Below are 57671 nucleotides of genomic sequence, written 5' to 3'. Positions count from 1 at the left end.
GGCGAGCTCGCGGCCCTCGGCGGGCAGCGGCTTGCCGTCGATGACGATCTCGCCGGAGTCGATGGTCTCCAGTCGGTTGATGGCGCGGCAGAGGGTCGACTTCCCGCCGCCGGACGGTCCGATGACCACGACGACCTCGCCACGGCCGACGGTCATGTCGATGGACTGGAGCACGTGAAGAGCACCGAAGTACTTGTCGACGTTCTTCAGTACGACGAGCTCGTCGGGCATGGCAGCCTCCTGGTCCGCCGCCCCCACCCTCCTCACGTTCATGCTCCGCCCTCGGCCGATGTACTGCACGCCGGAGGCCGGGCGAGAGCCATTGATGAAAATGGTTCTCATGAGGCCGAGGCCCGATCACTCCCCCGGCGCGTCCTCCTCCGCGAGGATGCGCTGGGCGACGGCGAAGGCCGCGTTGGCGGCCGGAACACCGCAGTAGACCGCCGTCTGGAGCAGTACGGCCCCGATCTCGTCGGGCCGCAGACCGTTGCGCCGGGCCGCCCGTACATGCATGGCCAGCTCCTCCAGATGGCCGTGGGCGACGAGCGCCGTGAGGGTGACCAGGCTTCGCTCGCGCCGCGACAGGGTGGGGTCGGTCCAGATCTCGCCCCAGGCGTAGCGGGAGATGAAGTCCTGGAACCGGGCCGTGAACTCCGACTGCCGCGCCTGCGCGCGGTCCACGTGCGCGTCTCCCAGCACCTGGCGGCGGACCTCCATGCCCCGCCGTGCGCCGTCGTCCGTGAAGTGGCCGCGTAGCGCGGCGAGGACGGCTCCGGGCTGCTCGGCGGGCGCCAGATGGGAGGCGCCCGCGAGCTCGGTGAGCGCGGCGCCGGGCACCGCGTCGGCGATCTCCCGCAGATGTGCCGGTGGGGTCGCCGGGTCCTCCCGGCCGGCGACGAGGAGCATGGGCGCCGTGATCGACGGCAACCGGTCCCGCAGATCGAAGGCGGCGAGCGCGTCGCAGCAGGCGGCGTACGCGTCCGGGTCGGCGTTGCGGTGGTCGTCGATCAGGGCGGGCACCGTGAAGCCGGGGGTGAACCAACGGGCGTCGGCGGTCTCGGCGAGTGCGGCCAGACCCTCGCGACGGACGGTCGCGGCACGCTCCTCCCACAGCGCGGAGCCGCCGAAGTGGGCGGAGGAGCAGAGCACCGCGAGGCGCTCCACCCGCTCGGGGTGGTGCGCGGCGAGATGGAGGCCGACGGCGCCGCCGAGCGAGACGCCCGCGTACGAGAAGCGCGCGGCGCCGAGCGCGTCGGCAAGGGCGAGGACGAGCCCGGCCAGGTCGGCGACGGTCGATCCGGGGCCGATGAGCGAGGCCGGGGAGCCGCCGTGGCCGGGGAGGTCCCAGCGCACGACCCGGTGGGTCGCCGACAGCTCGGGGGCGACGGCGTCCCACAGGGCGGTGGAGGTGCCCAGCGAGGGGCCGAGGATCAGGACGGGTGCGGTGGACGGCCCCTCGACGCGGTGATGGAGGCCCCCGTGGGGCGGCTGGGGCGTGGCGATGGTCAAGGTCGCTCCAAGGCGCGGTCGGTCAGGGCTCCGGCGGAGCCGGTCGAGCGGGTCGGGTCGGCGAGCCCACCGAGATCGAGATCCTTCAACTCCGGTACTTCGCCGAGGAGTTCGATGACCGAGCGCCCCTCGGCTCGCGTTCTGACCGCGAGTTCGGTGAGGAGCTCCTGCGCCCGGGCCCGGCCGAGGACCGGGGCCAGGGTGAGGGACAGCCGCTCGGAGGCGATCAACCCGCCGGTGAGGCAGAGGTGTTGGCTCATGACGTCCGCGTGGACGCGAAGACCCGCGGCGAGATCCGACATGTCGCGTGCCGCCCCGCCGACGAGGCGGAGCAGGTCGCGCAGCGGCTCCCACTCGGCGTGCCAGGCGCCGGCCGGGCGCTCGTCCTCCGCAGCCATCGAGGCATACAGGGTGGCCGCGAGATGCGGGGCTCGGCGCGCGGCCGAGGCGATGAGCGTGGCCCGTACGGGGTTCGCCTTGTGCGGCATGGCGGAGGAGCCGCCGCCCGCCGCCTCCGTCACCTCCGCGATCTCGGTGCGGGAGAGGGTGAGGACGTCGACGGCGGTCTTGCCGAGCGCCCCCGCGGTGAAGGCGAGGGCTCCCGCGAGGTCGGCGATCGGGGTGCGCAGGGTGTGCCAGGGCAGGACGGGGACGGCGAGTCCGGTCTCGTGGGCGTAGGCCGTGACAAGCCGTTCGGCGTCGCCGTCCGCCCCGTCGGCGTAGGCCGCGAAGGCTGCCAAGGTCCCTGCTGCGCCGCCGAGTTGGGCCGGAAGGGAGTCCCGTACGACGAGGAGGCGGTCCCGGGCGTCGAGGATCAGTGAGCGCCAGCCGGCCGCCTTGAGTCCGAAGGTGGTGGGCACGGCGTGCTGGGTGAGGGTCCGGCCGGGCATCGCCGTGTCCCGGTGGGCGGCGGCCCGGGCGGCCAGCGCCCGTTCCGCGCGGCCGAGGTCGTCGAGAACCATGCCGAGGGTGCGGCGAGCGACCAGCATCGCCGCGGTGTCCATGATGTCCTGGCTGGTCGCGCCCCGGTGGACGTACGCCCGCCACTCCCCCGGCACCGCGGCGGTCAGGTCGGCGACCAGCGGGATGACGGGGTTGCCGCCCGCGCGGGCGCGCAGGGCGAGGTCGCGTACGTCGAGGCGGGAGGCGTCTGCGGCGGCCGTGACCGCGTCGGCGGCCTCGGCAGGCGCCTGCCCGACGGCGGTCTGGGCACGGGTGAGGGCCGCCTCCGCGTCGAGCATCGCGCGCAGGAACGCGGTGTCGCCGGTCGCGGCCTCGGCCGCGGAGCCCGCGCTCCCCGGGGCGAGCAGGCCGGCATCGAGGAGATCGGCGCCGAAGCCTCGTACGTCGTGGGGATCGGGTGTCACGTGAACTCCAGGAAGACCGTCTCGCCCTCGCCCTGAAGGCGGATGTCGAAGCGGTACGAGCGGGGCGCGCCGTTCTCGTCGGGCCGGGCCACCAGCGTCGCCCGGCGCCCGGCCGGCAGCGAGTCGAGCAGCGGGTCGGCGCCGTCCCGCAGATACGCCCGGGTGAAGAGGTGGTGCAGGAGGCCGCGGGCGAAGACGCAGACGCTGATGTACGGCAGCCCCGCGTTGCCGGGCGGCAGGGTGTGGAGGGCGTAGTGGCCGTCGGCGTCCGTGGCGACGCGGCCGAAGCCGGTGAAGTCGGTCCCGTTGCGGCCGAGGTGCCCGCCGGTCACGGGGTCGCGGCGCAGCGAGCCGGGCGCACCGGCCAGCGAACCGTCGGGGGCCGCCTGCCAGAAGTCGAGGAGTGCGTCGGGGACGGGGGCGCCCTCGCCGTCGTGGACGTATCCGTGCAGGACGATCCGGTCCGGATGGCCGTGCGGTGCTATCCGCTCCCCTTCGGGGAACGGCAGGGCGTAGCCGTAGAACGGGCCGACGGTGTGGGACGGGGTGGGGAGCAGCGTCATCTCGGGTCAGCGCCCTTCTTCGATCCAGGTGGCGGAGGGACCGTCGAGGACGATGTCCCAGGCGTAGCCGAGCGAGAACTCGGGCCGCGACAGCGCGTGGTCGTAGGTGGCGACGAGCCGCTCGCGGGCGGCCGCGTCGGTGACCGAGCGCAGGATCGGGTCGTAGGAGAAGAGCGGGTCGCCGGGGAAGTACATCTGCGTCACGAGGCGCTGGGTGAACGCCGTGCCGAACACGGAGAAGTGGATGTGGGCGGGGCGCCATGCGTTGGTGTGGTTGCGCCAGGGGTACGCGCCCGGCTTGACGGTCGTGAAGGTATAGCGACCCTCGTCGTCGGTGAGGGTGCGGCCGGCGCCGGTGAAGTTCGGGTCGAGCGGGGCCGGGTGCTGGTCGCGCAGATGGGCGTAGCGGCCGGAGGCGTTGGCCTGCCACAGCTCGATGAGCTGACCGCGTACGGGGCGGCCGGCCCGGTCGAGGAGGCGTCCGGACACGGTGATGCGTTCGCCGAGGGGCTCGCCCGCGTGCTGCCGGGTGAGGTCGTTGTCAATCTCGGTGATGTCGGTCGGGCCGAAGACGGGGCCGGAGAGCTCCACCGTCTCGGGGTCGCCTCCGTCGACGGCCACGAGCGGCTGGTGGGGGTGGCGGAGGAGGGAGCTGCGGTACGGGGCGTAGTCGCGGGCCGGGTGGCTGCGGGGCGCGGCGCCGGCGGCCACCTCCTTGTCGTACGCGCTCTGGAACTCGTCGATCTCGGTGTCGATGTCCGACTGGGTGAGGGCCATGGGGATTCCCGGGGTCAGTGTCGGCGGGCGGGGGTGTCGACGCGGTGGACCTTGGCGGCCGTCCTGGCGATGACGTCGGCGGGGTCGACGCCGGGTGCGGTCTCGACGAGGACCAGGCCGTCGTCGGTGACGTCGAGGACGCCGAGGTCGGTGACGATCCGGTCGACGCAGCCCCGGCCGGTCAGCGGGAGGGTGCACTCATCGACGATCTTCGGGGCGCCGTCCTTGGCGGTGTGGGTCATCACGACGATGACCGTCCGGGCGCCGTGCACGAGGTCCATCGCCCCGCCGATTCCGGTGATGAGCTTGCCCGGCACGGCCCAATTGGCGAGGTCGCCACGCGCCGAGACCTGCATGGCGCCGAGGACGGCGACGTCGATGTGGCCGCCCCGGATCATCCCGAAGGAGAGCGCGGAGTCGAAGTAGGAGGCCCCGGGCAGGACGGTGACGGTCTCCTTGCCCGCGTTGATGAGATCGGGGTCGACCTCGTCCTCGGCCGGGAAGGGCCCGGTGCCGAGGATGCCGTTCTCCGACTCGAGGACCACTTCCACGCCTTCGGGGAGGTGGTTGGGGATCAGGGTCGGCAGGCCGATGCCCAGGTTGACGTACTGACCGTCCTTCAGCTCGCGGGCGGCGCGGGCGGCCATCTGCTCGCGGGTCCAGCTCATCGCGTGGTCCTCTTCTCTATGCCCTTCTCCCGGGCCTGTTCGGGGGTCAGGGCCACCACGCGCTGGACGAAGACGCCGGGCAGATGAACCTCGTCGGGATCGATCCCGCCCGGTTCGACCAGCTCCTCGACCTCGGCGATCGTCACCTTCCCGGCCATCGCTGCAAGGGGGTTGAAGTTCCGGGCCGACTTGTTGAAGACCAGGTTCCCGTGGCGGTCGCCGCGGGCCGCGCGGACGAGGGCGAAGTCCGTGCGGATGCCGTGCTCCAGCACGTACTCGACCCCGTCGAACGCGCGTACCTCCTTGGGCGGCGAGGCCAGCGCGATCCCTCCGGAGCCGTCGTAGCGCCAGGGCAGACCACCCTCCGCGACCTGGGTGCCGACGCCGGCGGGGGTGTAGAAGGCGGGGATGCCGCAGCCTCCGGCCCGCAACCGCTCCGCGAGCGTGCCCTGCGGGATCAGTTCGACCTCCAGCTCGCCGGCGAGGTACTGCCGCGCGAACTCCTTGTTCGACCCGATGTACGAGCCCGTCACCCGGGCGATCCGTCCCGCGGAGAGCAGCACGGCGAGACCGGAGTCCATCGCCCCGCAGTTGTTCGACACGACACGCAGGTCGCCGACACCGGCCCCGTACACCGCGCCGATCAGCACGTTCGGCACCCCGCTGAGACCGAAGCCGCCCACGGCGAGCGACGCTCCGTCCCCGACGTCGGCCACCGCCTCGGCGGCGGTGGACACCACCTTGTCCATCCGAGAAGCCTCCGAACTCCATCAGTATTTAGTCAGTGCACTGAGCATTCGTTTCAATGCCGCCATGCTGGCATCGGGCCCGACAACCGTCAATAGGGGCCCGGAACGGCACAAGGAAGGCGCGTATTGTTCAGTACACCGACGAAATCAACCGGAGGCAGACGATGGCCGCGGTGGATCTGACCACCCATCCCGGGCACCTGGCCCGGCGGCTCCAGCAGGCGCACCACCTGCTCTGGACCACGATGGTCTCCGAGGAGATCACCTCCCCGCAGTTCGGTGTCCTGAACGCCCTGACGGCCGAACCCGGCCTCGATCAGCGGACGGTGGGCGAGCGCGTGGGCCTCGACCGCTCCACCATCGCCGAAGTCGTCAGCCGCCTCACCCGCCGCGGGCTGCTCGACAAGGTGCGGGACCCGGAGGACGGGCGCCGCTTCCTGCTGCGGCCGACCGAGGACGGGGAGCGGACGCACCGCAGGCTGACGGTCCGCACGGCGCGGATGAACCAGGTGTTCCTCGCCCCGCTCTCCGCCGAGGAACAGGCTCAGTTCATGAGCCTGCTGCTGCGCGTGTCGGACGCGGCGGAGCGTCTGCGCGACCCGGCGGAGCCGGTCGCGTCCTGAGCGGGGCGGCCCTCCTGCCTCCGGGTCGATCCCGATGCCGCCGGGCGCCCGTACGCCGGCCGATCGCGGGGTGGCCCCCACGCCGGTCGGGGGCAGGGCTCTGCGAGACTTCCGGCATGCCACACGATGACGCGACAGCGGTGACGATGGCCTCTCTCTTCGACCCGGAGCCGGAGAGGTGGGGCCTGCGTGGCGACCCATACGTCTGGTGGGCCCTTCGCGACCAGCTGTCCGGTACGGCCGTACCGGCGACGCTCGGCGAAGCGGTCGAACTCCTGCGGGTGACGTTCAGCGAGCTCGTGGGCGTCGACCTCGTCGGCGACCCGGCGTCGTCCGTGTACCGGGAGTCGTTCGCCCACGGCGGCATGTCCAGCGGCATGGTCTCGCTCGACACATGGCGAGAGAGCTTGATGCCTCTGCTCACGTCGCGTGTGAGGGCGCTGATGCGGGCCTCCTGATCGCAGCCGGTCCTCAGCGGCGCTCAGGCCTCCGACACGCGGGCGAAGCGCCCCGCCGTGCGCAGGTCGTCCTCGATCCGGGCGACCGTGGCGCGCAGCTCTGGCAGGACCTCGCCGACGCACTCGTCGACGGTGCGGCGGCTGCTGTGCATGGCCACGTTGACGGCGGCGACGACCGTGCCGGCACGGTCGCGCACCGGTAGGGCGATCGAGCGAAGGCCCTGTTCCAGCTCCTCGTCGACGAGGGCGTACCGCTGCTCCCGCACCCGCTCCAGGATCGCGGCGAGCTCCGCGCGGGAGGTGACCGTGGACGGGGTGAGGGCCTCCGGCTCGATGGACTCCAGCCACGCGGCGCGCGCCTCCGGCGGCAGGTCGGCGAGCATCACCCGGCCCAGGGAGGTGGCGTGGGCGGGAAAGCGGGTGCCGACGGTGATGTGGACGCTCATGACGCGGCGAGTGGCGACCCGGGCGGTGTAGCGGACGTCGGCGCCGGCGAGCACCGCGAGGGAGGCCGAGTCGTGGACGCGGCCCGACAGTTCGGCCAGATGCGGCGCCGCGATCTGTGGGAGGGGCATGCGCGAGAGGTAGGGGAAGCCGAGCGCGAGGACCCGGGGCGTGAGCCGGAACAGCCGCCCGTCGACGCCGACGTAGCCGAGGTGCTCCAGGGTGATCAGGGCGCGCCGGGCGGTGGCCCTGGCGAGCCCGGTGGCCTCGGCGACGGCGGTGAGGGGCAGCGCCGACCGGTCCTCGCCGAAGGCGGTGAGGACGGTGAGCCCTCGGGCGAGGGACTCGATGAACCCGCGGCCGAGTTCCTGCTTCGAGGCATGGGTCCAGTCGGCGAGACCGACGGACGCGCCGGCTGCGTCGCCGGGCGCATGGGGTGCGCCGGCGCCCTGCGGCGCGGCCTGCGCATACGGCGCCAGGTCGTGTGCCCCGGGCGTGGCGGGCTGAGCGCGCCCGGTCGGGAGCTGTGCGGCGGTCTCGCGCGCGTGCCGCTCCAGCAGCTGCTCCCACTCCGCGATCGCGGTACGCAGGCGCGGCAGCATGGCCTCGCGCAGTGAGTCGGCGGTGTGGCGGCTGGTGTGGCTGACGACGCTCGCCACACATGCGACGGCGCCTTCCGCGTCCCGTACGGGCAGGGCCAGGGCGACCAGGCCGGGTTCGATGAGCTGGTCGTCCATCGACCAGCCGCGCTCCGCCGCCCTCGCCGCCGATGCGGTGAACTCCTTCTCGTCCGGCCCGGTTCCGGGCGGTACGGCGGGGAAGCCGGCGCTCCGCGGGTCGGCGGCCCTGCGGGAGCGCCAGCGCTCCCACTCCGTCCCGGTCCAGTCCGCGGCGAACAGCGCCCCCGGGGCGGTACGTTCGGCGGGCAACAGGTCGCCGATACGGAAGCTGAGGGACATGGCACGCCGACGGGTGGCCTGATGGACGAAGCGGATGCCGTCGCCGTCGGCGACCGCGAGGGAGACCGATTCGTCGAGCTCGTCGGCGAGCGCGTCCGCGTGGCGGCCGAGCAGACCGGGCAGTCCGAGCGCGGCCAGATAGGCGTTGCCGAGCTCCATCAGGCGGGGGGCGAGGAAGACGTCGCGACCGTCGAGGCGTACGTATCCCATGCGCGCGAGCGTGCCGGTCACCCGGTCCACGGTGGAGCGGGCCAGACCGGTGGTGCGCTCCAGCTCGCTGAGGCTGAGCGCCCCGTCGGCGTCGGTGAGCCCGCGCAGTACGGCGAGGCCGCGCATCAGCGGGGCGACGGCTTCCTGCGGCACCTCCGGCTCGTGCGGCGCGTCCGGCGCCGGAGCGGTTTCGGTCGATGGCATGGGCTCTCCCTGACGGATCTCGGGGACACCGTAGTGAATGACGTCGGAGGGGGCCCGGTGTGTCCATGCCGGGCGTTGACAGCCGACCGCGGCGGGCACAGACTCGGCCCACTCTTGAGTGAAGTTTATTTCACTATACGAACACGGAGAGCTCATGCACACCACCGTCGGGATCATCGGCGGCGGCCCCTCCGGGCTGCTGCTCGCCCGTCTGCTGCACAACGCCGGTGTCGACTGCGTGGTCCTGGAATCCCGCGACCGTGCCTATGTCGAGCGGCGCCAACGCGCCGGAATCCTCGAACAGGCCACCGTCGACGCCCTGCGCTCCGCCGGGGCCGGGGCACGGCTCGACGCCGAGGGCCTGGCCCACGAGGGCATCGAGCTGCGCTTCGACGGGCGCGCCCACCGGGTCGACCTCCCGTCGCTCACCGACGGCCGCCGGGTCTGGGTCTATGCGCAGACCGAGGTCGTCAAGGACCTGATCGCCCTTCAGCTCGCCGAGGGCGGGCCGCTGCTGTTCGGCGCCGAGGTGCGGGCGGTGGAGGGCGTCGAGACGGACCGCCCGTCGATCCGCTACACCCACGAGGGCCGCGAGCAGACCCAGACGTGCGACTACGTGGTCGGCTGCGACGGCTTCCACGGGGTCGCGCGCACGGCGCTGCCCGAGTCGGAGCGCACGACGTACGAGCGGACGTATCCGTACTCCTGGCTCGGCATTCTCGCCGAAGCCCCGCCCGTGTACGACGAGTTGATCTACGCCCACTCCGAGCGCGGGTTCGCGCTGGCCAGCATGAGGTCGCCGGCCGTGAGCCGGCTCTACCTCCAGGTGCCGAACGGCACCGATCCCGCCGACTGGTCCGACCAGCGCGTCTGGGACGAGCTGGACGCCCGGTTCGCGCTCGGCGAGGAGCCCGGGTGGCGGCTGGAGCGCGGTCCGGTCATACAGAAGTCGGTGCTGCCGATGCGCAGTTCGGTGACCGAGCCGATGCGGTTCGGGCGGCTGCTGCTCGCCGGGGACGCGGCGCACATCGTTCCGCCGACCGGCGCGAAGGGGCTCAACCTCGCCGCGGCCGACGTGATCGTCCTGGCGCGCGCTCTCGCCGAACGGTACGCCACGGGCTCCGCGGAGCTGCTCGACAGGTACTCCGACACCTGCCTGCGCCGGGTCTGGCGGGCCGAGCACTTCTCGTACTTCATGACGACGACGCTGCACACCGACCCCGGGCAGCTCCCCTTCGACACCAGGCTCCAGCTCTCCCAGCTGGAGCGGATCGCGACCTCGCCGCACGCCGCGGCCGAACTGGCCCAGAACTACGCCGGGTTGCCCCTCTGACCGCACACTCCATGCAAGGGCGGGCCCGCCGGATGTTCCCGGCGGGCCCGCCCTCGCGCCCGAGTGCTGTGGCCGGGCGACCTCTCAGCCCTGGGCGGCCAGGCCACCGGCGGGAGCGGGAGCCTTCGCGCCGCCGCCGCGCGGGGCGGGGAGGAGGTGGAGGTCAATGTGTGTCCCTGAATCGCGAGCGGCTCATTCGCCTGGTGAAGATTGCTTCACTGACAGGTGGCAAGAGTGTCGGGGCGGGACGTACGGGTGTCAATGAGTTCGGGACACAGGTTCGGGCGGCGCCGATTACGGTGGGCGAATGACCGAGTTGTGGAAGCCGACCGACCCCGGGGTGCTGCGCCTGCCGTCCGGACGTCTGGTGCGGGGGCGCGGCCTTCGGCACCCTCTTCCGCCGGGCCCCGCCCCCGAGTTCGCCGTCCATCTGCTCGGCAGGCGCCCGCCGGAGACCGACTGGGAGTCACGGTGGCTGCGCTGGCCGGACTTCCGGCTGCCGGCCGACAGCGCGGAAGCCCGGGACGTCCTCACGGAGGCGTTGTCCCGGGCCGGGCACGAGCGCGTCGAACTCGCCTGCGGGGGCGGCGTGGGGAGGACCGGGACGGCGCTCGCCTGCCTCGCCGTCCTCGACGGCGTCCCGGCCGACCGGGCGGTGGAGTTCGTCCGCGGCGGGTACCACCCCCGTGCGGTCGAGACTCCCTGGCAGAAGCGATACGTACGCCGGTTCTCCGGCCCGAACTGACGCCTACGGAGCCGTGGGCGCCTGGGTGCGCAGGGCCGAGGCGTAGATCTCGTCGGGGTCGAGCCGGCGCAGCTCCTCCGCGATCAGCTCGGCGGTCGTGCGCACCTTCAGGGCGAGGACGCGACTGGGCTGGCCGGGGATCGACAGCATGGCGACGGGGCCCTCCGGGCGGTCGATCACGATCTCCCCGTCGGGGGTGCCGAGGCGTACGGCGGTGACCACCGGACCCTCGCTGACGACCCGTTCGACCGGTACCCGCAGCCGGTCCTCGAACCAGCGGGCCAGCAGTTCGGCGCTCGGGTTGTCGGGTTCGCTCTCCACCGCGGCCGAGACGACGGTCGCCCGCGCCTGGTCCAGTGCGGCGGCCAGCATCGAACGCCAGGGCGTGAGCCGGGTCCAGGCGAGGTCCGTGTCCCCGGGGGCGTAGGAGGCCGCGCGGACCGCGAGTGCGGCGAGAGGGTCCTCGACGGCGTATGCGTCGGTGATCCGGCGCTGGGCGAGCCGGCCGAGCGGGTCGGTGGACGGTACGTCGGGGGCTCGGGCCGGCCACCAGACGACGACGGGCGCGTCCGGGAGCAGCAGGGGCAGGACCACGGAGTCGGCGCGGGCGCCGAGTTCACCGTGGAGGCGCAGCAGCACGGTCTCGCCCGAGCCCGCGTCGCTGCCGACGCGGACCTCCGCGTCCAGGCGCGTCTCGTGACGCCTCCGGGGCGAGCGGGAGTGGCGCTTGATGACGACGAGCGTACGTGCGGGGTGTTCGCGGGAGGCCTCGTTGGCGGCCTTCAGCGCGTCGTAGGCGTTCTCCTCGTCCGTGACGATCACGAGCGTGAGCACCATGCCGACGGCAGGTGTGCCGACGGCCCGGCGGCCCTCCACGATCGCCTTGTTGATCTTGCTGGATGTGGTGTCCGTGAGATCGATCTTCATGCCCGGCGCCCGTTCCTTCTGTCGCGTGCGATCGCTGTAACGGTAAGCGCTGCACGGGCCGGGGATCTTCCCTCGCGCCCGCGCGGGCGGGGTGTCGCTCCCCCGCGCCGCGCGCTCCGTGACGCGGGCACCGTCCGACTCCCGGCCGTCGGCACGTCCCCTACAGGCTCAGGGCGTCCTCCACGTTGTTCACCCAGGCCGTGACGGAGTTCCGGGCGGGCGAGACGTACAGGCCGGGCGTCGATGCCGTCAGGGGTGTCTGGGCCAGGTCGGACTCGGTGTTCATGGTCATCGCGATCGAGTGGACGGTCCTGCCCGTGCCGTCGTTCGCACCGCCCATGAGGCCGGCGTAGGCGGACTGTCCCGGCTCGAGCCTGATCGCGTCCTCGATACCGGGGGCCTCGCCCCGCTCGGTCGCCTGTCCGTCCAGATCACCGAAGGTCACGACCGGATGCCCCAGGACCTTGCACGCCTTGGCGGCCTTGTTGGTGATCTTCAGCAGGTAGCTGCTCGTCGTGGGCTCCGCCAGGTTCGCGGCGAACGTCACGTCGAAGGTGCTGCAGGGAAACACCGCGTGGTCGGGGTCGGATGACGGGCCGCCACTCCCGCCGGAGGGCTTCTTGCCGGGAGAGGTCGGCGGGGTGGTGGGCTTCGTCGGGCTCGCGGTCGGCTTCCCGGCTCCGCCCGCCGCGTCGTCCCCGGTGGGGCCGCAGGCCGTCAGGGCGACGGCGGACACGGTGAAGGCGGCGAGGACGAGGGCGGCTCTGCGTACGGTGCTCATGGTCTGGGTCCCCCGGTGAGTGGTGAGTGCGCTGGACTGAACACCAGAGTCCCGCCGAACCTTCACAGCTTGGTGACGGGGCCTTCCCGGATTCACCACGGCTGTCGGCGTGTCTCGCCGCCGGGGACCGGCTCGTCCGCCGGCCCCGTCGGTGGTCGGGCCTCCGGCGGCGCTTCACGGTCGGCCGGGGGCGGCGGGGCGGGCAGGGCGGGCGGCTCGGGCTCGCGCAGGGTGCGCAGCAGCACCCAGCCGAGAGCCGGCAGGGCGATCAGGGGTGCGAGGGCGGTCTGCAGCGAGGCGGCGTCGGCGACGGCTCCGACGAACGGGGCGGCCAGGCCGCCGATACTGACGGTCAGGCCCAGCGTGACACCCCCGGCTGTGCCCATGCGCCGGGGCAGGTAGTCCTGACCGAGCGTCACATGCAGGGAGAACGGCACGTACAGACCGGCCGAGGTGAGCGCGACGAAGGCGTAGAGGGACGGGCCGGGAACCAGGACGACACCGGCCACGGCGAGGACGGTCAGGGCGTAGGACCACCGCACGACCGTGATGCGCCGGTAGCGGGTGGCCAGCCTGCCTCCGGCGACGGTGCCGACCGCGCCGCCGAGGTAGAGCACGAACAGGGCGGCCGTCCCCGAGACTTCGCCGCCACCGGTGCGCTGGCGTGCGTAGAGCGAGATGAACGTACTCAGACCGACGAAGACGATCGACCGGCACACGACCGCACCGGACAGCCGGGCGAAGGACGCCCAGTCGTCCCTGCCCCCGGCCTCGTTCGCATCGGGGGCCGCGTCGGACACCTTGGGCGCGCCCGGCGCTTCGAGCGCTCGCAGCGCCGCCGCGCACAGGGCCGCGCCCACGAGGGCGGGGACGACCAGCAGCGGGGTGGCGCCCAGCCCGCCCGTGGCGATGACGGCGGCGACCAGCGGCGGGGCGGTGGCGAAGCCGAGGTTGCCGCCGAGCGAGAACGAGCCCATCGCCGTATGACTGCCGCGGCTCGCATGTCGCGCCACGCGGGCTGCCTCGGGGTGGTAGGCGGCGACGCCCATCCCGGACACGGCGACGACCGCCAGGGTGAGGGCGTACGAGCCACTGACGCCGCTCATCGCGACACCGGCGCCGCCGAGCAGCGCGCTCACGGGAAGCAGCCATGGCATGGCCCACCTGTCGGTGAGCGCCCCGAACAGCGGCTGCACCACCGACGACAGCAGCGAGGCCGCCAGTACGAGTCCGGAGGCGGCGGCGTAGGTGTACGCCCGCTCGGAGACGAAGAACGGCACCAGGGCGGCGACCGCTCCCTGGTAGACGTCCACGCAGGCGTGTCCCAGGGACATCAGCGTGAGGGGTCTGTTGCGCGGGGTGGTCCGTTTCGTCGACACCGTTCGATCGTGGCAACGCGGCCGGGTGCGCGCTTTCGATAATCTGCCGCGTTGTGCCGAACATCCGCCAACCGGACTCCGTCCGCCATACGCCGCAGGCGCCGACCCGCGCCCAGATCCTGGCCGCCGGGGACCGGATCGACGCGCACCGCCACGACGACCACCAGATCGTCTACGCGGGCTCGGGCGTGCTGGCCGTCACGACCGACGCCGGCACCTGGTTCGCCCCCGGAACGCGCGCGATCTGGGTCCCGGCCGGAACCGTTCACGCCCACCGCGCTCACGGCCATCTGGATCTGCACCTCATCGGCCTGCCCGCCGACGACAATCCGCCCGGCCTGGACGCCCCCACCGTCCTCGCCGTCGGCCCGCTCCTGCGCGAGCTGATCCTCGCCTATACGCGCGCCCCCGACGACACGGGTCCCGAACGCCGCCGGCTTCTCGCCGTCCTACGGGACCAGCTACGGGCCTCGCCCCAGCAGCCCCTCCGGTTGCCGACCCCGGCCGATCCCCGGCTCGCGGCCGTCTGCGCGATCCTGCGCGACGACCCGGCCGACCCTCGGACCCTGGCCGAGCTCGGCGCCGCGACCGGAGCCGGCGAACGCACGCTCAGCCGGCTGTTCCGTGCCGAACTCGGCATGACCTTCCCTCAGTGGCGCACCCAGGCGCGCCTCTACCACGCCCTGCGCATGCTGGCCGACGACATGCCGGTGACCACCGTCGCGCACCGCTGCGGCTGGTCGTCCCCCAGCGCGTTCATCGAGGTGTTCCGCCGCGCGTTCGGGTACACCCCGGGCGCGCACCGTCAGCGCAGGAAGGCCGCCGCGGTGGCGACGAACCGCTCCGCGTCGTCGACCCACGGGTAGTGGCCGGCACCGGACTGCACGACGAGTGAGGCATCGGGGAACAGTCCCGCGTACTCGGCGGTCGAGGCGGGCGGACTGTTGAGGTCGAACTCCCCCGCGAGCAGCAGGACGGGGCCACGGAGCGCGGCCAGCGCCGCACGGGTGGCCGGCGGGTCGAAGGCGCCTTCGGCGCCGAAGCCGGCGACGGCCTCCGCGTTGTCCGGTCGACTCGCCGCGTGGTGGACCCGCGCCTCGGTGTCCCAACGCCCCCAGAAGAAGGGGGCGATGGCCTCCCAGTCGCTGCCGGTGCCCTCGGTGATCGCCTCCAGCGCTGCGTACGCCGCCGGGAACCACGGCTCGTCGCTGCGCCGTCGGGCTTCCTCGCGCCGCATCTCGCCGGTGATCGCGATACCCACGGCCGCCGTGCCGGGGGTGATCAGGGCGAGCCTGCCGACGCGGTCCGGGTGGCGGGCCGCGTACCGCACCGCGAGGTTCGCGCCACCGGAGTGGCCGAGCAGATCCATCCGTGCCAGGCCGAGGTGCTGGCGCAGGGCCTCGACGTCGTCGACGAGGCGGTCGCAGCGATAGGAGGAGGTGTCCTCGGGGATCGCCGACAGGCCGGTCCCGCGCGGGTCCGGCAGGATCAGGCGGCGATGGGCGGACAGCCCGCCGAGGTCGCCGAGGTAGCGGGAGTCCATGGGGCCTCCGGGGAGGCAGACGAGGGGGTCGCCGGCTCCCTCCGTGCGGTATGCGAGGCGGGTTCCGTCGGGCGCGGTGACTTCGGACGCGGTGAATGAGGGCATGGCGGGATCCTGTCACCCATAACCTGGTTGTACAACCCGGTTATGTTCCGTGGTCACCAGGGTGTATAACCGAGTCATGACAGGCATGACAGGCGCGGACGGCACACTGACCGAGGAACAGGCCGAGCGGATGCTCTCCGCCATGAACGAGGTCATCCGTGCCGGTGAGGAGATGCGGCAGCTGCGCGCCGAGATGATCCTGCTGCTCGCGAGCCTCGGCTGGACGCAGGACCGGATCGCCCGGATCGCCGACATGAGCCAGCCTGCGGTGTCCAAGCAGGTGGCGAAGCACAAGCCCGCCGACCCACCGCCGCCGCCCATGGAGCTCTCCCTCGACCAGTCCGACATCCCGTGGCTCGAAGGACGTCTGTGGGGTCTCGCCGAGGAGATCTCCGAGTTCTGCGACGACACCGCGCGCTGTGCGCGCCACGTCGAGGCGATGGCCCGCGGGAAGAAGCGCTTCACGCCCCAGAACGTCGACGCACTGCGGCGCCTGGTCGAGGAGGACCTGACGCGGCAGCGGGAGCGGCTGCCCGCCGCTTTCCGGGACGCGTACGACGTGATCAGCCGGGGTCTCGACGTGCCCACGAAGGTCACGTCGACCGGGCCGCCCGCCGGGTCCCCTTCGGCACGTCGCACCCTCGCCCACCGCATCCAGCGCGACCGGCTCAGGGACGCCTCCCGGAGCTGAAACGGCGCGTCCCCCCGTCACCCCGCTCCGCGCGGAGCACGCAGCCACACCGTCGTGTCGGACGGCAGGCGGCCCTCCGGGTCGAGCGGGGCGCTGGCGAGGAGCAGGGTCTCGTACGGCGGGAGCGTGACGGGGGTGGCGGAGAGGTTGGTCAGGCAGAGCAGACCGCCCGCCCGAGCGAAGGCGAGCACCCCTTCGTCGGCGGTCAGCCAGGTCAGGGGACCGTCGCCGAAGCCCTCCTCCGACCGGCGCAGAGCCAGGGCCGTCCGGTACAGCGCGAGCATCGACTCCGGGTCGGCGCTCTGCCGGTCGACGGCGTAGCGGGCCCAGTCCTCGGGCTGGGGCAGCCATGGTCCGGCCGGCGCGCCGAAGCCGAAGTGCGGGGCGTCCGCTGCCCAGGGCAACGGGACCCTGCATCCGTCGCGTCCGGGGTCGGTACCTCCGGAGCGGAAGTGCATCGGGTCCTGGATCCTCTCCGGTGGGACGTCGGCCTCGGGCAGCCCCAGTTCCTCGCCCTGGTACACGTACACCGAACCGGGCAGGGCGAGCGTCAGCAGGGCCGCCGCGCGGGCCCGGCACGTGCCGAGAGCGAGGTCGGTGGGGGTGCCGAAGGCCTTCGTCGCGAAGTCGAAGGCGGTGTCCGTACGGCCGTACCGGGTCACCGTCCGAGTGACGTCGTGGTTGCAGAGGACCCAGGTGGCGGGAGCTCCGACGGGGGCGTGCTCGGCGAGGGTGTCGTCGATGGTGCGACGCAGCCGGTCCGGCTCCCAGGGGCAGGCGAGGAAGTTGAAGTTGAAGGCGGTGTGCAGCTCGTCGGGACGCAGATAGCGGGCGAAGCGTTCGGCGTCCGGAAGCCAGACCTCGCCGACGAAGACGGCTCCGTACTCGTCGGCGACCGCCCGCCAGGAACGGTAGATGTCGTGCAGTTCGTCCTGGTCGATGTACGGGTGGGGGTCCACGCCCTCCTCGAAGTCGGCGAGCGCGGGGTCCTTGGCGAGCAGGGCGGCGGAGTCGATGCGTACGCCGGCGACGCCGCGGGAGAACCAGAAGCGGAGCACGTCCTCATGCTCCCGGCGCACCGCCGGGTGGGCCCAGTTGAGGTCGGGCTGCTCGGGGGTGAACAGATGGAGGTACCACTCGCCGTCGGGGACACGGGTCCAGGTGGGGCCGGAGAACTGGGAGGGCCAGTTGTTGGGCGGGAGTTCGCCGTGGGCGCCGCGCCCGGGGCGGAAGTGGAACAGTTCGCGCTCGGCGCTGCCGGGCCCGGCGTCGAGCGCGGCACGGAACCAGGCGTGCCGGTCGGAGACATGGTTGGGGACGATGTCGACGATGACCCGGATGCCGAGCTCGGAGGCCTCCGCGATCAGCTTCTCGGCCTCGGCGAGGGTGCCGAAGGCGGGGTCGACGGTACGGTAGTCGGCGACGTCGTACCCGCCGTCGACCAGGGGTGAGACGTACCAGGGGGTGAACCACACGGCGTCGACGCCGAGTTCGGCGAGATAAGGCAGTCTCGCCCGGACACCCGCGAGGTCACCGGTCCCGTCGCCGTCGCCGTCGGCGAAGCTGCGGGGGTACACCTGGTAGATGACGGCGTCGCGCCACCAGTCGTGAGGGGCTGCCACGTGACGGTCCTTTCGGGCAGGGGGGTTCTGCACCGCCGGGCGGGGTGGGGGCTCGTGGTCAGCCCTTGAGGCCGCCGGCGGTGAGACCGCTCATGATGTTGCGCTGGAAGACCAGGAAGACGATCAGGGTCGGCAGGGAGGCGATCGTGAGCGCGGCGATGAGGACGTTCACCGGGACGCCGTTGGAGAGCGAGTAGATACCGACGTTGAGGGTCTGCTTCGCGGGGTCGGGGAGTGTGAGCATCGGCCAGAGGAAGTCCTTCCAGACGCCCACGACGGCGAAGATCGACACGACGCCCAGGATCGGCCGGGAGATCGGCAGCACGATCGACACGAGGATCCGCGTCGGGGAGGCGCCGTCCATCGACGCGGCGTCGAGCAGCTCCTTCGGGATCGAGTCGAAGAACCGCTTCAGCAGGAAGATGCTGAAGGCGTTGGTGACGGAGGGCAGCCAGATCGCCCAGGGCGTGTTGAGCAGGTTGCGTTCCACGACCGGTACGTCGAGCACCGTCAGGTACTGGGGCACGACGAGGACGGTCGCCGGGATCATCAGCGTCGCGAGCATCATGCCGAGGATCGCCTTGCCGAGCACCGGGCGGAGCTTGGAGAGGGAGTAGGCGGCCGCCACGTCGAGGACGAGCTGGAAGGCGAGGGCGCCGAACGCGTAGTACAGCGTGTTGAACAGCAGCGTGGAGAGGTCCATGACCTCCCAGGCGCGGGAGTAGTTCTCCGGTGCGAAGGACTCGGGCACCAGGGTCGGGGGCGTACGGATGACCTCCTGGGTGTCCTTGAAGCCGCTGGACACCATCCAGTACAGCGGCCCGAGGAACACCAGGGTGAACCCTCCGAGGACCAGGCCGAGGGTCGCCCGGTACAGCGCCTTGCCGCGACGGGTGGCGCGCTGGGCGGGTGAGATGAGCGTACGTGTGGACATGACGGGCCCTCGTCTCCTACTCGTCGTCGGCGCGGCTGAGCTTCACGTACGCCGCCGAGAATCCGGCGAGGAGTACGAGCAGGAGGAGGCCGAGCGCCGCCGCGGCACCGTAGTTGTTGAAGTTGAAGGCGTACTGGTAGATGAGGTGGACGACCGTGGTGGTGGAGCCCTCGGGGCCGGCGCCGCCGGTCAGCAGGAACGGCTCGACGAAGACCTGCATGGTCGCGATGATCTGCATGAGGAGCATCAGCGAGAGGATGAGCCGGGTCTGCGGGATGGTGACATGCCAGATCTTGCGGAACAGGCCGGCGCCGTCGAGTTCGGCCGCCTCGTAGAGCTCGCCGGGGATGCCCTGGAGCGCGGCGAGGTAGATGAGGGCCGCACCGCCCATGTTCATCCAGGTCGAGGCGATGACGACGGCGAGCATCGCGGTGTCGGGGTCCTGGAGCCACTGCTGCTCGGGCAGATGCAGGAAGCGGAACACCTCGTTGAGCAGCCCGTATCCGGGGTCGTACAGATACTTGAAGAGCAGCACGGCGGCGACCGGCGGCAGCATCACGGGCAGGTAGACGAGCAGCCGGAGGTAGCCCTGACCGTGCTGGAACTCGTTGATGACGATCGCGACGGCGAACGGCACCACGAAGCCGAGGAGCAGGGCGAGGGCGGTGAACAGGAGTGTGTTGCGCCACGCCTGCCAGAAGGCGGGGTCGTTGACGACGGTGACGAGATTGTCCAGGCCGACCCAGCTGGTCCGTCCGTCCTCGGTCTTCTGGAAGGCGAGGAGGAACTCCCTGACCATCGGGTACCAGGAGAACACCGCGAAACAGAGGACCGCGCCGATGAGGAAGCCATGGGCGGTGAGATTGCGTCGCAGGCTCTTGGCGAACCGACCGCCGGACGGCACGGGGCGGGCGTGGAGCCCGCCCCTTCCGATCGCGGTCACTGGTTGGCCAGGACCTGGTTGACCTGCGCTTCGGCCGTGGCGAGCAGCTTGTCGATGTCGGCGTCCTTGTTGGTGAGGATGCCGGACATCACGTTGTCCAGGACCTTGTAGATCTCCTGGGCCTTCGGCGGCTCCGCCTTGCCCGGAACGGGGTTGTCCATGAAGGACTTGAAGTTGGCGACCGGCATGGTGGCGTTCTGCACACGGGCGGCATCGTCGGTGGTCTTGGATCCGCCCCGCCAGAAGTTGGGCTGGGGAACGCCGACCGGGAGGTTGTCCGCCTTGGTACGGGGCCAGTTGAACTGGCCCTTGCCGACGGAGAGGTTCTTGAAGTTCAGCCAGGCGACCGCGGCCTTGATCTTGTCGCCGGAGATCCCCTTCTTGATCATGTAGTTGTTGCCGCCGGCGAGGGTGTTCTTCTCGCCGGGGATCGGACCCATGCCGAAGTTCTCGTACTTCGCGCCGAGTTGCTGGACCATGTACGCGATGTCGTCGGGCGCGGCGAGGAACATGCCGAGCTTGTCGGTGGCGATCTGCTTCTGCAGGTCGCCCCACTGGAGGAGCTGGGTCCTGCCCATGCTGTCGTCCTCCCAACGCATGGCGTGGAGGTTCTTCGCGACCTGCTTGCCGAGGTCGTTGTTGAACGCGGCCTTCCTGCCGCTCGCGTCGACGACGTCGCCGCCCAGGCTGTACATCTGCGCCGTGAAGTGCCAGCCACCGGTGTTGCCCGCGCTGTACTCGCCGAAGCCGGAGATGCCGTTGCCGAGCCCGGCGATCTTCTTGGCTGCCGCTCGGACCTCGTCCCACGTGCGGGGCGGGGCGTCGGGGTCGAGGCCTGCCTGCTGGAACAGCTTGCGGTTGACGAGCAGGCCCATCGTGTAGTTGCTGGTGGGCAGGCCGTAGAGCTTGCCCTCGTGCGTGAGGGAGCCGAGGACGTTCGGGTCGATGTCCTTCAGGAGCGGAACGCTCGTGTCGTTCACGTACGCCGTGATGTCCGCCGCGCCGTCGTTGTCGAGCACCTGCGGCAGATCGGTGAAGTAGGTGTAGAAGACGTCCGGTTGGGACTTGGCCTTGAGCATCGCCGTGAAGCGCGGGGGCTCCAGGCACTGGCCGGCGGTGGAGCGGCCCTGGATGGTCACGTTGGGGTACGTCTTGTTGAACTCGGCGACGTCCTCCTTCCATTCCTTGAGTTCGGCCGCCTTCGCCGTCGGGGGCATGCAGTCGATGGTGATCGTCACCTTGGTCTTCGGGTCCAGCGGGGTGGCCGGGTCGGAGGACCCGCCCCCTTCGGATCCACCGCTTCCGTTGTCGCTGCTGCTGCTCGTGCCACAGGCGGCGAGCGCGGTCAGCGTGAGGGTCGAGACGAGGGCGACCGCGCAGGCGCGGCGGGTACGGCGGAACCGAGCACTTCTCATGGGTGGTCCCCTTCGGGCATGAACGTGGAGGTCGCCCCTGCGCCGACGGCTTGCGGGGCGCGGCACACTCAACCACCACCGACAAGTGAACGCAATATCTCGCGCAGATTCTGTAAATCACTGACAGTGGGGCGCAGTTGGGCGGAGATCACGGCGCACGAACGAGGCCGCCGCATCCCGTGCGAACGGGATGCGCCGGCCTCGCTGCTGCCTACCGGTGCTGCGGGACCGTCATCCGGCCGCCCCGTGGACGACGAACGGCGACCCGGGTTCGACCAGGACGTCACCCTCCGCCGATCCGGTGATGGTCACGTTCGTGAGCGTGGCGCTCCCCCGCGCCCCTCCCTGGGCGAGGATTCCGGAGCCGTTGACGGACCCGTCGATACGGACGTCCTTGATCTGGACCCCCGGCAACGCGCCGCCACCGCCCTTGAACTGGATGCCGTCGTACGTCGAGTCGTGGATCTCGGTGTCGCGGATCGTCACGCCCGGGATGTCCTGGGCCGCCGCGAACAGGGTGATGGCTCCGAACTCCTGCGCCTCTCCCCAGAAGGCGCCGCCGGTGCGGTGGAGAGCGTTGTTGGCGATCAGCGTCTGCCCGGAGAAGGGCAGCGGGTCATGGTCGGTCGCCAACATGATCCCCGGGTAGTTCATGGTGTCCGAGATGACGTTGTTCTCGATTGTGTTTCCGTGGCCGCCGTAGACGGCGATGCCGTTGGCCCGCCACGGCAGCTGAATGACGTTGTTGCGGAAGTGGTTGTCGTGGCCGATGTCCACCGACGGGTCCTTGACGTAGCGGCTGGCCCAGACGGCCAGCGCGTCGTCACCGGTGTTGCGGAAGGACGAGTTCGAGACGGTCGAATTACGGGTTCCGTTCGCGAAGTTGATGCCGTCGGCGTAGGTGTTGCGGATGCGCATCCCGGTGAACTCCAGGCCGTCGCCGGGACCCCACAGCTCGGGGATGTTCGAGTAGTCGCGACCGGCCCAGACGCCGACGTTCGCGTGCTCGATCCAGACGTTGCTGATCCGGGTGCCCTGGCCGAACCGCCCGTTGAGCCCCACACCACCCTCGGCGTTCCCGTCCCCGCCCCGGATCGTGCCGGATCCGAAGATCGCAATGTCGGAGATCTGTGTGTTGTGGTCGATGTCGAAGCCGAAGTTGCCCTCGTGCGGATGGTTGATGCCGCCTGCCTGGTGGGGCGGAGTGAGGGTGTACAGCTGCGAGTGCCACATGCCCGCGCCGCGGATGGTGACGTCGCGGATGCCCACCTGATTGAACTCGCCCCGGTTGAGCGGGTCGTCGGTGAGGATCTTCTGCTCCTGTCGCCACTGGCCCGCCGGGATCCAGACGCAGCCGATCTCGCCCTTCTGATCGGCCGTGACGGCGCGCTGGAGGGCGTCCGTGTCGTCGATGCCGTCGTTGGGCACGGCTCCGTAGGCGGTGATCGAGGTGCATCCGGCCGGCTGGGCCGCGGGCGGGGCCACCTGCTCCAGGTCGATCAGGTCGAGGACGTAGAAGGCCGCCGTGTCACCGGCGTCCCGCTGGAGCCGGAAGGTGGTGCCCACCGGGTACGTCCGTGGCAGCAGTGCGTGAGACTCGTCGAACAGGCGGCGGGCGTCGGCCTGGGGGGAGTTGGTCAGCCCTTCGGGGCTGTCGGTGGTGCCGTACAGCCAGCTGTGCTTGGAGGAGAGCGTCAGCTTCCGCTCGAAGGCGCCGTCGACGTAGAGGCTGATGGTGGCCTCCCTGCCGCCTCCACCGGGCGCGTCCGGGATCGAGTTCCGTACGACGAGGGAGTTGGCCGCGTTGGCAGAGGTGAACTCCACGTACTGGCCGGTGGAGTCGAGCCGTACCGACTGCCGTCCTGAGGACTCCGAGGCGAAGTTGGTGTGACCGAAGGTGCGCTTCCGGTCGGCGGTCAGGAGGGTGCCCTGGTATCGGCCGCTCTCCGCCTCGTACTCGGTGTACGGGACGGCGGCGCCGCGCCCGACGACGATCGAGCGCGCGAAGACGTTGTTGTTCTCGTCGGTCTCGGAGACCGTGCCCGTGGCGTCGGCCGTCGCGGTCAGCGTGGCCGCTCCGTTCGCGGCCGTCCACCTGCCCGCGAGGGCGACGGTGGCCGTCTGCCCCGCCGCGATCGCCCCCGTGGCGCCGTCGAGCGTGGCGCCCCCGACGGCCAGGCGTGTCACCGTGCCGGCCGCGACGCCGGTGGTACCTCGGTTCCGCACGGTCACGGTGAAGCCGACGGACGCGCCGGCGGCCGGGGCCGCGGGGTCGGCGGTGATACCCGTGACCAGCAGGTCCGGTCCCGGGCTCTGGCCCACGGCCAGCTTCGTCGACGCGGTCCGGCTGTTGTTGCTGTCGTCCTGCTCGACGACGGCGTCGGTCGGGTCGACGACCGCCGAGACGGTGTACGTGCCCATCGGGCGCTTGCCCACCGCGACCGGGACGGTCGCGGAGGCCCCGGCAGCGAGAGCGGGGGCAGGGGCCGAGCCCGCCACTGTGCCTTCGAGGCTGACGTTCACCGTACTGGCGGGCGAGGACGCGGTCCCGGCGTTGCGTACGGTGGCGTTCACCGTCACCGCGTCCGTCTCGGACGGAGCGGACGGCGCCCAGGTCAGATCGGTGACGGTGAGGTCCGGGTTCGGCGCCGCGGCGCCCACGACCTGGAGTTCGGCGACCTGGCCCCCGGGGGCACCGGTGTTGGAGAAGAAGGTGAGCCGGATGTCCGCGTGGCGGCCGGTCACCGGGATGGTGACGGTGTTCTGCCCGGCCGAGGGAGTGAAGGTGTGGTCGGCGCGCTCCTTGAGCACGGTGAAGCCGGAGGCCGACTGCTCACGCCCGAGCACCTGGAGTGCCTGGGTGCGCGGACCCCACACCTGGGCGGGGTTCAGTTTCACCACGACGGCGGTGACATCGGCGTTGGCGCCGAGCTTCACCGTCAGACTCGACGGGAACCCCGCCGACTCCCAGTAGGTGGCGACGTTGTCGTCGTTGGCGTTGGCCGCGACGTAGTTCTGCGTCGTCGAGGTCGCCTCGATGGGCTTGCCGCGCGCCAGGTTCGTACCGTCGGCAGGCGGATCGACGGGGCCCTGGCCACCTTCTCCGTACACCTCCAGTTCGGACAACTGGGCCGCGTTCCAACGGGAGTTGGTGCTCACCTGGACCCGTACGTAGCGCACCGTCGCGGCGGAGACGTCGATGGTCACCGTGTTCGCCAGGCTCGGGTCGAAAGTCCTTGCGGCCGCACCGGCGAGGGCGCCGAAGGTGCCGCCGTCGTCGCTGCCGAGCACACCGAGGTTCTGGACGCGCCCCTCCCAGGTGGTGGGAAGCTTCAACGTGACCCGGTCGACGCGGGTCGCGCCGCCCAGATCGACCTGGACCCATTGCGGGAACGAGCCCGCGGGGCCTTCCCAGTACGACTGTTGGCTGCCGTCGGTGACGTTGCCGGCCGGGTAGGCGCCGTGGGCGCCACCGGCCGTCGCGGTCCTGCCGAGAGCCAGATTGGGCCCCTCCGCCGCTCGGGCGACGGCGACGGGCAGCAGCCCGACGCACATCAGGCCCGCCATCACCGCGCCGGCGACGAGCCGGCGGACGTGGTGTTTCCCTCTCATGATGGCCTCTTGTTCCGTGATCCGAAGCTCGGACGATGACAAGAACGCTCGCCAGGTACCTGACATGTTTCTGGCGAGAAGGAAGCGCCGCAGACATCAAGCTTTTGAGTAACTCGGTTGATTCTTTGCGGCGCCAAGCCGACAGGTTTCTACCGGGCCATCACTTTGTCAACGGCCACGGCAGCGGGCGGGGTTGTGCGGGCGTCTGCTCGGGCGCAGCGGAACGGCCCGGCTGCCCGCGTGAAGCGGGAGCCGGGCCGGGGTTCTCGGGACGACCGGGATCCGGAGTCGTTACCCGACGGGCGCCTGGGCGGTCGAGCCGCGGACGACCAGCTCGGGCTCGAAGAGGAGCTCGCCCGGGTGGGTGTGGGTGCCCTGGATCTGGGCGCACAGCAGCTCGACCGCGGCCCGCCCCATCGCCTCGATGGGCTGGCGGACGGTCGAGAGGGGAGGCTCGGTGCAGTTCATGAAGGCGGAGTCGTCGAAACCGACGACCGAGACGTCCGTGGGGACCACCAGCCCGCGCCGGCGGGCGGCCCGGATGGCGCCGAGCGCCAGCGGGTCGCTCGCGCACACGATCCCGGTCACCCCGCGCTCCAGGAGGCGCGCGGCGGCCGCCTGTCCGCCCTCGAGGGAGAACATCGTCCGCTCGACGAACCTCTCCGGCAGCTCCCCGCCCGCGGCCTTCGCCGCGAGCCGGGCGGCCTCCAGCTTGCGGCGCGACGGCACATGGTCGCCGGGGCCGAGGACCAGGCCGATCCGCTCGTGCCCGAGCGAGGCGAGATGGCGCCAGGCCTGTTCGACGGCGACGGCGTCGTCACAGGAGACGCAGGGGAAGTCCAGTCCCTCGATCGGGGCGTTGATGAGGACGACCGGCACGTTCCGCTCGGCGAGTTGCCGGTAGTGGTCGTGCGCCGCGTCGGCCTGGGCGAAAAGCCCGCCGGCGAAGACCATCCCGGAGACCTGCTGTTGCAGCAGAAGCTCCACGTAGTCGGCCTCCGAGACACCGCCCTTGGTCTGTGTGCACAGCACCGGCGTCAGCCCCTGCTGCGCCAGCGCTCCGCCGATCGCCTCCGCGAAGGCCGGGAAGATCGGGTTCTGCAGCTCCGGCAGCACCAGACCCACCAGACGCGCCCGCTCACCCCGCAGTTGCGTGGGGCGCTCGTACCCGAGGACGTCCAGAGCCGTCAGGACGGACTGCCGAGTCGCCTCGGAGACACCGGGCTTGCCGTTGAGAACACGGCTGACCGTGGCCTCGCTGACCCCCACCTTCTTGGCCACCTGAGCAAGTCGTCGCGTCATGCGCGCAAGACTAGCGCAAGCACCGCAAGCGAATTGCGTCCTCGTCGCAAGGAGAATTGTCTACGGATGCGATTCCCGCCGATCTTGCACCGCCGCGGCCCGGAGAGACGTAACCTCGCCAGGCGTGTGATCAGCGCGCGCTGCCGTACCCCTCCGGAAAGGCCGTCCCATGCCTGTGATCGCCCTCCTGTCTCCCGAGCCGAGCCCCGGTCGGGCCGCCCTGGAAGGCATCGCCGCCGCGGTCGCCACCGATCTCGGCCTGCCGGACGGCCACTGCCGGGTGACCTGGCAGCAGGTCGGTCCCGATGCCGCCACGGGCCGGCGGCCGGCATGGCAGGGCTGCGCACCGCACTCGCCCGTGGGCTTCGTCAGCTGCGAGGAGTCCTGCACCCCGGACGTCGTCGAGCGGCTGCTGCGGTCGCTGCGCGACGAGTTGAGCCGACTGCTGGGCGTCCCCGGAGACGACGTGCCGCTCTCCGTGCACCGGGCCGATGCGGGCGATGCGCCGGTCGACGGCGCGCTCGGGGCCTCACCTTCCGAGGTCGTCTCCCTGCCGGTGGGGCGGGTCGTCGGCGGCCGTGGCGAGGTGTACGACGACGCCTGGGGCGAGGTGTCCGCCGTCATCCGCCTGGACGGGGACCGGTTCACCCCCGACGCGCTCGCCGGGCTCGACGCCTTCTCGCACATCGAGGTCGTGTACCACTTCGACCGTGTACCGCCCCAGAAGATCGAGACCGGCGCTCGCCACCCGCGGGGCAACACCGACTGGCCGCTGGTCGGCATCTTCGCCCAGCGCGGCAAGAACCGTCCCAACCGGCTCGGCGTCTCACGCTGCCGACTGGTCAGGACCGATGGACTCGACATCCATGTGACGGGCCTCGACGCGGTCGACGGGACGCCCGTCCTCGACATCAAGCCCTACATGGCCGAGTTCGGCCCGATCGGCGATGTGAGCCAGCCTGCGTGGACCACGGAGATCATGCGCCGGTACTACTGAGGGCGGCGGCCCGAGGAGGGGCGGGGGCGCCGCGTAGAGTGGGCGCGGGCGCGGCGTGATCATGAGGAGTACGAGTGACCGCTGTGAGTCTGGAGCACGCCGCCGTCCCCGCCGACACCGGCGAGGTGACGCTGCTGATAGCCCGCCGGGTGGAGCCCGGGTACGAAGCCGCGTTCGAGAAATGGGCGCAGGGCATCCTCGCCAGTGCGGCCACCTTTCCCGGCCATCTCGGCTACGGGCTCTTCCGCTCCTCCGGAGGCGACGCCCCCTGGTTCCTCGTCCATCGCTTCCGTGACGCGGCGGCCTGCCGGGAGTGGCAGGAGTCACCGGAGCGGGCGGCGTGGTTCGCGGACTGCGAGGGGCACCACCACACCGAGATCGCCCGGCGGCGACTGACCGGCATGGAGACGTGGTTCGCCAAGCCGGGCTCGACCAGACCCGCGCCGCCACGATGGAAGATGGCGATCAGCGCGACCCTGGCGATCTACCCGATCTCCGTCCTCGGCGGCTATTTCCTCGTACCCCACCTGACCGCGCTGCCCCTCCTCCTCAGCAGCGCGGTCATGGCGTGCGTGTTCAACGTCCTGATGACGTACGTGGCGATGCCGGCCGTGAGCCGACTCCTGCGCGGCTGGCTCGGGCGGTAGGCCCCGGCTCCCGGCCGTCGGCCGCCACGCCGACTTCGAACCGGACGTCGGAACGGAGGTCGGCCCGTACGTCGGCCCGGCCGTCAGACGCCGACGCTCGGAGCGCCCTCCGGGGCACGCAGCAGGGCTTCCGGCAGATAGCCGGACGTGACACCCAGGTCCCACCCGTGCACCTGAACGGCCAGTGCGGCCAGCGCGATCGCACCGACCGGCAGCAGGCTGCGCGGGGCGGCGTCGGCCTCCACACTCTCGCGGTGCCGGACGAGACGGTCGGCCAGGGCTTCTTCGAAGGCCGGCTGGTCGTCCTCCAGGAGCACACGCAGGAGTTGCTGGTCGGGCGAGAGCACATCGACGGCGTCGAGGCGGCGCACCGCCCCGGCGCGCTCCTCGGCCTCCGGCATGCAGAGCGTCACGGACGGCCAGTCCCGGGGCAGGTGCCCGCGCGACGGGGTCAGGTAGCCGCACAGGGCGTCCATCTCCGCCAGGTCCGCCGGCTCCGATCGCGACTCCAGCCGGGAGTACGGCACGCCGTCACGGATCGCGGGCGCGTAGTCCTCCCGCAGCAGCAGTCCGATCACCCGCTCCCGTTCGCGTACGACACCGCTGACCAGGCAGAGCCCGAACGCGTCCAGCCAGGTCCGCGCGGTGGGCACCTGGTCGACGCCGTGCCCGAAGCTGAACTCGTCGCTGCTCAGCGTCTCGCCCACGAGCGGGAAGGAGATCTCCCAGTCCCCGTCGGGGAAGGCCCCGAGTTCCAGCACCCCGAACGCGCACGCCGCCGAGGTCAGCAAGGCCCTGCGCGAGGGCGCGGAGCCGAGCGCGGGTTCCTCCAGGGTGCGAGCGGCTACGTGGTCGAGCAGCTCGTCGCCCATCTCCCGCAGCGCCTGCAGGGACAGTCTGTTGTAGCGCAGCCCGTGCCAATGCCCGAACGCCCGCCCGCCGATGTCCTCCAGCGCTTGGACGATCCGCTGCTCGTCGACCTCGTGACGTGTCACTTCCCGCACGGCTGTCGCCCTTCCTTGATCCGTTCGACCGGCGAACGGAACGCTATCAAGGGCGCTGTCCGCGCTCGAAGTAGGCGACGAGTTCAGGGTCGAGGGCCGGGACTTCGCGGGGTGTGCCGCCGTCGCGCAGCGACTCGGTGGCACGGACGCCCGCGGCGACGGCCATGCGGGCGGCGACCGGTGAGGTGTCGGTGCGGCCGCCCTCGCGGACGAAGCGCAGGAACTCGTCGATGAGCAGGGGGTCGGCGCCTCCATGTCCGGCGTTGTCCTCGGCGTCCGGCACGGCGTATGCGGCGTCGGCCTCCGGACGGTAGGTCGAGCGGCGGGAGTTCCAGACCTTCACCACTCCCCCGGGTCCGTCGCCGAAGTTCTCCAGACGTCCGGCGTCGCCGATGACGGTGTAGTTGCGCCAGTAGTCGGGGGTGAAGTGGCACTGCTGGTAGGCGGCCAACACCCCGTTGTCGAGGCGCATGTTGACCATCGACACGTCCTCGACGTCGATCACCGGGTTGAGGGCGCGCTGGGTGTGCGGGGGCCAGTGGCCGTCGGCCGTGTACCAGTCGTCCGCCTTGGGCTCGCCCGGCGCGCGGCGGTGCGGGTTGTCGCCGTAGACCATCAGGTCGCCGAGGGCCTGCACCTGGCGCGTCCAGCCGCCGGCGAGCCAGTGCAGGACGTCGATGTCGTGCGCGGCCTTCTGCAGCAACAGCCCGGTGGTGTTGCGTCGTTCGGCGTGCCAGTCCTTGAAGTACCAGTCGCCTCCGTAGCCCACGAAGTGCCGTACCCATACGGTCTTGACCTCGCCGATCTCGCCGCGCGCGATGATGTCGCGCATCAGACGGACGACCGGCATGTGGCGCATGTTGTGGCCGACGTACAGCCGTGTCCCGGTCTCGCGGGCGGTCCGCAGGATCTCGTCGCACCGCTCGATGGCGATGTCGAGGGGCTTCTCGACGAAGACGGGTTTGCCGGCCTTCAGGGCTTCGCAGGTGACGTCGGCGTGGGTGTGGTCGGGGGTGAGGACGAGGACCGCGTCGATGTCGGGGTCGGCGAGCACCTCCCGGTGGTCGTCGGTCACCCGCGCGCCGGGGAAGGCGAGCGCCCCCTCCGTCCGCGCCGTGGCGTCGTGGTCGGCGAGCGCGGTGATTCGGGAGCCCGCGCCCGGCCGGTGGGCGGTGCGGGCGAGGGTGCCGCGCAGTCCGTAGCCGAGGACGCCGAGACGCAGATCGGAGGGGGTGGGCATGGGAGCTGCCTTCCTGTGAAGAGGCCTACGGGTGGATCAGGACATGGGCCAGGGCCACGCGTCCGGTGCCGCTGAGCTTGATCCTCACGTATCGGGCCTCTCTGTCGGTGTCCAGAAGGGTGGGTCGGAGCGCCTTGCCGGTGACGTGGAGCGTCGTGGCGTCGGAGAAGTCCGCCGTGGTGGCCACCTGGACGTCGAAGTCGGCCGTGGTCATCGAGGTGTTGTTCCAGACCTCGATCTGTCCGACGTGACGGGTGTCGCCGAGGTCCACCTGCCACCATGCGCCGGGTTCGGCGAGGGTGCGGGTGTCGGTGGTGGTGTCGCCGTCCGTGGCGTGGTCCGCGGTCGCCGTGCCGTCGGTGGACGACTGGGTGGCCGTGCCCGCCCGGGCCAGGTCGGGGCGGAGCTGTTCGACCGGGCCACGTCCTCCGGCGCCCGCGGTCGCGGCGACGTGCAGCGCCTCTGCGGGCAGTCGGTCGAGCCCGGTGCGGTTGGCGGTCATGGTCGAGCCGGTGCCCGTGAGGGCGGGGGCGGCGGTGTCGGTCCAGTTGCCGGTGGCGTGGTTGTCGATGCCGTAGTCGGCCCAGTTGGAGACCCACTTGTAGCCCACGCGGGTGAGCACGTTGCGGGTGACGGTGATGTGGCTGGACTGTTCGTCGAGGTAGATGCCGTTGCCGTCGCGCTCGGTGTTGCCGTACGCGCTGCGGTTGATGTAGTTGCCGGAGATCACGGTGCCGGGCTGGGCGCCCTGGGTGTAGACGGCGCCGCCGTCGTGCTGGTCGTACGCGACACGCATGACGTTGGTGATCCGGTTGTTCGTGACGCGGTTGTCGCGCAGCACGGAAGTCCGGGCTTCGGGCTGGTTCCAGCCCCAGCCGACGGAGATGCCGGAGTACGGCAGGTCGTCGAGGGTGTTGTGGTCGATGACGGTCTCGGCCTCGTACCCGGCCCAGATGCCGACGGCGTCGGTGTATTCCACTCCCGTGCGTCGGATCGTGTTGTACGACACGGTGTTGCGGGCCCCCGCGAGCTCGGCGGCCGGCATGGGTTCCGTGTCACCGATGTAGACGGCTCCGGAGGAGAGGTCGGTGAACCGGGAGCGGGTGAGGGTGGAGTCCTGGGTGCCCTGCTCGAAGACCACGCCGGCGCCGCCGAGACGGGTGAACGCCACGTGGTCGACGACCACCTGCCGTCCGCCCCGGACGGTGAGCGCGGCGGCGGGCTTGGTGTAGTAGCGACCCGCGTGGTCGGTGGGCCCGGTGGCACCCGTCAGGGTGAGTCCCGCCTGCATCCCCGCGTACCCCTCGTCCGTGGAGGGCTGCAGATAGGCGGCGTACGCGAAGCCGATGCCCGTCACCCGGAGATCGTGCGCGCCGTCGAGGACGAGCAGGTTCTCGGTGACCGGGCTGACGGTCTCGGCGCGGCGCATATTCTCGCCCCGGCGCGGCAGGTAGGTGACGGTGCGCGCGGCCGAGTCCCAGACGAATTCGCCCGGTTGGTCGAGCAGTTCCCGGGCGTTCTCGAAGAAGGAGACCTTCGTGTAGCGGGACGAGTCGACGGTGGTCGTGTCCCAGGCCGGCCCGGTGCGGTCGGTGCCGGAGGCCGAGTTGGTCCAGCAGGGCTGTGCGAACGTCATCACGTCGCCGCTGACGGCAGTGATCCGGCAGTGGTAGTTGCGCCACCGGACCCGGATGACGGCCTCCGCGTCGGTGGGGCGCGCCCAGTCGGCGATGCCGGTGGCCCGCGCGCCGGTCATACCGGCCTTGGTGGCGTCGCACACGGGGGCGGCGCAGGAGTCGCCGCGCGCCCGGACGGCCCGTACGCCGTCGACGAAGAGCTGGCGCGGGGTGACACCGTCGGGGGCCTTGGCGGTCCAGGTGCCGTCCACGTTCTCGGACCAGCCGGTGAGCGCCCGGCCGCCGGAGAGTACGGGGTCGGCCCCGGGGGCGGCCGTCCAGGTGACGGTGTGTCCGCCACGTCCGGAGTCGGCCGCGCCGAGCTCCTGTGGCTTGCTCAACGTGTAGGTGCCGTCGGCCAGTTCGACGCGTACATCGCGTCCGTGGACCGTGCGGGCGGCGTCACGGGCGCCGTCGAGGGAGCAGGGCCGGCCGGGGCTGCAGGTCGAGCCGGAGCCGTCGGGGGCGGCGTGGAGGACGCGGGGTGCCGGCCCGGCCGCGGTGGCCGGGGCGGCCTGCGCGGCCGGGGCGCCGGAGAGAAGGGCGGCCGTCGTGGCGAGTGCCAGGACCAGGCGGGTGCCGTTCATGGTCGGCATCAGCTCCAGTCGGGGTGGCCGGGCATGGCCGGGTTGTCCAGGCCGAACAGCCACTCCTCCAGGAAGGGGCGCAGCGTGGGGTCGTGCGTGACGCGCACCGCGTTGTCGATGAAGTCCTGGGAGTCGGCGTTGCCGTGCCGGTGCTTGATCAGCCAGGACTTCATGATCGCGTCGAATTCCTCCTGGCCGACCCGCTGGTGCAGGGCGTAGAGGACGACGGCGGCACCGTCGTAGATGTTGAATCCGCCGAGCGCGGTGGGCAGCCCGGGCGGACCGTCGCTCTTGCGCACGGCGTCGAGCTTCCCGTACGCCGTGCGCATCTTGGCCTCCATGGAGGCGGTGCCCTGCTGGTCGGCCCAGAGGGCGGCGTAGTAGACGGCCGGCCCCTCGTTCAGCCAGGCGCTCTGCCAGGTGCGGGGCGTGACCGAGTCGCCGAACCACTGGTGGGTCAGCTCGTGGATCATGACGTTCGTGTACGTCGTCGAGGTGCTCGCGTTCTTGAACCAGCCGGGCCCGAAGAGCGAGAGGGTCTGGTTCTCCAGGGCGTCGGAGTACCCGTCGCGGACGATCTGCATCCCGTACGTGTCGAAGGGGTAGCGGACGCCGAGGGTCTGCTCCAGCCAGGCGATCTGGCCGCCGGTCTGCTCGACGATCGGCCGGTAGGTGGCGACCTGGTCGTCGGGGACGTAGTGGCGCAGCCGCACACCGTGCGGTCCGCGCCCGGTCAGCAGGGTCTGCTTCTCCACGGAGATGCCGAGGAGTTCGGAGGCCATGGGGGCGTCGAGGCGGAAGTCGAAGGTGGTCTTCCCGTCGCCGGCCGGACGGATGCCGGTAGCCGTGCCGTTGGCGGCGGGCGTCCATCCGTCGGGCGCGGTGAGGTGGAAGGTCCAGCTCGCCTTGTCCATGGGGGTGTCGTTGACGGGGGCGAAGGTGTCGGCGCGGGACGACTGAGCCGCGGAGGCGAAGCCGCCGTCGCTCATGTAGCGCCAGCCGGGTGCGCCGATCGGCTTGGTCTTCCCGTTGCCGTGGTAGGTCACGGCGACCTCGAAGGGGCGGTGGTCGCGCAGCCCGCCGGCCGGGGTGACGGTGAGTTCCTGGCCGCTCTTGCCGAGCGAGACGGCCCAGGCGGCGTCCTCGCCGTTCACCTTCACCTCGTCGATGGCGAGGGAGTCGACGTCGAGGTTGAAGGAGGAGAGGTCCTGGGTGGCCTTCGCGCGGATCTTCATGGTGCCGGTGAAGTCGTAGGTCACCGGGGTGAAGTCGAACGACAGGTCGTAGTGCTGGACGTCGTAGCCGCCGTTGCCGAGGGTCGGGAAGAGCGGGTCGCCGACGCCGTCGGAGCCGGGCTTCGGGTCGAAGCCGTGGGCGCGGGCGGGGGTGCCGAGCAGCGGCAGGGCGATCACCGCGGCGACGGCGGCGATGCCCGCCTTCGTGAGGAGCGTACGTCTCATGGTGGTCACTTCTTCCCCTTCTGCGAAGCCTGCTCGAATTCGGCGCGGCATGTGTCGCCGCCCGCGTCGCGCCACTTGCGCACCACGGCGTCGTACGAGGAGATCGGCTTTCGGCCCGCGACGATGTCCTTGACGCCGTCCTGGTGGATGGTGAGGAGGCTGCCGTTGCCCTTGGAGTCCCAGGTCGGCGAGGCGTACTCCTGCGTCGGGTCGTGCTGCATCATCGGGATCAACCGGGTGTACGCGTCGTGGACGTGCCGGACGGCGTCCGCGGACGCCGCGTTGAACAGCGGCGGTACCGGCGAGGAGAGCTTGTTCCACGGCACGGCGATGTCCTGGATGCCCTGCTTGGTGAGCTTCGGGTTGCCCTTGGCGTCGCGCTCGTGGTCGACGCCCTCGACGCCGTAGTGGATGAGGGTGTATTCGACGGAGCCGAACGGCGATGCCGCGAAGTCCGCCAGGGTGAGGATCTCCTTGACCCGCTTGACGTCGGCCTTCCTGATGTGGGTGTTCTGGAGGGCGACGTTGTCCATCCAGGCGACGGCGCTCTTGCCGAAGGGGGTCATCGGCCGCACGTCGAAGGAGGGGTCGACGGCCGCCATCGCGTCGACGTAGCCGGTGCCGGGCTGGAGGAAGGCGGGCATCCCGTCGTAGACGTAGGCGGCCTTGCCGCTCTTGAACAGGTTGGTGTACTCGGCCTTCTGCGCACCGACCATCTGGACCGTGCCCGGGTAGAAGCAGCCCGCCTTGTACAGCTTGGCGGCCGTCTCGACGGCCAGTCGGTACGCGTCGGTCTCCAGCTGGTACGTCCACTTCCCCGAGGCGGGGTCCATGGACCAGAAGTACGGGGCGCCCGCGGACTCGGCGAGCAGGGTCGTGACGCCGGCGGAGAAGGCGTACTGGTTCTCCTTGGGCCGGGTCAGCTCCTTGGCCAGCTCGACGAAGCGGTCCATGTCGGTGATCTGGTCGAGGCTCGTGACACCGGCCCGCGCGAAGAGGTCGTGGCGGTAGAAGCCCGCGCCGGTGGTGCCGTAGCGGGTGATCGGGATGCCGTAGAGCCTGCCGCCGAAGATCGCCTGGCGCCAGGCCTGTTCGGGGATGGCCGCGAGGTTCGGATAGTCCTTGATCGCGTCGCCCGCGAGGTGCGGCGTCAGATCGGCGCACGTGGCGCCGAGGAATCCGGGCAGGTCGTCGACGCCGCCGGTCTCCGGGTACATGAAGATGTCCGGAAGGCTGTCGCTGGCCACCATCGTGGAGAACTTCGCGGGATAGTCGTCGGCGGGCACGGCCGTGAAGTCCACCTCGGTGCCCAGCATCTCCTCGATGGCACGCCAGGCGGCGTTCTTCTCCCGGGCGGGCGGTGGCGTGGTGAAGGTCTCCGTGGTCGCCGTGATCTTCTTCGCCCCCTTGAGCGGGGTGGGCCGGGTGGCGCGCAGCGGCTTGGCCGGGTACGAGAAGTAGCCCTGCGGGACACCGGCGGCCGTACCCGCGAGATCGGGCTTGAGACCGATGTTGCGGACCGTGGTGCGGGGGATCAGCGAGGCGCTCTTCGCCTCCGCCTTCGCCGTGGTGCCGCCGTCGCCGCAGGCGGCGAGCAGCGGGGCCGCGGCCACACCGAGGCCGACGCCCGCACCCCAGCGGAACAGGGTGCGCCGATTGATGAATGTGGAGCCGGACATCTGAGTCTCCTCAGCGAAATGGCGTACGGGACAGGAAGGTTCGAGGGGGGTGGGGAGTCTGCGGGCGACCGGTCAGCCCTTGACCGCGCCGGTGAGGACGCCCTTGGTGAAGAACCGCTGGAGGAAGGGGTAGACGAGCAGGATCGGTACGACCGCGACGACGAGCACCGCCATCTGGACCGCCTGCTGCGGAGACGCGGCCTCTCCCACGGAGCCGTCGGCGAGGCTCTGCCCCTGGAGGACGAAGGTGCGCAGCACCATCGGCAGCGGCCACTTGTCGTTGTCACCGAGATAGAGGAGGGCGTTGAAGTACGCGTTCCAGTAGGCGACCGCGTAGAAGAGACCGACCACGGCGATGACCGCCTTGGACAGCGGCAGCACGATCCGCACGAGGATCCGGAAGTCGCCGGCGCCGTCGACCTTCGCGGCGTCGTACAGCTCCTCGGGCAGGTTCATGAAGAAGGCCCTCATGACGACGAGGTTGAAGGCGCTGACCATGGTCGGAAGGACGAGCGCGGCGAAGGTGTTGTAGAGGCCCAGCTCCTTCACCAGGAGGAAGTTGGGGATGACGCCCGCGTGGAAGAGCATGGTGAACAGGGCGGTCATGAGGACGAAGCGCGAGCCGACCACCTCCCGGCGCGAGAGGCCGTACGCCATGCCGATCGTGCAGAGCAGGCTGGCGAGCGTGCCGACGAGGGTGACGCCCAGGCTGACCAGCAGGGCGCGGGTGACGACGCCACCGGTGAAGACGGTGCGGTAGGCGTCGAGGTTGGGATGGTCGGGCCACAGGACGAGCCCGCTGGACGTGATGATGTCGCTCTGCGAGGCGAAGCTCGTGCCGATCACGCCGAGCAGCGGGTACGCGACGAGCGCCACGACGACGACGATGACGAGGGCCTTGCCGACGAGGCCGAGTTTCGTCGGCTGCTCCATCCACGGCGGCCGGGCACCCGAGGGGCGCAGCTCGCGGGGGTCGGCCGGCTCGCCTGTGGGGACGGGTCGCGGGAGGGCGCCCTTGCGGCGCGATGTCTTCTCAGCGGTCAGCACCGCGGTACACCCCTTCGTGGCCGAGCCGGTGGGCGAACTTGTTGGCACCGACGACGAGGACGGTGCCGATGACGGCCTTGACGAGGCCGACGGCGGCGGCGGTGCCCCACTCGTTGTCCTTGATCCCGTGGAAGTAGACGTAGGTGTCGAGGACTTCACCGGCGTCGGGGCCGACCGCGTCGCGCTGGAGGAGGATCTGCTCGAAGCCGACGGTCAGGATGTTGCCGAGGTTGAGGATCAGCAGCAGGACGACGACCGGGGAGAGACCGGGCAGGGTGACGTGCCAGAAGCGGCGCCAGGGGCCCGCTCCGTCCATCGCGGCCGCCTCGTAGAGGCCGCGGTCGATGGAGAGCAGCGCCGCGAGGATGATGATGGTGCCCCAGCCGGCGTCCTTCCACATGACCTGGAGCGCCAGCAGCCAGGGGAACGCGTCCGGGTCGGTCATCATGTCGTAGCGCGGCAGGCCGATCGCCGCGAGGAGATCGGGCACGACGCCCGCTCCTCCCAGGATCTGCTGGAAGATCGAGACGATGATGACCCAGCCGATGAAGTGCGGCAGGTAGACGACGCTCTGGACGAAGCGGCGCAGTCTGTCGCTGACGATGCTGTTCAGAAGCATGGCCAGCGCGATCGGCACCGGGAAGAACAGGACCAGTTGCACGACGGCGATCGTCAGGGTGTTGCCGGTGGCCGACCAGAAGTCGGGGTCGGTGAAGGCCGAGGTGAAGTTCGTGATGCCGACCCAGACGCTGTGCATGTAGCCCAGGTACGGCTGGTAGTCCTGGAAGGCCACGACATACCCCAGCAGCGGTACGTAGTGGAAGACCACGAAGTACAGGAAGCCGGGCAGGCACAGGAGCAGCATCACTTTGTCGCGCTGGAGCCGCTGCCGTAGCGAGAGTCGGTGAACGGCCCGCGGCGGAGGGGACGTTGTTTCGGCCATGAACAGTCCTGTTCGGCGGGGAGGCGCCCGATCGGGCCAAGCGGGTGTAACGGGTGTCTGCCGCCGGAAGGTAGTAACCGCTTAACCCCCGCGTCAATAGGGTGCGTTGAAAAGAAGCCCTTGACGCTCCAACTCCCGCGTCCCTACGGTTCCCTCATCGCAGTACACGTTTACTATCCCGGAGGCACAGTGGGAGCCCGCACACTCCGACGGCCGCACACCGCACTGGCCATGGATCCCGCTCAACTGGACAGTGTCTTCCCGCCCGATGTGCACGCGCGCCTGCTGTCCACGGCGCGTCTGCTGCGACCGGGCCCGCTGACCGAGTTCTCCTCGCCCGCCGCCCGGTCGCTGCTCGCCGAGACGGAGGTGCTGGTCACGGGCTGGGGATGCCCCGCCGTCGACGCCGACGTACTCGACGCCGCGCCTCGCCTGCGCGCGGTGATCCACGCGGCCGGCACCGTGAAGACCTTCCTCACACCGGAGGTCCATGCCCGCGGCATCCTCGTCTCGACCGCGGCCGCGGCCAACGCCGTACCCGTCGCCGAGTTCGCCTTCGCGGCGATCGTGCTCGGAGCCAAACGCGCCTTCTCCCTGGCCGAGCTGTTCCGCACGCGTCGCACCCATCGCACCCCCGCCGACCTGCGCGGCCGCCCCTGGCTCGGCGCGCACGGCCTGACCGTCGGAGTGATCGGCGCCTCCCACACCGGCCGTCGGCTGCTCGACATGCTGCGGCTGCTCGACGCCACGGTGCGGCTCTACGACCCGTACGTCACTCCCGCCGAGGCCGAGCGCCACGGCTGGACCCTGGTCGACCTCGACACCCTCGTCGCCACCAGCGATGTGGTCACGGTCCACGCGCCCGACACCCCGGACACCCACCACCTTTTGGACCGCCGTCGCCTCGGCCTGATGCGGCCCGGAACGCTCGTGGTCAACACCGCCCGCGGCGCGCTGATCGACACCGAGGCCCTCACCGAACAGCTCGTCGCCGGCCGCCTCGACGCCGTGCTCGACGTCACCTCCCCCGAGCCCCTCCCCGAGGGCCACCCCCTGTGGGATCTGCCGAACGCGTTCCTCACCCCCCACGTCGCCGGCGCCCTGGGCAACGAGGTCGGCCGCCTGGGCGCGCTGGCCGTCGACGAACTCGCGCGTTTCGCCCGGGGCGAGCCGCTGCTGCACCCCGTACGCCACGAGGATCTGGCGCGCCGCGCATGACCACCAGGAAGACGGCCGCCGAGGGGCAGCGCCGCGCCACCGTCGTGGACGTGGCCCGGCACGCCGGTGTCTCGACGGCGACGGTGTCCCGCGTCATGAACCGGAACTACCCCGTCTCGGCCGTCACGCGGGAGCGGGTCGAGGCCGCCGTGCGCGAGCTCGGCTATGTCGTCAACGCCCATGCCCGCGCCCTGGCGGGCACGGACGGCCAGACGGTCGGCATCATCGTCAACGATGTCGTCGACCCCTTCTACGCCTTCATCGCGCGCGGTGTGGAACGCGAGGCCTCGGCCGGCAACCGGCTGTGCCTGGTGTGCACCACCCAGGGCGACCCGAAGCGTGAGCTGGGGGCCATCGAGCTGATGCAGGAGCGCCGGGCCGCGGCGGTGATCCTCGTGGGCGGCAGCACCGACGACCGCTCGTACACGCGTGAACTGGCCCGCAAGGCAAGGGAGCTGGACGACGGGGGCATGAAGCTCGTGCTCTGCGGCCGCCCCTCGATCGGCGACGAGGTGCCCACCTCGTCGGTCGAGTACGACAACGAGGGCGGTGCCTTCGCCATCACCGACCATCTGCTGACCAACGGCCACGAGCGGATCCTGTACCTCGGCGGCCCGCCGGCCCTCTCCACCACCCGCGACCGGCTGGCCGGACATCGCAGGGCGCTCGCGCTGCGCGGCGTCCAGCCCGCTCCCGAGCTCGTCAGGACCGGCGCCTTCAGCCCGGCCTTCGGCTGGCGCGAGCTCTCCCGGATCCTCGCCTCGGGCCTGGAGTTCACGGCCGTCTTCGCCGCCAACGACATGGTGGCCATCGGCGCGCTGCAGGCGCTGGAGGAGGCCGGGAGGCGCGTTCCCGAGGACATCTCCCTCGTCGGGTACGACGACATCCCCGCCGCGTTGACGGTGCGCCCCCGCCTGACGACCGTCCATGTCCCGCTGGAGGAGATGGGTCGTCGGGCCGTCCGCTGCGCGCTCCCTCTCGAGGACGACGACGCCTGGCGCCCACCGACGGGCAGGAGGGTGCGCCTGGGTACCCATGTCGTCGTACGGGACTCGGTGGCCCCCCGCCGCTGAGCCGGGGACCACCGAGTCCACTACCGGGATCAGCAGGCGGGCGGTGTCGTGCCACCCACCGCGACCCGGAGGTTCGCGCCCTGAGCCGTGACGGAGCAGACCGTGACCGCCGCGTCGGCGATCTCGTCCACGAGCGTCCTGCCCGCGGCCAGGGGCGCGTCCGCGGTGGTCGTGGTCGCGGGCGTGGCGTCCACGAGCCTGTTGTGCATCGTCGCCCCGCTGGTGACGATGCGTGCGATCACGCCGTTCACCAGCGGATCGCTGTCGGTGTAGGCGTCGTACGGCGGCGTGGGACGGCGGAACTCCAGTGACAGGTAGGTGCCGTCACCGCGGGCGATGCGGTACTCCTGGGTGCCGCTCTCCCCCAGCACGCCCAGCGAGTAGCTACCGGTCGACCCGATCCCGACCACCTGCGCGTCCGGGATCCAGCCGGCGAACTGGCGGTAGCTGACGGGGTAGAGGTGCATGCCGCCGCCACCCATGGTGTCCGTCGGGTCGTCGCCGCCGGCCTGGGTGCAGCTGCCGTTCACCCGTGTCACCGTGCCCGCCGTCGGACAGTTCTTGAGCGTGGCGGAGTGCTGGAAGCCGAGGTTGTGGCCGAACTCATGGGTCCACATCCACGTCTTGTGGCCGACTCCGTTGGAGATGATCCAGTTGCCGGGCTGGGAGGCCAGCCCCTCGAACGCGCACGCCGAGTGACGGGAGATGTCGACGAGGAGGTAGTCGTACGTGTCGGGGTTCACCCCCCGTGCCAGTGCGGCCGCCCTCGCGGAGCTCCGGATCGCCCCGGAGTCGCAGGCGGCCGGGCGTGCGCCCAGGTCGACGTCCTCCAGCATGTCGCCCGTGAGGTCGAGTGCTCCGCCGGACACCTCCTGGAGGTAGGACCGGAGGGAGGCGTAGCCGTCGCCGAGCGTCGCCTGACGGATCGGGGCGGGGTCGGCCGGGGTGGCGTCGTTCCAGTGTGTGGCGATCACCAGGGCCCGCTTCTGGCCTATGACGGGGCGGGTGGGCCAGCCTTCGGCGGCGAAGGCCGCGGAGTCCCAGAGGCGCATGGAGGTGTAGTCGGTGGCTCCGCCCGTCGCGGCGCAGTCGCCGACCTGCACCGTGTCGTTGCCGCTGAAGGTGCGCAGGCACGTCCCGAGGCCCGCGTCGGCCCGGTACTTGCTCTGGAGCAGGACGTAGCCGTTGCCCTGGTCGACCGTCTTCCAGAGGCGCATGGAGGTGTAGTCGGTGGGGGTGCCCGTCCCGGCGCAGGCACCCGCGCGGACGTCGGCGGAGCCGCTGAAGGTGCGCAGACAGCTGCCGAGGCCGGCGTCCGTCCTGTACTTGTTCTGGAGCAGGACGTAGCCGTTGCCCTGGTCCACCGCCTGCCACTGCCGCATGGAGGTGAAGTCGGTGGGGGTGCCCGTGGCGGCGCAGTCGCCGACCTGCACCGTGTCGTTGCCGCTGAAGGTGCGCAGGCACGTGCCGAGGCCCGCGTCCGCCCGGTACTTGTTCTCCGTCAGGGCGTAGCCCGCCGCCAGGACGGACGTGGAACTCCCACCGTCCCGCTGCTCGGGTGCCGCTGACGCCGGGGCGAACGAGACCATGGAGAGCACGGCCAGCAGAGCGGCCGTCACAGCCGGTGGTCTCGCCGAACGAAGGTGCGCGAGGAAGCGGTTCATCTCTCTCCTCCAAGGGGCTGGGTTGGGGGGAAGGACCGGCCCGACCGCCCTGGTCAGGCGCGGAGTTCGGTGCCGTCGGGGAAGCGGACGGTCACGCCTGACCCGTCGTCGACCGTCACCGAGACGGCCTCGCGGAGCTCCGCCGGATGGACGGCGTCGCCGGAGAGGACGACGAGGGTCACATGGACACTGCGTCCGCCCGGCAGCGCGGCGGACCGGACGTACGGGACGGCCGAGTGCGGGCCGAGGGCGTTCGCCTCGATGTCGCGGGCCACGGCGGCGCTCTCGTGCCAGCCGTACAGTCCGACGACCGCGCTGGTCAGTCCGTCGAGGCGACGGGCCGTGGCCCAGTGCGGTCCGGTGTGTGCGGCCGGCTGCCGCGCGTCGGCGAGCGCGTGTCCGCCTTCGCGGACGGTGACTCCAGGGGGTGCTTCGACGCGGTGCACCCGGATCTCCCACGGTCCGTGCAGCAGCGAGGTGGTCTCGATGCGGTACTCGGTGTCGTCGCCGGGGAGCCGCGCCGCGTACCAGGAGGCGGCCCTGCGGTCCCCGGTGCCGAGCGGATGGATGCGTACGCGTCGACCGGCCCTGCCGTCGGCGTCGACGAGGGCGATGTGGTTGTCGACCGTGCGCTCCCAGGCGTGCGGGGCGCTCTCCGGTGCGGTGTGCGTGGAGTAGGCGAACTTGGCGTAGTGCGGATCGTCGGAGGCCGGCTCGGGCTCGGGCGGGTTGTGGTCGCTGCCGTGGTTGACCAGCCTGACGATGCCGTCGTGCCGGGTGCCGTGCAGCAGCCAGCCCGGTACCGGAAGGGCGGTGTACAGGTCCGCCTCCTCGACGGGCAGCGGCAGCTCGCGTGCTGTCCACACCTCGTGGTCCGGCGGCAGCAGCAGCCCGAGGAAGCCCTTGCTCGCCCAGTAGGGCGAGGCGGGTCCCGAGTAGGGCTGGGTGCTGGGCAGGAAGGTGTCGTACCAGCCGAGCGGGAGCAGCCCGCGTTCGTCGGGGACCCCGCGCTCGGTGAAGTGGCGTACGGCGCCGGACGCGAGACGGCGGGTCAGACCGGGGGCGTACGGTGTGGCACCGCTGAGCGCGCCCATCCAGACCGGGGCGACGGCGGCGTACCGGTAGGCGAGCGAGCGGCCCTGGTGCACGGGCGCGCCGTCGCCGCCGAAGAAGTGCGCGTATCCGTCGAGGAACGCGGTGAGGCGCTCCTTGTGGACCTTGGCCCGGTCGCCGTCCTCCTCGGCGGCGATCCGCGCCCACAGCAGCGGGTACAGATGCAGGGCCCAGCCGTTGTAGTAGTCGAAGTTGCGGCCGTCGCCGTCGGTGTACCAGCCGTCGCCGAGGTACCAGTCGTCGATCCGGTCCAGACCGCCGTCGATGTCGTCCTGGGCGTACGGTGCGCCGACGGAGGCGAGGAACTGCTCGGACACGACCTGGAAGAGCCGCCAGTTGTTGTCCCAGGTGCGGTGACCGACGAAGCCGGAGAGCCAGTCGACGACCCGTTCCTGGACCCGGGTGTCCAGCCGGTCCCAGATCCAGGGGCGGGTCTCGTGCAGACCGATGGCGACGGACGCGGCCTCGACCATCTGCTGCGAGCAGTCCGTCAGCCGGGGCCAGGCCTCGCCGGACGCCGGGTCGGTGCCGGCCGCCAGGCCCGTCGCGTACCGCTCGACGAGCCGTGGGTCCACGTCCCCGCCGGCTCCCGCGATCCGGAAGGCCGCGAGCAGGAAGGTCCGCGCGTACCCCTCGAGGCCGTCGCAGACCACGCCCGACCAGCTGGCCCGGCCAGGCAGCCGGTACTGGGCGAAGCCGGGTGTGGCGTACGGAGCCACTCCCGCGAGCAGGGCGTCCGCCACCGCCTCCCAGTGCGCGCGGGTCCACCCGGTGCGCGGCGAGAGAACGCGGTCGGTCGCCGGGAGCTGCACGTACGGTGCGGGCACGGGGCGCCTCACTTCCTGTGGTTCGGGGTGGCCCGGCTACTCGGCGGCGGCCCAGCGACGGATCGTGGCCTCGGCCGCCGCGCGGTCCTCGGGCGTGAGCTTGGAGACCAGGGCCGAGTGGTTGGTGTTCGGTGCGACATGGAGCTGGGAGTCGTGCTTGCTCGGCGTGAACTTCTCCGCGCTCCACGGATCGTTCTGGCCGTAGACGAACATCATCCGCTCGCCACGGGTGCGGACCCAGTGATCGACGTCCCGCGTGGCGCCGTTGTCGTATCCGCCGCGGAGCTCCGCGGGGAGGAGTGAGTTGGGCTGGTAGAGCTCCGGGTACCGGCGGACGTCGCGCAGGTGCTTGAACCTCAGATCGGCCCAGCCGAGCTGGGTGGCGGCCTGCCGGTAGTACGGGCCGACGCCCGAGGGGGAACCCGATCCGTCGTGGTAGACGCTCAGGCCGTGGCCGAGCGACCAGGTCCACAGCTCCTCGTCGCCGGCGGCCCGCGCGTCCGGCACGGTGGCGCAGTTGTCGGCGGTCCCGCTCTGCCAGAAGTTCCACACCTGGTCCAGGACCGAGAACTCGTAGGCGCGGTCGGCGGAGCCGAGGTGGTGGAACGTGTAGCCCTTCCGGGCCGCGTCGGCCTCGAAGCGGGGCAGCAGGGCGCCGCGGCGCACCAGCATCTCGCGCTGCACGGCGTTCAGGGCGGCCCGGCACTCGGGGGTGCCGACGGAGTCGAAGAACTTCTCGTAGGTCTGGTCGTCCTTGTTGACGGCGTCGTTGGGGGCCACGTACGCGACGACGGCGTCCAGGTCCTGCGGGTAGTGGCGCTCGTGGTAGACCTGCGTCATGCCGCCCTTGCTGGCGCCGGTGCCGATCCACTTGGCGGTGTACAGCGTCTTCAGGGCCTCGACGAGGGCGTGCTCGTCGGTCGCCTCCTGCCAGATGTCGAGGTCGTCCCAGTCGACCTGGTCCGGGCGGGAGGTGCCGAAGAAGCGGTGCTCGACGCTGACCTGGTTGGCGTCCAGCAGGGTGGTGATCTCACGGGTGGAGGTGGCGAGGGTGTAGCCGCCGGTGTAGAGGACCATCGGGGCCGCGGTCGACTTGTGCCAGAGCGTCAGCCGCTGCTCGAAGGTCCCCTTCGCGGGGTTCCGGTGGTCGACGGGCTGGGTGAAGGTCAGGGTGTAGTAGGGGTAGCCGCTCTTCTCTCCCACGGAGACCACCGTGAGTCCGGGTATTCCGTCGAGCTGCTGCCGGATGTCGGTGACGGTGTACCCACCGGGCTCCGCGGCGGCGGCCGGGCCGGCCCCGGCCAGTACGGCGGAGCAGCAGACCAGGGCGGCGGAGATCAGGGCGGCGGTGCGCTTCGCACGCAAGGGAATGTCCTCTCGACGGGTCAGTGGAGCTCGGCGGCGTGGGTGTGGCCCCTGGAGCCGCCGACCTGGACGGTCAGAACGGGCCGACGGCCCGTGGTGACGGTGACCGTGCCGTCGGCGCTCGTGACGCCCTTGACTTCCCAGGGCAGTTCGAAGGTGAGGGTGGTCCCGGTGCGTCCCGGGTCGGCCACGGCCACCGAGACGCCCCCGCCCCGCCGTTGGATGAGGATCGTGCCGGGCCCGCTCGCGGTGATACCGGCGGCAGCGGACGCGGTCCAGAAGTGGGCGGCGATCAGCCCGAGCCGTGGGACGCGCACCGCCTGCACCTCGGGGGTGTTGGCGACGATGTCGACGGGGCGGGAGGCCGCCCAGGCGGCCGTGCGCACCACTCCGTGGCCCGGCAGCAGCACATAGGCGTAGCCGGTGTCGGTCGGCGAGACGCCGTGGTCGAGCCAGAGCGTCGCGTAGCGCCGGGTCAGCACGTCGGCCGAACCCCCCGTGTCCGCACCGTTGTTGATGTCACGCCAGGCTCCGGTGCGCTCCTCGCGCAGGATGCTCACATCGGCACCGCCGGGGAAGACATAGCCGCCGACGCCTTCCAGATGTGCCCAGCGGGCTCCCGGGACCAGCGCGGAGCGGCCGAGGGCATCGGACCGCGCCCGTCCGTCGACGACGAGCCTGTTGGTCCCGTCGGCGTGCAGGTTGCGGTTCTCCACGATCGTCTCGACGGTGCGTCCGTCGGAGGCCGTGATCCCGGTGCCGAGGGCGACCACCGCGTCGTCGAGGCAGAACCACGCCTTGCGGGCCCGCAGGGTGCTCCCGGCCGCGATCAGCTCCATCGCGGCGGCTCCGTGGCGCCCGCGCAGCACGGCTCCGCCCGCGACGGCGTTCGTGGGCTTGTAGGTGCTGGTGCCGGGTGCGCTGCCCGCGTCGGCGCGGGGCCGGGTGTCCACGGTGGTTCCCGGGAGCCGGTACGGGTTCACGGTGGGCCAGAAGCCGTCCGAGAACTGGGCGCGGTCGTCGCCGTAGAGGTACGTCATTCCGTCGCCGGTGTACCAGCCGTGCAGGTTCTCGCCGTTGCCCGCCTCGTAGGCGGCGATCCGCTTGGACGACAGGCTCAGGGCCAGCGTCCAGTCGTCGCGGCGGTGCACGATCCGGTCCATGTCGGCGAAGACGGTGTGGCCGACGGCGGGTGGGGCCGTGGGAACCGCGGGATCGGCGAGGACGGCCGCGGCCCGCCGGAGCGCGGGGACGGTGGCGAGCGGCAGGTAGGGCGTGTCGGTGTTGCGCCGGATCCAGCCCTTGGCGATCGCATGCCACCTGGCCGCGTACTCCGGGGGTGCGCCCGTCGCCAGGAGCAGCATGTTGGTGGTCGTTCCGGCGCCGGTGTGGAAGTCCCGTTCCCGGTCGCGGGAGATCGCCCGGCCGCGTACGGCGTCCATCATCAGCCCGTCGAAGGTGACGGCGGCGAAGCTCCGCTCGACGGCTTCGTGGATCACCGCGATGCCGCTGTCGGTGATCCTCCACTCCGAGCCGGCGAGCAGGGCGACGAGGTAGGCGACCCGGCTGAGCAGGACATTGCCGTACGTGCCGGTGTAGGCGACGTCGGAGTGCTGGACGAACGACCCGTCGGGGTAGAAGCCGTCGCCGGAGGTGACGTACCTGAACAGGCTGTTCCGGCCCGCGTCGCGCACGTCGGACAGTCCGTCGCGGGCCAGCGCGAGCTTGTCGGCGCTGTGGCCGACGATGCCGCGCAGGGCGACGATCGCCGCCTTGTCGGCCCGGTTGGCCCCGGTCTCGGCGAGGGACGGGCTGTTGGTGCGGCGGTCGGGGTTGGCGCAGAACCGATCCACGACGGCGCAGTAGGCGGCGATCCGGTCGGCGGGGATGCGGTCGCCGAGCAGGACGCAGACGTCCATGAGGTTGCGGGGCGCGCCGATCTCCCAGAACCACCAGTTGCCGGACTCGGGCTTGGCGGGGTGGTAGGCCGTGTCGTTCAGGAAGGCCAGTGCCTCGACGACCGCGGCGGCGACCTGCTCGTCACCGTGCAGGGTGGCACCGGGAGTCGCCCAGGCGGTCGCCAGGGTGAGCAGTCGCCCGTACGAGAGGCTGAAGTTGGCGGGTGCGGTGACGGGGGCCAGGTCGGTCCACAGGGCGGCACGGGCGGCGGTGCGGTCCAGGGTGGTCCATGCTGCCGCCGCCGCGGTGTTCAGGGTGGCCAGGGCGGTGGCGTAGACCGGGTCGGCGGGGTCGATGGCGCCGCCGGTGGCCAGCTCGGCGGCGCGGGCTCGGAGGGTGTCGAAGGGGTCGGTCGTCGCACCGATGGTCTCGGCGTGCGCCTCTCCCGCGCCCGGGGCGAGCGGCAGGAGGAGGGCGCCGATGCCGGCGGCGAGCAGGGTGCGTCTGCGGGGAGTGAAGTCGTGCATGGCGGTTCCTCCCGGACGGGGCGTCAGTCGGTCAGCGTGCTGGGGTCGACGGGGGGCGTGGGCAGGTTCAGCGCGGCGAGTTCGGCCCGGCCCGTGGCGTCGATGGGGAAGGCCCAGCGGTCGAGGAAGAAGGCGGTGAGGTCGTGGCCGGCGACGCGGCTGGAGTACGTGGCGAGCGCGCGGTAGCGCTTGGCGGTCTCGGTCCAGTCGGACTGCGGGTTCTCCTCGCGGACCAGCCTGTGCAGCCGGGGCCAGAAGTCCTCGCCGAAGGCGAGCTCCAGCTGACGCAGCGGGACGAGCTTCTCGTACGCGCCGAAGGACCTCTCGTACGCGAGACCCGCCGTGCCGAACTTCGCCTGGGCCGAGCGGAAGTGGTTCAGGCCCGTGGCGGGGTCGACGGTGAGCAGGTTCGACGGTCGGCCCAGGCTGCGCTGCGCCGCCAGGGAGTAGATGTTCACGGTCACCTCGGTGAGACCCGAGGGCTTGTACGCCATCTGCTGATGCAGGTGCCCGAGCTCGTGGTACAGCCCCCAGCCCCGGGTGCGCAGGCCCTCGACGGTGGTCAGCCGGTCGAGATAGGCGCGCGGGAAGCCGTTGTAGCCGTGGGTGGCGTAGGCGCCGACGCCGGTGGGGACCTTGGAGACCTCGGTGAAGTGGTACGGGCCGGCCTTGCGACGGTGTGTCGGGGAGCTCCCGTCGAGACCGCTGATGGCGGCGTGCGAGGCGATGACGGTCTCCAGGAGCCGCAGGAGGGCGTCGTGGTCCTCGTTCCGGTGGAGGAGGGCGCCCTCCCGTGTGAGGGTGAGGATCGTGTGCGGCGCCGTCAGCTCCACGTAGGGGACGTCGGTGAGCGTGTCCAACCGGGCCTGGTAGTCGGCCTCGGTGGTGCGGCCCAGTGCGTACGTGGGCATGGGCACGGCCCCGGAGCGGAACCTGACCCCCGCCCGCTCGCCGTCACCGGCCAGCGTCAGGTAGACGGGACCGCCGTGGGGATCGACGACGGTGTTGGCGCCGGGTTCGAGCGCGTGGGCTCGCGGCTCGGTGAGCGTGCCGTAGTAGTCCCACAGGCCGATCCACAGGGTCGGCACGAGACCGTCGTACGGCAGGACGTTGAGCGTGACCTCGGCACCGGGCGGCGCGTACAGGCCGGTCGCGTGGAGCTCGCTGCCGCGCAGCGCCTGGGCGAGCCGGAGCCGCTCGCTCTCGGCGGCGGGGCGTGCGGTCACCGTGATCGTGCACGTATGGCCGGTGGCGGTGGCGGCCGCGGTGGCCGCGTGCGCCGGGGCGGCGCCCAGCAGGCCGGCGGTGCCGGCACCGGCCAGACCCGCGAGGACGGAACGACGGTTGAGCGCAGGGAGGTGGGGCATCCGGTCTCCTCGGAGAGGGCAAGGGCCTGGCCTCTGACTGCCCGACAGGATGTAAGCGGTTGCTATGCCGAGGCAAGAGAAGACGCAATGTTTCTACGGGTTTCTATGAACCCGAAGGGAACCAGCGGAGACAAGCGACGGTAAACGTTCTCTCCCACACCTCTGCCCTGGGTTGTCCCCCGCGCTCATCCCTGCTTCACACGGTGCGGGCCCGCCGGGTGCGTGTCGCCTTCGGCGGGGCCACCGAGTCGCGCACCACGATGTGCGTGCCCAGCCGGTGCACGCCCGTCGTGGGTGCCCGCCAGGCGTCGTCACCGTCGTCGCCGTCGTCCCCGGGGGTCGCGAGCCGCACGGCCTGCCGGCCCATCTCCTCCAGCGGGATGTGCACGGTGGTCAGCCGCGGACGCATCTCTTGCGCCACGGGCACATCGTCGTAGCCGACGAGGGAGACGTCCTCCGGGATCCGGGCGCCCGCCTCCTCCAGGGCCTGCGCCGCACCGGCCGCCACGATGTCGTTGGCGGCGAAGATCGCGGTGAAGTCGAGCCCCTCGGCGAGGAGTTCGGTCGTCCGGCGATAGCCGAAGCCTCTGCTGAACGCACCGGTGTGCACCAGACCGTCATCGGGCGTGACGCCGCGCAGTTCGAGGGCTCGGCGGTATCCGGCGAGGCGGTCCAGCGTGGTCGAGACGGCGGGCGGGCCGCCCAGGTAGAGGATCCGCCGATGCCCTTGCGTCAGCAGATGGTCGGTGATGGCGAACGCACCGCCCTCGTTGTCGTACTCCACCGCCGCCGCGGGGACCCGTCCCCCCAGCGAGGGCCGGCCGCAGAGCACCAGGGAGGAGCCCCCGGCGTGGAGTTCCTCGGCGCGGCGGGTGAGTTCCGCGGTGTAGGCGCGGTCCACGACACTCCCTCCGACCAGCACGACCACGTCGGCACGCTGCTCGTGCAGGAGGTCGACGAAGGCCAGTTCGCGCTTCGCGTCGCCCTGCGTGCAGCAGACCAGGCAGAGCCGGCCCGTGCGCGCCGCCTCGCGCTCCACGCCGCGCGCGATGTACGCGAAGAAGGGGTCGACGATCTCGCTGACGATGATCCCCACGGTGCGGTTCGAGGTGCCGGCCAGGGCGCGGGCGTGCGCGTTCACCACATAGCCGAGCTCCCGCATCGCGCCCTCGACCCGGTCGCGGGTCGCCTGTGCCACCGGATAGTTGCGGTTCAGCACCCGTGAGACGGTCGCCGTCGACACTCCGGCGAGCGCGGCCACCTCCCGGATGGTCGCGCGCCGCGAATCCCCCGCCGCCACCTGCCGAGCACTCCCGTTCATCGGTGCCGCCTCCTCACGTGCGGCTGGAGCCTATACGAACTCCGTCGCCGCTGTTCACGGCACGCGGACGCGCCAGGAGCCCACCGGTCACGAACAACGGTGCGCGGCCCGGGACTTCGGTGGTCCCGCCGTCTCCGGCACAGGCGGGGAGCCGTCGCGGGGGCGGCACCGGAGACTCCGTTCCCCAGGGGTGGCGGCGCGCCGCCACGCAGCCCTCACAGCGGGTGTGTCTCATTTCACCGTCCGGAACATGAGTCACTCGCACCCTTCCACGCCCACGGGGCTACGCTGCCCGTGCAGCTGGTTCGCCCCGTCAGCCAGGCGGGACGCGTCGTAAGAGGGAACCCGGTGGGAATCCGGGACTGCCCCGCAGCGGTGAGCGAGAACGACCGCCGTCATACGCACTGGGCCCGCGAGGGTCTGGGAAGCGACGGTTAGTAGGTGTCTCGTACGACTTCCGTACGACGAGACGTGCTCGCGAGTCCGAAGACCTGCCCGTTGCCCGTACGCGACCGTTCGCGTGCGGTGATCCCGGTGACCTCGTGGGCGGGTCGGCGTGCACAGCAGGACGGATCGGCCGCGCGTACCTCGATGTACGCCCCTGCGGTGGTCCTTCCGGTTCGTCACCCTTCGCTCGCGACTCCTCGGGTCTGTCTCATGACACGCAAGCTCGCGAAGGAGAGTTACGTGACAACCGAGTCCGCGGCCGCGGCAGCACGGGCCACCGTGTACGGATACCCCCGCCAGGGTCGGAACCGGGAGCTGAAGAAGGCCGTCGAGGGGTACTGGAAGGGCCGGGTCGGCGCCGAAGCCCTCCGGGAGACCGCCCGGGAGCTGCGCGAGACCAACTGGCGGCAGCTCGCCGACTCCGGCATCCACGAGGTGCCGACCGGCGACTTCTCCCTCTACGACCATGTGCTCGACACCAGTGTCATGGTCGGCGCCGTCCCCGCCCGCCACCGCGCCGCCGTCGAGTCCGACCCGCTCGACGGGTACTTCGCGATGGCCCGCGGCACCGAGGACGTGGCGCCGCTGGAGATGACCAAGTGGTTCGACACCAACTACCACTACCTTGTCCCCGAGCTGGGTCCCGACAGTGCCTTCGGCGCCGACAGCACCAAGCAGGTCGCCGAGCTGAAGGAGGCCCTCGCGCTCGGCCACTCGGCCCGTCCCGTCCTGGTGGGGCCGGTCACGTACCTCCTGCTGGCCAAGCCGGCGCCGGGTGTCGCGGAGGACTTCGAGCCGCTCACCCTGCTCGACCGGTTGCTGCCGGTGTACGCCGAGGTGCTCGCCGACCTGCTCGCGGCGGGCGCCGAGTGGGTGCAGCTCGACGAGCCCGCCCTCGTCCAGGACCGCACTCCCGCCGAGCTGAACGCCGCCGCCCGCGCCTACCGTGAACTCGGCGGCCCTGCCGACCGGCCGAAGCTGCTGATCGCCTCCTACTTCGACCGGCTGGGCGAGGCACTTCCCGTGCTGGCGAAGGCCCCCGTGGAGGGACTCGCGCTCGACTTCACCGATGCCGCCGCCGGCAATCTGGCGGATCTCGCGGCGGTGGGCGGCCTGCCGGGCAAGCGGCTGGTCGCCGGTGTCGTCAACGGCCGCAACATCTGGATCAACGACCACCAGAAGTCCCTGACCGCCCTCGGCACCCTGCTCGGCCTCGCCGATCAGGTCGACGTCGCGGCGTCCTGCTCGCTGCTGCACGTCCCGCTGGACGCCGCGGTGGAGCGGGACATCGACCCGCAGATCCGCCGCTGGCTCGCCTTCGCGCGCCAGAAGACCGCGGAGATCGCCACGCTCGCGCGCGGCCTGTCCCAGGGCACCGGTGCGATCGCCGCCGAACTCGCCGCCAACCGTGCCGATCTGGCCTCGCGGGCGAGCTCGGCGATCACCAACGACCCCGCCGTACGGACCCGCACGGCCGCCGTCACCGAAAGCGACACCCGCCGTGCCCAGCCCTACACCGAGCGCGCGGCCGCCCAGCGGGCCCACCTGAACCTGCCGTTGCTGCCCACGACGACCATCGGCTCCTTCCCGCAGACCGCCGAGCTGCGCAGCGCCCGCGCCGATCTGCGCGCCGGATGGCTCGACACGACGGCATACGAGGAGCGGATCAAGGCCGAGATCCGCGAGGTGATCGCCTTCCAGGAGAAGACCGGCCTCGACGTCCTCGTGCACGGCGAGCCCGAACGCAACGACATGGTCCAGTACTTCGCCGAGCGGCTGACCGGCTACCTCGCCACCCAGCACGGCTGGGTCCAGTCGTACGGCACCCGGTACGTCCGGCCGCCGGTCCTGGCCGGCGACATCTCCCGCCCCGCGCCGATGACGGTGCGCTGGACGACGTACGCACAGCGGCAGACGTCCCGCCCCGTCAAGGGAATGCTGACCGGCCCGGTCACGATGCTGGCCTGGTCCTTCGTCCGTGACGACCAGCCGCTCGGCGACACCGCCCGCCAGGTCGCGCTCGCCCTGCGCGACGAGGTCGCCGATCTGGAGGCGGCGGGCACGTCGGTGATCCAGGTCGACGAGCCGGCCCTGCGCGAGACACTGCCGCTGCGCGCCGACGCCCACGCCCCGTACCTCGCCTGGGCCACCGAGGCCTTCCGCCTCACCACGGCCGGCGTCCGTCCGGACACCCAGATCCACACCCACATGTGCTACGCCGAGTTCGGCGACATCCTCCGGGCCATCGACGACCTCGACGCGGACGTCATCAGCCTGGAGGCCGCCCGTTCCCACATGCAGGTCGCGGACGAGCTCGCGGGGGCCGGATACCCCCGGGAGGTCGGCCCCGGCGTGTACGACATCCACTCACCGCGCGTCCCGGAGGAGGCGGAGGCCGTCTCGCTCATCGAGCGCGCCCTGCTCTCCGTCCCCGCCGACCGGCTCTGGATCAATCCCGACTGCGGCCTGAAGACGCGCGGCTGGCGAGAGGTCCGGCCCGCACTGGAACACATGGCCGCGGCGGCCCGCCAGGTCCGTGGTCGTCTGCCCCGCACCGAGGGCTGAGCACATGAACACCTGTACCACCGTCGGCGATCGGGCCCACAAAGCACCGGCCGACTCCCAGGTGACCCTCGCCCACATCATGAGCGAGCACGAGACCAACCTGTACGGGACCATCCACGGCGGCGTCGTCATGAAACTCATCGACGACGCAGCCGCGGCGGCGGCGGGCCGCCACGCGGACGGCCCCGCCGTGACGGTCTCCGTCGACCGGATGACGTTCCTCTCCCCCGCTCGCGCCGGTGACCTGCTCACCGTCCACGCCGAGCTGTGCCACGCGGGCCGGACCTCGATGGCCGTCGCCGTCGGCGTCACCGCGGAACGCTGGAACGCGACCTCCGGTCCCACGACCGAAGTGGCCACCGCCCGGCTGACCTTCGTCGCGATCGATGCCGAAGGCCGTCCGCGCCCGGTCCCCGGGCTGAAGGAGGAGTAGCGGCAGACGGGGCGCAGCGGCCTGCGCCCCGGACGGGCGGCCCCGGCGGGGGTGGCGGTGGAACGAACCACCGGCCTCTCGTCGCCGGGGCCCGCGCCCTCCAGGTCCCGAGCCTGGCGCTCTGCTGCTGAGCTACATGTCGATGACCGGACCCTACGGCCACCGTGGTCGCTCACTCAATCGGAATTCGCACCAGGTCAGGCGCCCTTGCGTTCCTCCCGCCGCCGGACCAGTTCCTCGACTGCGCTGGGGAGGGTCGTCTCGAAGTCGATCAGCTTCGCCCAGGTCGGGGTCACGACGATCCGGACCATGCCGTCGTAGAGGGAACGGACCTCGGCCTCCCACTCGATCCGCTGCTCCGGCGTCATCGTGTAGATGCCGTTGGACCGGAAGAACTCGTCCGGGATGCCTTCGACCACGTCCAGCTCGGCCCGACCGCGGATCAGCAGGATCTTCGGCGGGTGCACTTCGGTGTCGATCGTCAGCGCGACCGCCGGATTGTCGCGGAGGGCCGAGAGCTTCGGGGCGTTCGTCGCAGTGCACATGACGATCTCGGAGCCGTTCCAGGTGAAGCCGATCGGGACGACCCGTGGCGTGCCGTCCTTGGCGACGTATGCGAGGCGAACCAGATCACGGGCCAGGAGCTCCTGGCTCATCGGACGGTTCAGGACCTCGGTGATCTCGCTCTGCTGCACGGTCGGACCCACCTGCTCGTCGTCGTGACTCCCACGGAAAGGTGTCTGCCCGGTCGACGTGCGAAGGCTCCCGGGCAGACACCATGGTCCCAAGCTGCCCTGCCGACGGCCAGTACACCGCGAGCGTGGCCGCGGCCTGGGCCGAACGGGCCCACACCCGGCGTCGTCCCGCTCGAGGTGGGGTCGAGTCTGACCGGTTCTCGTCCTGCGTCGAAGCCGGCGCCGGGGGTCGGGCAGAGCTCGGTGTGTCGTCCGCTCGCCGCCCTTGCACCCATACGCGCGAGCCCTGGTGTGATCCGGCCACGCCCCGGTGCGCCGAGTCACCGTTCATCGGTGGGCTCCGCCACCATGGCCCACGCCGGAGGCCGTGCTCGCCACGAGAGCCGCTGCCTCGGGCCCACGACCCTGCCCTGCCGAAGGTCGCGGGGGCTACCGAGGAGAGGAAGCGCCGTGAGCGTCAGCCGTCGGACCGTACTGCGAAGGGGAGCCCGGGCGACAGCGATCGGCCTGACCACGGCGTGGGCGGGAGGGCATGCCGTCGCCGCGGCCGAAGGGATCGGACCGCCGGTCGGCGACGCTCCCGATGCCGCGGCCTGGCGCGCCCTCGCCCGCGGCCTGAGCCCGGGCGCGACGCTGTACCGCCCGACGAGCGAGGACTACCGTCGGCAGGCTCTGCCGGACAATCTCCGGTACGCGGGCGTGCTGCCCGCCGGCATCGTCGCCTGTGCGACGGAGAGCGATGCGCGGGCCTCCGTACGCTGGTCGGCGGCGCACGGCCTGCCCTTCGCCGCGCGCTCCGGCGGTCACAACTACGCCGGCTACTCCACCACCCGCGGGCTGCTCATCAGCCTGCGCCGGATGAACGGCGTGGCGGTCGACGGCACCCGGCTCCGGCTCGGCGGCGGAGCCACCAACTCGGATGTGTACGCCGCCAGGGCCGCGAACCTCTACTTCCCCGGCGGACGCTGCCCCGGAGTGGGGGTCGCCGGGCTCACCCTCGGCGGCGGTCTGGGCTTCAACGACCGTAAGTGGGGCCTGACGTGCGACCGGCTCGCCGAGACACGTGTGGTCCTCGCGGACGGCTCACTCGTCCGGGCGTCGGAGACGGAGAACCGTGATCTGTTCTGGGCATGCCGGGGCGGCGCGGGTGGCAACTTCGGCATCAACACCGGCTTCGTCTTCGATGCCACGTCCGTCGCCGACCAGGTGGCCACGGTCTTCGAGCTGTCCTTCGACCCGCGAACCGCGGTCCGGCTGATGGAGCTGCTCCAGGAGATTCTGCGTGCCGACCGCGGCAACGACTTCGACATCCGGATCGGGTTCAGGAACGCCGGCGACGGAACGCCCGCCACCGTCGGCCTGCTGGGCCAGCGGCTGGGTCCGGAGGACGAGCTGCGGCGGCTGCTGGCCCCGGTGCTCGAACTCGGACCGACGAGGCGGTTCATCGAGCAGCGCCACTTCTGGGCAGCCCAGGACCATCTTCTGGAACAGCCCGGGCCGGGAAGCGCCACCGCCTCCAAGTCCCTGGTGCCGAACCGGTGGCTGGACCCGGGAACCGTCGAGTCCGTCGTCGAATGGGTCCGTGCCTGGCGCCCCGGCGTGCCCGGGAACGCCGGCTACGTCACGCTCTTCGCGATGGGCGGCAGCAGCGGCGAGCCGGCCGTCACGGACACGGCCTACCCGCACCGCGATGCCACGTTCGTCATCGACATCGGAACCCACTGGGCCCCCACCACGCCGCCCGGGATCGTCCAGGACCTGCTGGCCCAGACCCGCGCGATGCACCGTGTCCTGCGCCGCGACCTGAGGACCTCGGCGGCGTACGTCAACTTCCCGGACCCCGACCTGCGCCAGTGGCAGACCGCGTACTACGGCCCCAACTACGCCCGCCTGCTGGAGGTCAAGCGCCGGTACGACCCCACCGGCCTGTTCCGCTACGACCAGGCGATCGGTGTCGGGCGCTCCTGACCCCATGACCTGTTGAGTACGTGCACTCATGTGCGGCGGGACGCTTGATCGCAAGCTGTGCGCATGAGATCAACTCCCGCCATCGCCGACATGGTTGTCCGCTCCACGCGTCGCCCGGGGATCGCCCTCGCGGTAACAGCCGTCACGGTTCTGACACTTGCGTCCTGCGGCACCCAGAAGTCGGGTGCCGCGGGTTCGCCGAGCGGGCCCGCCGACGCCGTCGGCGCCCAGCACACCGAGGCGGCCGCCGGATCCCGGCAACAGACCGCCTTCGCCGCGATGTTGGACGAGATGGCGGAGTCGTGCCCCACGGGAGCCCGGCCGGGACCGCCGGTGCCCTCGGAGGGCCCGGGGGGCGAGCCGCTGCCTTCCGACGATCCCGCCACCGACGTTCTGGAGGGACCCATCGCCCCCACGGCGGGCCCGGAGGTGGAGTTGAACGCACGTGACTGGTGCGCGAGCAACCGCCATGAAGAGCGCATCGCCCAGGGGCTGTGGAAGCTGAAGGACCCCTCGCCCGTCAAGGTCAGGAAGATCCTGAACGACCTCGGCTACCTCGACGAGCGCATCCACGACCTCAAGCAGTCCGGTGCGACCACCCGGTTCTTCATCGATCTGCGCGCCGACGGCGGCCGGCTCTGCGTGGAGGGCTCAGCGGCCGGCGAGGAGACCGTCGTCGACAAGTGCGTGGCCCCCGAGACCGGACCGTTCACTCCGCCCGAGCGGAAGCACTGACGACCCGGCGCCGATCTGCCACGCGATCCCGGCGCCGGTCAACCGCGCAGGGCGACGTGGAAGGACGAGGCCCACAGCACGATCGCCGCACCCAGGCCCACCACGGTACGAATGGTCTCCGCCGAGGTGCCGGCCGCCAGGACGGCGAGCCCCACCAGCGACACCGCCGTCAGAAGGATCGCGGTCCACTTGTACTGCCCCTGGTCGAAGAGGCGGGCCAGCGGGAAGAAGTGCAGTCCTACGACGAGGCAGATCCCGACCGGGATGAACTCCGGGTGGCCCGACGCGTTCGACGCGGCGATCACGACGGAGATCGCCACCAACTCGGCGACGTTGACCAGGCCGACCCCGCGGTTCCACTTCTCCGGCAGCCTCACCGTACGAGTCACGGGCCCCGCGGTGCCGCGGAAGGCGAGCACCACCGCGCCGACCGTCACGGCGGCCGCTACGACGCCGATCGCGACCGACACCGGCACCGCCGCTATCCCGGAGCCGCCGGCGAAGGCCCAGACGAGAGCGAATACGGCGAGGACGATCGCGCCTCGTCGGCGCAGATTACGCGTGAGGGAGAGGCACTCCGCGTCGGCGGTTTCCGTAGTCATGGCGCGGACACTACAACGATGATCCAACCGGGCGGGCCACTTTGATGTCACGAAGTCGCGTACCACGAGAGCGATATGAGTATGTGTCGGGTACGTTCGGAGCATGATCTACCTGATCGGTGGGCCTCCGAGGGCGGGCAAGAGCACCCTCGCTCACATGCTCCTCGAGCGCGCCGGTATCCCTGGCTGTCCCACCGACACGCTGGTGTCGATGCTGCAGAACGCGGCGCCGCAGCATGGAGTGCGGCACGGTACGCATCCGGACAAGGCCGCGCCGGCACAGCCGTTCCTCGTCGAGTTCCTCCGCGCCGTGGCGGACGGCCTCGACCCGTCCGACCCGCTGGACGGCTATGTCGTCGAGGGCGACATCGTCACACCGGCCGCGGCCACGGCCGCCGCCGCTCACGGGTTGCCGCTGGCCACGGTCTTCCTCGGGAACACCGCGCTCACCGCGGACGACCTGCGGATCGCACCGGACTGGCTCGGCGGTGCCGATGAGGCCGCCTACGAGCAGGTCGCGGCGTGGGTCACGGAGCAGAGTCGCACCCTGCGGAACGCGTGCGCAGCCGGAGGCCACGTCTACATCGAGCTGGGTGCGGGCTACGAGCAAGGCCTTGAGCGGGCCTACTCGGTGCTCATGGAGCACGCCTGATCGTGGGCCGGCACGGGCACGGTGTCGTCGGGCCCGGCGCGGGCCGGGGCCGTACGC

48 protein-coding genes and 1 riboswitch (1 of these 49 running past the window's edge) are annotated in these 57671 nt (G+C 71.4%); of the genes, 15 read left to right on the top strand and 33 right to left on the bottom strand.

Annotated features, from left to right (window positions below):
* The 7 genes from ACFC0D_RS21900 to ACFC0D_RS21870 form a co-directional block, all read right to left on the bottom strand.
* Positions 1-273, bottom strand: partial view of an amino acid ABC transporter ATP-binding protein gene (locus tag ACFC0D_RS21900; RefSeq protein WP_376438346.1) — the 5' end (the start) only. 510 nt of this gene lie to the left of the window's left edge; 273 of the gene's 783 nt are visible here — the first part of the coding sequence; it begins with the start codon at positions 271-273; its stop codon lies beyond the left edge, outside the window.
* Between the two features lie 84 nt (positions 274-357).
* Entirely contained in the window at positions 358-1509 is a 1152-nt protein-coding gene (gene pcaD, locus ACFC0D_RS21895; RefSeq protein ID WP_376438343.1) for a 3-oxoadipate enol-lactonase, read from the bottom strand.
* Positions 1506-2876 (bottom strand): 3-carboxy-cis,cis-muconate cycloisomerase, encoded by a 1371-nt coding sequence (gene pcaB / locus ACFC0D_RS21890; protein ID WP_376438340.1) that lies wholly within the window; start codon positions 2874-2876, stop codon positions 1506-1508. Before pcaB ends, pcaD begins: the two co-directional genes overlap by 4 nt.
* A complete protein-coding gene (gene pcaG, locus ACFC0D_RS21885) occupies positions 2873-3439 on the bottom strand; it encodes a protocatechuate 3,4-dioxygenase subunit alpha (protein ID WP_376438337.1) in 567 nt (188 codons plus the stop codon). Before pcaG ends, pcaB begins: the two co-directional genes overlap by 4 nt.
* Positions 3440-3445: 6 nt before the next feature.
* Positions 3446-4216: a protocatechuate 3,4-dioxygenase subunit beta gene (gene pcaH, locus ACFC0D_RS21880; RefSeq protein ID WP_376438334.1), complete on the bottom strand. Its 771-nt coding sequence runs from the start codon at positions 4214-4216 to the stop codon at positions 3446-3448.
* Between the two features lie 14 nt (positions 4217-4230).
* Positions 4231-4884, bottom strand: a complete 654-nt coding sequence (locus tag ACFC0D_RS21875; protein ID WP_376438331.1) for a CoA transferase subunit B — start codon at positions 4882-4884, stop codon at positions 4231-4233.
* The gene (locus ACFC0D_RS21870; protein ID WP_376438328.1) at positions 4881-5633 is read right to left on the bottom strand and encodes a CoA transferase subunit A; all 753 of its coding nucleotides are present in this window, start codon (positions 5631-5633) and stop codon (positions 4881-4883) included. The genes ACFC0D_RS21875 and ACFC0D_RS21870 overlap by 4 nt, the downstream gene beginning before the upstream one ends.
* A gap of 164 nt (positions 5634-5797) precedes the next feature.
* Here ACFC0D_RS21870 and ACFC0D_RS21865 point away from each other — a divergent pair, with 164 nt between their 5' ends.
* Entirely contained in the window at positions 5798-6256 is a 459-nt protein-coding gene (locus tag ACFC0D_RS21865) for a MarR family winged helix-turn-helix transcriptional regulator (RefSeq protein ID WP_376438325.1), read from the top strand.
* 116 nt (positions 6257-6372) lie between these two features.
* Positions 6373-6714, top strand: coding sequence for a hypothetical protein (locus ACFC0D_RS21860; RefSeq protein ID WP_376438322.1), 342 nt, complete (start codon positions 6373-6375; stop codon positions 6712-6714).
* Between the two features lie 23 nt (positions 6715-6737).
* On the opposite strand, the gene ACFC0D_RS21855 is transcribed toward ACFC0D_RS21860, so the two are convergent.
* The gene (locus ACFC0D_RS21855; RefSeq protein ID WP_376438319.1) at positions 6738-8531 is read right to left on the bottom strand and encodes an IclR family transcriptional regulator C-terminal domain-containing protein; all 1794 of its coding nucleotides are present in this window, start codon (positions 8529-8531) and stop codon (positions 6738-6740) included.
* 154 nt (positions 8532-8685) lie between these two features.
* Between ACFC0D_RS21855 and ACFC0D_RS21850 the strand changes: the two genes are divergently transcribed.
* Together ACFC0D_RS21850 and ACFC0D_RS21845 are read left to right on the top strand one after the other, a co-directional pair.
* Positions 8686-9864 (top strand): 4-hydroxybenzoate 3-monooxygenase, encoded by a 1179-nt coding sequence (locus tag ACFC0D_RS21850; RefSeq protein ID WP_376438317.1) that lies wholly within the window; start codon positions 8686-8688, stop codon positions 9862-9864.
* 307 nt (positions 9865-10171) lie between these two features.
* On the top strand, positions 10172-10609 hold the full coding sequence (locus ACFC0D_RS21845; protein WP_376438314.1) for a protein-tyrosine phosphatase family protein: 438 nt from the start codon (positions 10172-10174) through the stop codon (positions 10607-10609).
* Between the two features lie 3 nt (positions 10610-10612).
* On the opposite strand, the gene opcA is transcribed toward ACFC0D_RS21845, so the two are convergent.
* The 3 genes from opcA to ACFC0D_RS21830 form a co-directional block, all read right to left on the bottom strand.
* Positions 10613-11536, bottom strand: coding sequence for a glucose-6-phosphate dehydrogenase assembly protein OpcA (opcA, locus tag ACFC0D_RS21840; RefSeq protein WP_376438311.1), 924 nt, complete (start codon positions 11534-11536; stop codon positions 10613-10615).
* Between the two features lie 160 nt (positions 11537-11696).
* Entirely contained in the window at positions 11697-12317 is a 621-nt protein-coding gene (locus tag ACFC0D_RS21835; RefSeq protein ID WP_376438308.1) for a DUF4232 domain-containing protein, read from the bottom strand.
* A 92-nt stretch (positions 12318-12409) separates the two neighbouring features.
* On the bottom strand, positions 12410-13651 hold the full coding sequence (locus ACFC0D_RS21830; protein WP_376438380.1) for an MFS transporter: 1242 nt from the start codon (positions 13649-13651) through the stop codon (positions 12410-12412).
* 98 nt (positions 13652-13749) lie between these two features.
* On the opposite strand from ACFC0D_RS21830, the gene ACFC0D_RS21825 reads away from it, so the two are divergent.
* Complete coding sequence (locus ACFC0D_RS21825; RefSeq protein WP_376438306.1) at positions 13750-14562, top strand: helix-turn-helix transcriptional regulator; 813 nt, start codon at positions 13750-13752, stop codon at positions 14560-14562.
* On the opposite strand, the gene ACFC0D_RS21820 is transcribed toward ACFC0D_RS21825, so the two are convergent.
* On the bottom strand, positions 14502-15344 hold the full coding sequence (locus tag ACFC0D_RS21820; protein WP_376438303.1) for an alpha/beta fold hydrolase: 843 nt from the start codon (positions 15342-15344) through the stop codon (positions 14502-14504). The genes ACFC0D_RS21825 and ACFC0D_RS21820 overlap by 61 nt on opposite strands.
* Before the next feature lie 76 nt (positions 15345-15420).
* On the opposite strand from ACFC0D_RS21820, the gene ACFC0D_RS21815 reads away from it, so the two are divergent.
* Positions 15421-16035, top strand: a complete 615-nt coding sequence (locus ACFC0D_RS21815) for a sigma-70 family RNA polymerase sigma factor (protein ID WP_376438300.1) — start codon at positions 15421-15423, stop codon at positions 16033-16035.
* Between the two features lie 17 nt (positions 16036-16052).
* On the opposite strand, the gene ACFC0D_RS21810 is transcribed toward ACFC0D_RS21815, so the two are convergent.
* The 6 genes from ACFC0D_RS21810 to ACFC0D_RS21785 form a co-directional block, all read right to left on the bottom strand.
* A complete protein-coding gene (locus tag ACFC0D_RS21810; RefSeq protein ID WP_376438297.1) occupies positions 16053-17657 on the bottom strand; it encodes a glycoside hydrolase family 13 protein in 1605 nt (534 codons plus the stop codon).
* Between the two features lie 58 nt (positions 17658-17715).
* Entirely contained in the window at positions 17716-18591 is an 876-nt protein-coding gene (locus ACFC0D_RS21805) for a carbohydrate ABC transporter permease (protein WP_376438294.1), read from the bottom strand.
* Positions 18592-18607: 16 nt separating this feature from the next.
* Positions 18608-19525 carry a carbohydrate ABC transporter permease gene (locus tag ACFC0D_RS21800; RefSeq protein WP_376438377.1) on the bottom strand — a complete coding sequence of 306 codons (918 nt, stop codon included), beginning with the start codon at positions 19523-19525 and terminating at the stop codon, positions 18608-18610.
* A 5-nt stretch (positions 19526-19530) separates the two neighbouring features.
* Positions 19531-20949: an extracellular solute-binding protein gene (locus ACFC0D_RS21795; protein WP_376438291.1), complete on the bottom strand. Its 1419-nt coding sequence runs from the start codon at positions 20947-20949 to the stop codon at positions 19531-19533.
* Positions 20950-21180: 231 nt separating this feature from the next.
* On the bottom strand, positions 21181-24561 hold the full coding sequence (locus tag ACFC0D_RS21790) for a CARDB domain-containing protein (RefSeq protein WP_376438287.1): 3381 nt from the start codon (positions 24559-24561) through the stop codon (positions 21181-21183).
* 291 nt (positions 24562-24852) lie between these two features.
* A complete protein-coding gene (locus ACFC0D_RS21785) occupies positions 24853-25863 on the bottom strand; it encodes a LacI family DNA-binding transcriptional regulator (protein WP_376438284.1) in 1011 nt (336 codons plus the stop codon).
* 550 nt (positions 25864-26413) lie between these two features.
* On the opposite strand from ACFC0D_RS21785, the gene ACFC0D_RS21780 reads away from it, so the two are divergent.
* Both ACFC0D_RS21780 and ACFC0D_RS21775 read left to right on the top strand, forming a co-directional pair.
* Positions 26414-26860 carry an SAM-dependent methyltransferase gene (locus ACFC0D_RS21780; protein ID WP_376438374.1) on the top strand — a complete coding sequence of 149 codons (447 nt, stop codon included), beginning with the start codon at positions 26414-26416 and terminating at the stop codon, positions 26858-26860.
* A gap of 74 nt (positions 26861-26934) precedes the next feature.
* Complete coding sequence (locus tag ACFC0D_RS21775) at positions 26935-27507, top strand: antibiotic biosynthesis monooxygenase (protein ID WP_376438281.1); 573 nt, start codon at positions 26935-26937, stop codon at positions 27505-27507.
* An 83-nt stretch (positions 27508-27590) separates the two neighbouring features.
* On the opposite strand, the gene ACFC0D_RS21770 is transcribed toward ACFC0D_RS21775, so the two are convergent.
* From ACFC0D_RS21770 to ACFC0D_RS21740, 7 genes are all read right to left on the bottom strand, one after another.
* Positions 27591-28511 (bottom strand): immunity 49 family protein, encoded by a 921-nt coding sequence (locus ACFC0D_RS21770; protein WP_376438278.1) that lies wholly within the window; start codon positions 28509-28511, stop codon positions 27591-27593.
* Between the two features lie 46 nt (positions 28512-28557).
* The gene (locus ACFC0D_RS21765) at positions 28558-29751 is read right to left on the bottom strand and encodes a Gfo/Idh/MocA family protein (RefSeq protein WP_376438275.1); all 1194 of its coding nucleotides are present in this window, start codon (positions 29749-29751) and stop codon (positions 28558-28560) included.
* 25 nt (positions 29752-29776) lie between these two features.
* Positions 29777-32023, bottom strand: coding sequence for a right-handed parallel beta-helix repeat-containing protein (locus ACFC0D_RS21760; RefSeq protein ID WP_376438272.1), 2247 nt, complete (start codon positions 32021-32023; stop codon positions 29777-29779).
* Entirely contained in the window at positions 32023-33474 is a 1452-nt protein-coding gene (locus ACFC0D_RS21755; protein ID WP_376438269.1) for a M1 family metallopeptidase, read from the bottom strand. The genes ACFC0D_RS21760 and ACFC0D_RS21755 overlap by 1 nt, the downstream gene beginning before the upstream one ends.
* 5 nt (positions 33475-33479) lie before the next feature.
* Complete coding sequence (locus ACFC0D_RS21750) at positions 33480-35153, bottom strand: extracellular solute-binding protein (protein ID WP_376438266.1); 1674 nt, start codon at positions 35151-35153, stop codon at positions 33480-33482.
* Positions 35154-35225: 72 nt separating this feature from the next.
* A complete protein-coding gene (locus ACFC0D_RS21745) occupies positions 35226-36086 on the bottom strand; it encodes a carbohydrate ABC transporter permease (RefSeq protein ID WP_376438371.1) in 861 nt (286 codons plus the stop codon).
* Positions 36087-36186: 100 nt separating this feature from the next.
* On the bottom strand, positions 36187-37065 hold the full coding sequence (locus tag ACFC0D_RS21740; RefSeq protein ID WP_376438368.1) for an ABC transporter permease: 879 nt from the start codon (positions 37063-37065) through the stop codon (positions 36187-36189).
* Between the two features lie 309 nt (positions 37066-37374).
* Here ACFC0D_RS21740 and ACFC0D_RS21735 point away from each other — a divergent pair, with 309 nt between their 5' ends.
* On the top strand, positions 37375-38361 hold the full coding sequence (locus tag ACFC0D_RS21735; protein ID WP_376438263.1) for a hydroxyacid dehydrogenase: 987 nt from the start codon (positions 37375-37377) through the stop codon (positions 38359-38361).
* Positions 38358-39434, top strand: coding sequence for a LacI family DNA-binding transcriptional regulator (locus ACFC0D_RS21730; protein ID WP_376438260.1), 1077 nt, complete (start codon positions 38358-38360; stop codon positions 39432-39434). Before ACFC0D_RS21735 ends, ACFC0D_RS21730 begins: the two co-directional genes overlap by 4 nt.
* 29 nt (positions 39435-39463) lie before the next feature.
* Here ACFC0D_RS21730 and ACFC0D_RS21725 read toward each other — a convergent pair whose 3' ends face one another.
* The 6 genes from ACFC0D_RS21725 to ACFC0D_RS21700 all read right to left on the bottom strand — a co-directional run bounded on the left by ACFC0D_RS21725 (position 39464) and on the right by ACFC0D_RS21700 (position 49517).
* Positions 39464-41053: a hypothetical protein gene (locus tag ACFC0D_RS21725; RefSeq protein WP_376438257.1), complete on the bottom strand. Its 1590-nt coding sequence runs from the start codon at positions 41051-41053 to the stop codon at positions 39464-39466.
* 98 nt (positions 41054-41151) lie between these two features.
* Complete coding sequence (locus ACFC0D_RS21720) at positions 41152-43038, bottom strand: DUF2264 domain-containing protein (protein ID WP_376438255.1); 1887 nt, start codon at positions 43036-43038, stop codon at positions 41152-41154.
* A 36-nt stretch (positions 43039-43074) separates the two neighbouring features.
* Positions 43075-44403 carry a S28 family serine protease gene (locus ACFC0D_RS21715; protein WP_376438252.1) on the bottom strand — a complete coding sequence of 443 codons (1329 nt, stop codon included), beginning with the start codon at positions 44401-44403 and terminating at the stop codon, positions 43075-43077.
* 20 nt (positions 44404-44423) lie between these two features.
* Positions 44424-46829, bottom strand: a complete 2406-nt coding sequence (locus ACFC0D_RS21710; RefSeq protein WP_376438250.1) for a polysaccharide lyase 8 family protein — start codon at positions 46827-46829, stop codon at positions 44424-44426.
* A 23-nt stretch (positions 46830-46852) separates the two neighbouring features.
* Complete coding sequence (locus ACFC0D_RS21705; RefSeq protein ID WP_376438248.1) at positions 46853-48196, bottom strand: M60 family metallopeptidase; 1344 nt, start codon at positions 48194-48196, stop codon at positions 46853-46855.
* A gap of 196 nt (positions 48197-48392) precedes the next feature.
* Entirely contained in the window at positions 48393-49517 is a 1125-nt protein-coding gene (locus ACFC0D_RS21700; RefSeq protein ID WP_376438246.1) for a LacI family DNA-binding transcriptional regulator, read from the bottom strand.
* Positions 49518-49801: 284 nt separating this feature from the next.
* Positions 49802-50031: riboswitch (cobalamin riboswitch) on the top strand.
* Positions 50032-50204: 173 nt separating this feature from the next.
* On the opposite strand from ACFC0D_RS21700, the gene metE reads away from it, so the two are divergent.
* Positions 50205-52529, top strand: a complete 2325-nt coding sequence (gene metE, locus ACFC0D_RS21695) for a 5-methyltetrahydropteroyltriglutamate--homocysteine S-methyltransferase (protein WP_376438244.1) — start codon at positions 50205-50207, stop codon at positions 52527-52529.
* Positions 52530-52533: 4 nt separating this feature from the next.
* On the top strand, positions 52534-52962 hold the full coding sequence (locus tag ACFC0D_RS21690; RefSeq protein ID WP_376438242.1) for an acyl-CoA thioesterase: 429 nt from the start codon (positions 52534-52536) through the stop codon (positions 52960-52962).
* A 197-nt stretch (positions 52963-53159) separates the two neighbouring features.
* Here the strand turns inward: ACFC0D_RS21690 and ACFC0D_RS21685 are convergent, their stop codons facing one another.
* A complete protein-coding gene (locus ACFC0D_RS21685; RefSeq protein ID WP_376438240.1) occupies positions 53160-53657 on the bottom strand; it encodes a pyridoxamine 5'-phosphate oxidase family protein in 498 nt (165 codons plus the stop codon).
* Between the two features lie 450 nt (positions 53658-54107).
* Between ACFC0D_RS21685 and ACFC0D_RS21680 the strand changes: the two genes are divergently transcribed.
* Positions 54108-55625 (top strand): FAD-binding oxidoreductase, encoded by a 1518-nt coding sequence (locus tag ACFC0D_RS21680; protein ID WP_376438238.1) that lies wholly within the window; start codon positions 54108-54110, stop codon positions 55623-55625.
* A gap of 63 nt (positions 55626-55688) precedes the next feature.
* Complete coding sequence (locus ACFC0D_RS21675) at positions 55689-56360, top strand: hypothetical protein (RefSeq protein WP_376438236.1); 672 nt, start codon at positions 55689-55691, stop codon at positions 56358-56360.
* Between the two features lie 38 nt (positions 56361-56398).
* Here the strand turns inward: ACFC0D_RS21675 and ACFC0D_RS21670 are convergent, their stop codons facing one another.
* Complete coding sequence (locus ACFC0D_RS21670) at positions 56399-56962, bottom strand: hypothetical protein (RefSeq protein ID WP_376438234.1); 564 nt, start codon at positions 56960-56962, stop codon at positions 56399-56401.
* A 103-nt stretch (positions 56963-57065) separates the two neighbouring features.
* Between ACFC0D_RS21670 and ACFC0D_RS21665 the strand changes: the two genes are divergently transcribed.
* Entirely contained in the window at positions 57066-57614 is a 549-nt protein-coding gene (locus ACFC0D_RS21665) for a hypothetical protein (protein ID WP_376438232.1), read from the top strand.
* Positions 57615-57671: the final 57 nt, after the last annotated feature.

This window comes from Streptomyces sp. NPDC056222 (assembly GCF_042264065.1).
Taxonomy (GTDB): domain Bacteria; phylum Actinomycetota; class Actinomycetes; order Streptomycetales; family Streptomycetaceae; genus Streptomyces.
This window is presented reverse-complemented; position numbering and strand designations above follow the sequence as displayed.

Bases quoted from the DNA above. Each gene is read 5' to 3' on its own strand.
- ACFC0D_RS21745 (WP_376438371.1), bottom strand. From the start codon at position 36,086: ATGGAGCAGCCGACGAAACTCGGCCTCGTCGGCAAGGCCCTCGTCATC.
- ACFC0D_RS21705 (WP_376438248.1), bottom strand. From the start codon at position 48,196: ATGCCCCACCTCCCTGCGCTCAACCGTCGTTCCGTCCTCGCGGGTCTG.
- ACFC0D_RS21790 (WP_376438287.1), bottom strand. From the start codon at position 24,561: ATGAGAGGGAAACACCACGTCCGCCGGCTCGTCGCCGGCGCGGTGATG.
- ACFC0D_RS21870 (WP_376438328.1), bottom strand. From the start codon at position 5,633: ATGGACAAGGTGGTGTCCACCGCCGCCGAGGCGGTGGCCGACGTCGGG.
- ACFC0D_RS21795 (WP_376438291.1), bottom strand. From the start codon at position 20,949: ATGAGAAGTGCTCGGTTCCGCCGTACCCGCCGCGCCTGCGCGGTCGCC.
- ACFC0D_RS21700 (WP_376438246.1), bottom strand. From the start codon at position 49,517: ATGAACGGGAGTGCTCGGCAGGTGGCGGCGGGGGATTCGCGGCGCGCG.
- ACFC0D_RS21765 (WP_376438275.1), bottom strand. From the start codon at position 29,751: ATGCCCACCCCCTCCGATCTGCGTCTCGGCGTCCTCGGCTACGGACTG.
- ACFC0D_RS21740 (WP_376438368.1), bottom strand. From the start codon at position 37,065: ATGCTGCTCCTGTGCCTGCCCGGCTTCCTGTACTTCGTGGTCTTCCAC.
- pcaG (WP_376438337.1), bottom strand. From the start codon at position 3,439: ATGACGCTGCTCCCCACCCCGTCCCACACCGTCGGCCCGTTCTACGGC.
- opcA (WP_376438311.1), bottom strand. From the start codon at position 11,536: ATGAAGATCGATCTCACGGACACCACATCCAGCAAGATCAACAAGGCG.
- ACFC0D_RS21805 (WP_376438294.1), bottom strand. From the start codon at position 18,591: ATGTCCACACGTACGCTCATCTCACCCGCCCAGCGCGCCACCCGTCGC.
- ACFC0D_RS21670 (WP_376438234.1), bottom strand. From the start codon at position 56,962: ATGACTACGGAAACCGCCGACGCGGAGTGCCTCTCCCTCACGCGTAAT.
- ACFC0D_RS21820 (WP_376438303.1), bottom strand. From the start codon at position 15,344: ATGCCCTCATTCACCGCGTCCGAAGTCACCGCGCCCGACGGAACCCGC.
- ACFC0D_RS21835 (WP_376438308.1), bottom strand. From the start codon at position 12,317: ATGAGCACCGTACGCAGAGCCGCCCTCGTCCTCGCCGCCTTCACCGTG.
- ACFC0D_RS21860 (WP_376438322.1), top strand. From the start codon at position 6,373: ATGCCACACGATGACGCGACAGCGGTGACGATGGCCTCTCTCTTCGAC.
- ACFC0D_RS21735 (WP_376438263.1), top strand. From the start codon at position 37,375: ATGGATCCCGCTCAACTGGACAGTGTCTTCCCGCCCGATGTGCACGCG.
- ACFC0D_RS21755 (WP_376438269.1), bottom strand. From the start codon at position 33,474: ATGAGACGTACGCTCCTCACGAAGGCGGGCATCGCCGCCGTCGCCGCG.
- ACFC0D_RS21785 (WP_376438284.1), bottom strand. From the start codon at position 25,863: ATGACGCGACGACTTGCTCAGGTGGCCAAGAAGGTGGGGGTCAGCGAG.
- ACFC0D_RS21675 (WP_376438236.1), top strand. From the start codon at position 55,689: ATGAGATCAACTCCCGCCATCGCCGACATGGTTGTCCGCTCCACGCGT.
- ACFC0D_RS21710 (WP_376438250.1), bottom strand. From the start codon at position 46,829: ATGCACGACTTCACTCCCCGCAGACGCACCCTGCTCGCCGCCGGCATC.
- ACFC0D_RS21815 (WP_376438300.1), top strand. From the start codon at position 15,421: ATGACAGGCATGACAGGCGCGGACGGCACACTGACCGAGGAACAGGCC.
- ACFC0D_RS21690 (WP_376438242.1), top strand. From the start codon at position 52,534: ATGAACACCTGTACCACCGTCGGCGATCGGGCCCACAAAGCACCGGCC.
- ACFC0D_RS21665 (WP_376438232.1), top strand. From the start codon at position 57,066: ATGATCTACCTGATCGGTGGGCCTCCGAGGGCGGGCAAGAGCACCCTC.
- ACFC0D_RS21750 (WP_376438266.1), bottom strand. From the start codon at position 35,153: ATGTCCGGCTCCACATTCATCAATCGGCGCACCCTGTTCCGCTGGGGT.
- ACFC0D_RS21855 (WP_376438319.1), bottom strand. From the start codon at position 8,531: ATGCCATCGACCGAAACCGCTCCGGCGCCGGACGCGCCGCACGAGCCG.
- ACFC0D_RS21845 (WP_376438314.1), top strand. From the start codon at position 10,172: ATGACCGAGTTGTGGAAGCCGACCGACCCCGGGGTGCTGCGCCTGCCG.
- ACFC0D_RS21875 (WP_376438331.1), bottom strand. From the start codon at position 4,884: ATGAGCTGGACCCGCGAGCAGATGGCCGCCCGCGCCGCCCGCGAGCTG.
- pcaH (WP_376438334.1), bottom strand. From the start codon at position 4,216: ATGGCCCTCACCCAGTCGGACATCGACACCGAGATCGACGAGTTCCAG.
- ACFC0D_RS21830 (WP_376438380.1), bottom strand. From the start codon at position 13,651: ATGTCCCTGGGACACGCCTGCGTGGACGTCTACCAGGGAGCGGTCGCC.
- ACFC0D_RS21730 (WP_376438260.1), top strand. From the start codon at position 38,358: ATGACCACCAGGAAGACGGCCGCCGAGGGGCAGCGCCGCGCCACCGTC.
- ACFC0D_RS21760 (WP_376438272.1), bottom strand. From the start codon at position 32,023: ATGCCGACCATGAACGGCACCCGCCTGGTCCTGGCACTCGCCACGACG.
- ACFC0D_RS21865 (WP_376438325.1), top strand. From the start codon at position 5,798: ATGGCCGCGGTGGATCTGACCACCCATCCCGGGCACCTGGCCCGGCGG.
- ACFC0D_RS21850 (WP_376438317.1), top strand. From the start codon at position 8,686: ATGCACACCACCGTCGGGATCATCGGCGGCGGCCCCTCCGGGCTGCTG.